Source organism: Stenotrophomonas sp. VV52, from assembly GCF_002893095.1.
Classification (GTDB): domain Bacteria; phylum Pseudomonadota; class Gammaproteobacteria; order Xanthomonadales; family Xanthomonadaceae; genus Stenotrophomonas; species Stenotrophomonas aracearum.
The window spans coordinates 115,344-172,240 of record NZ_PKQQ01000010.1 but is presented as its reverse complement, the minus strand read 5'-3'; the positions used below and the strand labels follow the sequence as shown (position 1 = coordinate 172,240).

Below are 56,897 nucleotides of genomic sequence, written 5' to 3'. Positions count from 1 at the left end.
TGGCGGCTGACCACATCAAGGCGACCTATGGAGAAGCGCTAACCACAATGCATGGTAGCCAGGTGCTGGCAGCAGCCCATGCGCATGCCCCGCACTTGGGGCTATACGGAGCCCCTTGGCAGACGTGGCTTTGCGAGAGCGCAACGACCGGCAACCTGGATGGGGTGAAGGCCTGTTTGCGCATGCAGGCCGAGCCCAATGTGCCCGACGCCAACGGCGAGACGCCGCTACACCTTGCCGCGCGCCACGGCCACCCCGACATCGTTCGTCGGTTGATTGAGGCCGGCGCGGACCCCGCGTTGGGGAACCCCCGTGGGGAGACTCCCCTGCATGTGGCGGCCCAACACAAACGCGCGCAGTGCTGCCTGGAGCTCATGGCTGCAGGCGCGGACCCTGGGCAGTTGGATCGTGAGGGGCGCAAGCCGGGCGACGCTCACCGGGAGAAGGCACGTGAGCAAGTCCACGGTCTATGACTGCTGGAGCTGGACGGTTCCGTCGAGTATTGAACCGAGCCGCGAGGTGCGTTATTGGCCCCAGGCGTTGCTCTCCGGTTCGGTCATCGCAGCCCTGACGTATCCGGCCGCGCTCTGGCTGGGTTGGAAAATCCCATCCTCACACTCGCTGATGAACTTCGGTCAGGCACTAACTGGCAGCCTGGCAGCGCTGGGCAACCTTGCCACCGGCACGATCTCATTCCGAGAGCCTGCCGCCGCGTTCTGGGAGGTGGCCAAGGAGCAGGCCACGTTTGGCACGTTGTCACGGGTCGGCGTTGCGGCGGGCTTGGCAGGGTGGGCGTCGGCATGGGTGACCCGAAGGGGGTTAATCCCTCGAGCCAACCAGTGGCACGTTTCGGGAGCTCAACTGCTTGAAGGCAAGGAAGCGGTTGCCGAAGCCCGTCGCCGTTCTCTCAGTCCAAAGGAGTCTCGCTCAGAGACGCACGCAGTCTCCATCCACCCGGAATGGATGCGATCAAAGAAGGACTGGGCCCAGCACATGTTCATTTGGGGCGGAACAGGCCAAGGCAAGTCCGTCATTCTCAAGCACATCCTCGCTCAGGTCGTCGGTAAGAACAAAAAGGCGTTCATCTACGACATCAAGGGGGATTTCACGGCCATATTCCGGCGCCCGGTGATCGTCTGCCCGTTTGATAGGCGGAGCTACGTCTGGGACGTGGGGCAAGATGTCGCAACGCAGACACAAGCCTCAGCATTTGCACAGTCGATCATCCCGCCGGAAAGCGGAGCCGGTGCGTTCTGGGCCACTGCCGCTCAGACCCTGTTAGAGGGGTGTCTCCGCGAACTGCAGGCCACCCGGCGACGGGATTGGGGCTGGGCGGACCTGGCTGCGTTGCTCGCCAGGCCGGCCAAGTCCATGTTCGAGGCCATGTCCGTTTACTTCCCTCGCGCAGCGATGTTGATCGCGTCTGAGGACTCCAACACGACCGGCAGTGTCCTCGCCTGCCTGGCCAACGGCACCGCCGTGATTGATCGCTTGGCGACTGCGTGGCCAAGGCGAGACCCGAAGCGGAGCTTCTCAATGGTGGCGTGGATCCAAGACGGATACAAAGGACGCAAACAGCTGATAGTGCAATCAGGGCCGGATCCATTGCTCGCACGCGCGTATATCAGCGCGATGGTCAACATCGCTGTTCCGGAAATCCTGGCATTGAAAGACGATGAGCGAGGTCGTCACCTGGGCTTCTACTTCGACGAACTGACCACGGCCGGAAAACTGAACATTGAACCGCTGATCGCCGTGGGCAGAAGCAAGGGCGTCTCGCTGGTCGCCTGCGTGCAGGACTTGAGTCAGATCCAAGACGTCTACGGAGACAAGGCCGCCCAAGCGTTCGAGTCGATGATCGGCACCGTGGTCTGCTGCAAGACCGCCGGGGCAACAGCGATCGAGCTGGCCGGCAAGATGGGCAAACGAACCGTGGCTTGGCGCACGCATGACAAGAACGCCACGCTCCACGAGGAGTCGAGGGCCGTAGTTTCCCCCGGCCGGCTGATCGATGATCTAGGGCCCAGGAAGGGAAAGCAATACGGCCCTGAAGGGTGGGGCATCCGGGCCATCGTCCAGACCACCGGTGACTTGCTCCTGCTGGACTGGCCTGGCGTGAGTTATCCGAAGGTTCGAGAGGGACAGAAGCGGGCGAAATGGACGAAGCAGGGCGCTCGCCCGGTGGAGCAAAAGCCCATGCCACCGAGTGACGCGCAGAGCGCCGCAGAGGTCCAGCGGGTCTTGAAGATGACCGCCGACCAGGCCGCCGCGGAGCTGCAAAAACGCGGTGCCACGCCGCCGAAGCTCCGCGCCGTTTCAGACGACGAGCTGGAAGCCATCTTCCGCAAGTAGTGGGGTTGTGGAGTCGCTGGGTTTTGGTAGATCTGAAGGGATAGCCAGGACCTGGAGAACTCATGATCAACACCACACTGCTGAAGCGAAACGCCGGGGGAACCAAGGGTGGTTCTGCGTCGATTTACTACCTCTTGGCCCAGGAAAAGCTCTCTGAAGAAGCCGAGCAGGCAAGCATGGCCGTTGGCTACTACAGCCGCTCCGCGCCGAGCAAAGAGGCGCAATCTAAGTTCTACGGCGGCTTGGCCCAGCACCTGGGTCTGGCAGGCGTCCGCGCCACGGAAGAGCTGATGATTCCGCTGACGGATGGATTTGACCCCAAGACCGGTCGAGCGCTATGCCACGGAGCCGGGGATCGCGGACAGGTCAAAGTCCGCTTTGATAAGACCGGCAAGGCCCCGTTGCGCGACAAAGACGGCAAGGTGGTCACGTATCTGGCCGGTGGGCATCGCATCGGCTTTGACCTGACAATCAGCGCACCGCTGGATATCTCCGTGGCGTTTGCACTGGCGTCCGATCCGGCAGAGCAAGAGGCCATTCATGCCGCGCACCGCAACGCGGTCCAGCGGGCGATGGAAGCCTTCGAAGCCATGTCCGAAACCCGGCGCAACAAGGCCGGGAAAGACGTCATTGGGGTGGATGGGTTGATCTGGAGCAGCCATCACCACTACGCCTCACGAGCCGACGAAGCGACCGGGGAGATGGGCCCGAACCTCCACACCCACAACCTGCTCTACAACCTTTCCTTGGGCAACGACGGCAAAGAGGCCAGCCTCTCTGCTGAAGAAATCTACCGCTACCGCAAAGCCATGGATGAGGTCTACAAGACCGAGCTCTACCAGGGCATGAAGGCGCTGGGCTATGGGGTGGACCGAATCCGTGAACTGGACGACGACGGGCAGGAAACCGGGCGCGTCTACGCGCGGATCGCGGGCCTGGACGAGGGGGTGACGGATCGCTATGGCAACCGCCGCAAGGAAATCCTCGCTTACGCGGCCAAGCACAACGTGTCTAATCAGCAGGCCACGTTGGCCACGCGCAAAGACAAGGACGAGCCGCCTTACCAGGAGCTCATCGCGCACTGGCAGGACACGCTGAAAGGCTTCGACGTATCCACGGAAAGCCTGAAGCAGGCCAAGGGCAACGCGCACGAAATGGAGCAAAAATGCCCGGCAGAACTGCTGGAGCGGCTCCATGAGACCGACGCCATCTTCTGCGACCACAACCTCTTGGAGGTCTTGGGCCAGGAATACGCCGGCAGCGTGACCGTGCCAGAGCTCTACGGCTTGGTTGAAGCGTTCAAGAAGGAGCACGGCCTGGTGCTGGTCAACCCCATGCGCCTGCACGACGACGACAAGGGCGACTCGCTGGCAAGGCGGCATACCCAGGAGCGCTACTGCGCCCCGTGGATGCTCCAGATCGAGCAGGAGGTGGTGGCCTTCGCGATTGACCGAGCCAAGGAAACCCATCACCACGTGCCCCAGGCCGACGTGGACCGGGTGGTGAAAGACTACGAGAAGGCCAAGGGCTTTCAACTCTCCCAGGAGCAGCGCCACGCGTTGGACCACATCACCCAGGGCAGCGGGGGCGTGGTCAATCTTTCTGGGCTCGCCGGAACCGGTAAAACGACGATCAGTGAGTGTTTTCGGGCAGCTTACGAAACCCAAGGATTCGAGTTGCTGGGCGTCTGCGTTTCCAACGCCGCGGCCGAGAAGCTGGAGGCGGAAAGCGGCATGTCCAGCGTGAGCATGGCGCAGATGCTCCATGACCTGGACAAAGGAAAGATGCAGTTCCGCAAGACGGACGTCATTGTGGTGGATGAGGCAGGCATGGTCGATGCGCGCAACACCCACAAGCTTTTCAGCTACGCCGCCAAGGCGGGGGCGAAGGTCATCATGCAGGGCGACGTGGAACAGCTTCAGCCCATCGGGGCGGGCTCGGGCTTTCAGCTGACCAAGCAAGCGGTCGGCGATGCCAAGCTCACCGAGATCCGACGCCAGGGCAAACAGGAAGACCGAGAAACCGCGTTGTCGTTCTACGCCACGGACGAAAGCGGTCAGATCATCGATCTGAAAAAGGCCAGCCGTTCCCGGGCCCAGACCCTCGACAAGGGCAACGAAATCAAGGCCCGGTTGCTCGACACCATCCGCGAAACGGCCACGGAGAAGGACGCCCGCGAGCGCTTGCTGCACGAATACTTCGAAGACCCAACCCCGATGCAGGAGAAGTTGGTCATCGCCCACACCCGTGCAGACGTGGCCGCGCTCAATGCGGGCATCCGGGCTGGGTTGAAAGAGCGTGGAAAGCTGGACCAGGAAGAGGTGGTGATCGAGGCCCGGGACAAGGGGCGCAAGTTCGACTTGGCCTTGTCGAAAGGCGATCAGATCGTCTTCACCGCGAAGAACAAGGACCTGGGGGTCATCAATGGCACGCAGGCCGTGGTGGAGAACATCAAGCCCTCAAGGGCGGGCGGCTACGACATCAGCGTTTCCATTCGCTCGGAGACCAAGGCCGATGGCCGGCGATTGACGTTCAACAGCTTCGAAATGAAAGCACTGACGCATTCCTATGCCGGGACGGTTCACAAGAGCCAGGGCCAAGGCAAGCGGGAGGTCTACCACCTGGCGAACCTGGGCATGCTCGACGCCCACAGCGCCCTGGTGGCCTACACCCGACTCACGAAGGGTTCCTACCGCATGTATGCGACGTCCGATGACGTGGAGCGGTTGAGCGAACGCCTGGGGCTGGAACGCCTCAAAGAGACCGTGCTCGACGCGGGACTGAAAGACGATCCGCAACGGCCGGTTGTCCAGGGCCTTGGGGCAGTTGCACGCCCCAACACTCAACGCCCAGCCGCTCAGCGAACGCGCATCCAGGGCAAGCTCGACGCACTGCTGAAGGAGCACGCGGAACGCCCAAAACCGCAGATGAGCGAGGGCGAGCGCAAGGCCCGTTGGCTGCTGGAAGTGCTGGAGCCGTTGCGGCGGGCGCGAAAGGCCTCTCCCAAGCTGCCAGCGCAGTCCCCGAAACACAGGCAGGGCTTCTCGTTGTGAGCAGCAGGCTGGGCGGCCCGCGGCTCCCGCCGGGGCCTTTGCTTTACAGGGTGGCCATGACCACGGCCTGCAGCACCATCACCGCCACGCCGAAAAGGAAGGGGTAGAGGAATAGCCATTTGAAGAACCCCCAAGCCAGGGACGACGGAGCCCCCGCCGAGCGGCGCGGAAACGCCTCGGGCCACGCATACCCTGCCGCCAAGGACTTCACGTAACCCGTGGTGCGGCGACGTGGGTCGCGGATAAGAATGCCCGGCGGCTTGCTATAGATTCGCCAGCCATGCTGAAAGGCCTTGTAGCGCCACGCGTATTCGTGAGCCTCGGCATCGGCCTGGGTGCCCGTCATGCTCGACAGCGGGACGAACGAGAATCGGCGTCCCTGCCAGCCCCCACGAGCACTGCGGTGCTGCTGCTCGCGTTGCTTTAAATCGACGGTCTGCCCCACGTAGCAGCACCCGTTGTCAAAGAACAACCCGTAGAGATGGCGTGGGCGGGGCAGGTATTTCTGATTGCGTTTCCAGTTCAAGGGTCCTCCATCGATGGGTATACCTACATACCCATAAAAGAAAGAACCGATTCGTCAAGCCATGGCACGAACAAGGGCCCCGAAGGGCCCTTGCCGAGATACGATCACCTCCTTTTCCACCACGCAATCGTTTAGCGCCCCAAGTTGATGCTCAACCCGAAGCCGGCTACCGGCTTGTTGCCAGAGCCGAAGGACAGGCCCGCCGAGACGCTGACCTTTTCAGACACCCGAGCACCCCAGCCCACGGCCATTGCAGCACTGCCCCCCGAGAACCCCACGCCCACGTTCAGGTTCACCTGTCCAACGGCCGTGCCCCCGTTCTGGGCCGCAGCGGTGGCCATCTGGCTCATCGCGCCGAGTTGGGCGCTCAAACCGTTGATCCGGCGATCCTGGTGCCGCAAACGGCGGTCGGTGTCGGTCCAGCGGTCATCCCAGACCTGCTGCATTTCATAGACCTGCCCACCGTTCACGGCGTCCGTGGAGCCCTGTTCGATGCGCCCCGGAGCCACGCTGGTCACGCGCTGATTGCCCGCGTTGACGCCCGCGGTGGTCACCGAAGGGCCGCCTTGGACGGTCACGCCCTGGGCGTTGACCGTGGTCTTGCCGACCTGGACAGAGCCTTGGTCGGACAACTGCACGTTGTCACTGACCGCCACGGTTTGGGTGCCGTCTTCGTCGGTAGTGACTACGACGTTGGCACCTGCCTTTACATCAGAGCCGCCCACACCATCCTTTCCTGCGGGGCCTTGAGGCCCCTGAGGGCCCTGCGGACCAGCGCTGCCACCCGGATTTTGCGAGAGATTGGCGATCCTGCCATCCAGGTCATACATGGCCTCAGCGACGTTGGTGTAGGTTGCGCCGCTGAGGAACTGGAAGAGGGGTTTCACGAGTTGACCGCTGACGATGTCAGCACCCGCGCCCAGCGTCCTCACGGCGGCGGCGACCTGCCTCACGTTCGCTGCATCGGTGTAGTTGCGCCCGTCGCCAACATTGGTCACACGGCGCTCGTTGTTCGTTATTCCGACGCTGAACTCGTCTGATTCGAAGCACTGGGAACCAGCGCCGAGTGCAACGCACCCGTCCGCAAAGCCACGTGCCGAGGTGCCGCCAACGACCTGGTTGTTTCCCGTGACTTCAACGCTGTTGCCCATGGTCACGTTGTTGTTGCCACTGATACTGCCACCGGTGCCCATGTGTGCGTTGTTGTCACCAATAACCTGTCCTCCCCACCCCGTGATGGCGTTTCCGCTCCCTTTCGTGGTGACCAGGATCCCCGTGAGCAGGTTCTGGTTGCCCTCGATTTCGTTGCCCGTCCCGATGGTCGCGTTTGTGGAGCCCGTCGTCGTGTTGTTCTGGCCAAGCTGGGTGTTGCTCTCACCCTCAACCGTATTGCCGCGTCCGACTTGCAGTGATCCTGAGGCAAGGCCGGGGGTGGGGGAGGATTGAGAGTTGTTGTTTCCGAAAACGATACCTGCCGTATCAATCGCATTGTTGCTGCCCATCACAGTGAAAGCCGAAAGGAGCTCTGCGGCCGAATGCGTGGTGTTGTTCGTTCCCACCAGAACACCATTCAATAAATGCTTGTTGGTGATGGACTCGTTTCCGTCACCGGCGATATAAGTATTCTGAGCCGTTTGAGCAGCCGCTGGGGTGCTGGGGATTGCAACGACAGCGAGACCGACCAGTGCCGTTAAGATGGATGCGCGAAGTGAAGACATGAAAACCCTCCCGAGTATGGATTGATACTTCATCCATAGCAGGCGATTTCATTTCCGCAAGTCGATCAGGTGATCTTTTTCAAGGTGTTAGGGAAAGTTGCAAAACAAACCCGCGCCGGGAGCGTCCAGTTCCAGGCCATCCGGTTTTCATTGCCCCAAGCCAAGCACGCCGTTTCCATTCCCGCAGGGCACCAAGCCGGCGCCAGCGCCCGGGCCAGCACTTCCGAAGAGGGCTCCCCGGTCACCGAAGGAAACGCGCCCGGTTTGCGCCCCTGGCGGTAGGCCCACTTGGCCTGGCCACACTCTTGCTTGAGCTCCACGTGGGGATAGTCTCTCGGGCTGGTCCACCGGCCGCCCCAGTTCAGCCCCACGATCTCCGCCAGCTCTCCAAAGCGTTGATAGCCGGCCATTACATGGGCATCGCCCAGGTTCCAGCTGGGCTCCCCGTTGACGAACACAGCGGCATCCAAGGCCAGCCCGAAGTTGTGGCAGCTGGAGAACGCCCCAACGCTGGTCACGCCGGACCCGGAGGCAAGCAGGGCCGCCTGTCGCTCGGGGCTTCGATACCCTTCCACGGGCCGCACATCAAACCCTTCCGCGGCCAGCTGGGCCTGGACAGCTTCCACCTTTTCCCGCAGCGCTGGGGAAACCCCTTTCCACACCCTCTCGCTTTTCGGGTGGAAGAAACGGTAAATGGCACCGTGCGGCTTTGGGGCTTGGTAAACCCGAGGCGGGGTGGGCTTGGGGTTGGGTTGAACGGTCGAACACCCGGCCAAGGCCAGGCAAGCCAGAACGGCGGCAATGGTAAAACGGGGCTGCATGCTTTCCTCCCAGAAAGATCAATGGATGCTTTCAGGAGTAGTGGATTTTCAGGAAAGCGCAAGTGAGCTAAAAAAGCCCCCGAACAACCGGGGGAGGAGGCCTGCAGCTCGGGGGCTTAATGGAACAGGGAAAAGGAGTAAGAAACCCCGTCCCGTTGCAAGCCATAGCACACGCAAAGGCGAAGTCAACTGCCGTTTTTCTTCCCTGTCTTTTTTAGGTAGTCCCGCTGGGCTTTTGCAGCCGCTGCTTTCGTGACCTCAAAAAGCTCGCCCAGGTCTTGCATATCGGGGTTGTAGTAGCGGGTCAGCATCTGGGTGGTCTTGTGCCCAGAGAGCTGCATAGCCTGGTGTATGGGCAACAAGTTGGCCAGCTCGGTGATGCGGGTGTGGCGCAGGTCGTGCAGGGTGGCGTCGGTCACCCCCGCTTGTTCGCGGGCGCGTCCCCAGGCCTGGGTGAGCGTGTCCGCTGCAATCGACGTCTTGCCCTCGTCCAAGCTGAAGACAAAACCGGAGCTGGGGCGCACGGCGGGCGGGTTCTTGGGGGAGGGCGGGATGCGATCCTTGCGCAGCTTGGCGGCGTGGAGCTCTTGGGTCAGGGTGTCCAGCACTGCGACGGCCTCGGATGTGAGGAAGATGGTCCGATGGATGGGCTTGCCGCCCTTGGGGTTCTTGGTGTCGCGGAATGTGGCCTCGGGACGCTGCTTGCTGTAGTCCAAATCCTCCCAGCGTAGATTGATGGCTTCGCTGCGGCGGGCCGCGGTCCAGCGCAGGAAGGCAATGGCAGCACGGGTGGATGGGGACATGGGGGCGAGGGCGGTCAGGATGTCCGCCCACTCCTTATCAGTGACCACCCGCTCGCGCTCGTTCCTCACCTTGGGCTTGAGCGTGGCGTGGATGGGGTTGTCCATCTTGAAGCCCCAGCGCTTGATCGCTGCCGTGAAGACGCTGGAGAGAACGGCGAGTTGGCGAGTGATGGTGGCCGGGGCGAGGTAGTAGTCATCTTCCAACGACTGGGCCATGCCGCCGTTGGCGAGGCCGAAGTCCTGGGGCGTGAGCTTGTCCACCGGCTTGCTGAAGGTGGCGGGGAAGCGCTTGGCGAGCAGGCGCAAGAGGCGCGCATCGTTGTCCCCCGACTTCTTCTTGTCATCCTTGGCTTTGAGTGAGAGCACCTCGGCGATGTAGCGCTCGATCCAGACCCCCAGGCTCTGGCTGCTCATCAGGTTGGAGGCGGGTTGCTTCTCTTCGTGGAGCGCGGCGCGCTCTGCAGAAGCGAACGCCTCGGCCTGGGCGAGGGCCTTGGCTCGGGTCGCTTCGCTGTAAGGGAAAGTGCGGTTGATGGCGTGCAGGTTGCCCGCTGCATCCTTGCGCTTGATCTTCACTTGGAACGCCGAACCGCGGTCGTAGACGCCCTTTGTGCGGGCGGTTTTTTGGGGACGGGCCATTCGTTCAGTCCTTGATTAGAAGAATGGATTTTCCCAAGGTTTTCCCTGGAGTGCAATAAGTCATTGTTTCTTAAATGACTAGGATGAGAATCGTTCGCATTCGTAATGCGTAGGTCGCAGGTTCGATTCCTGTTGCCGGCATCAGTTGCAGCAAAAAGCCCCGGCCTTGGTCGGGGCCTATTGCTTGTGCGGCGTGGCCGCCATTCGTCTCGGCTGCCGCGGGCACCGCCCTTCAAGTGCCGCGCCTGGTGCATCATGGGCCCCCGTCCAGACGTCTTCCAGGTTTCCCCCATGCGTCCCGAAGAACTCCTGCCCGACAACACGAACGAAACCGAACGCGGCGGCGTAGTGATCCGCAAAGGCACCGTGGGTGCTTTCCTCGCCTCGGCGCAGGTGTGGCGCGACCCTGCCGCCAGCGCAGATGCCAGAGCCACGGCAGAAGCGGACATGGTGTCAGTTCTGCCAGCGATGCAGGCATTTGGTCTGTTCGAGGTGTTCGAGGTGCGAGACCCGGCGCTCAAGGCGTTGGTGGCCAGGCATCTTCCGTAGCCTCAGGGCTGCTGTTTCCACCAATCTTTTCGGCCTCTGCCGGTCCGTCGCGCGCGCTCCTTTCGCTGCGCCTCCTGCTGTTCCTCAGGAGATCGGCGGTCAGGTCCGAAGCACATGTGATTGAACATGCCGGCGCGCTCTGCGCGCCCGTGAGTAGTGGCGTCGTGGTGGGTTGTCGTCATCAGCACAGGCTAATGGCGGTCGGTGTCACTGGTTGAGACGAAGCGACACCACCTCGAATAGCGCTGGTCTCCGCGATCACGGCTCGAGACCGCGTGGCCGGAGTGTTGGTTCCAGGCCGGACCGTTCCCAAGCGGTCAAAGGGTCTGTAAGGTTGGGATCTACTTCAAAGGAACTGAACCACACATGGGAAGCTTCTCAATCTGGCATTGGCTGATCGTGCTCGTCATGCTGGCGCTGCCGGTTGCAGCCGTCGTTGCAGTTGTTCTCTTCCTGAATTTCCGCCGCCGCGCAGGCAAGTGATGGAGGAGGAGGGCGTCAACTTTTGACGCGTCCACCGAACCGCCAGTTGATCGTCACCGTTCTCTGCGCCAGCCCGAACAGAAGCTGGCGCAGATAACCGCCCATTGCACCTGCCGTCAGGCCGGCCATTGCACGGCGCGCCGGATCAAGCGCTCGCTGGGAGTGGTCCGCAACCCAGGGCAGGGTGGCCAGCAGTTGGCTGCCCAGCAGCAGGGCCAAAACATCCAGCCCCACCATATCCACGAGCGCAGCCAGCGGCGCCAGCTCGGGATTGCAAGCCAGCAGCAGTACCAGAACCACGGTGGAAACCGCCAGCACCCGGCGACCGGTCGTGCTGGCGGTAATGCTGCGCAGAAAGGAGGGCAGGGGCACGGAGCTTACTCGCGTGGGGTCTGTCTCCGATCATGGGGCCGTCAGCAGCCGGGTTCAACGCCCCCCTGAGGTGGCGTCGGCGATTTTCTGCAACGCGTGGTCCAGGATAAAGGACGCCGCCTTCTGGCGCGGCTGGAACTCCTTGAAAGAGTCCAGGAAGGACTGCACCACCCCCATGCCCAGGTGATCTGCAGCATGTGGTCGATGAATCAGTCGTAGCAGGTGTTGGATGTAACGCGCGCAGCGCGACGAGGTTGCCGTCGTCGTCGAAGTGGACCAGCCCCGTCGTTACAGCGCATGCCTTCATGGGTAAGCCGGTTGATGTTGGGCATGCGGCTTTTCCGGAGGCGGCCTGAATGGGTTAACGTCTTGGCATGCCTCCGCCAGGACTCGCCATGAAGACTGCAGTTTTCAGTGCTCGCCCCTACGACCGTCATTTTCTGGAGGCCGCCAACCAGCAGGGTGGTACGGCAGATGCCTTCACGTTTGAATACTTCGATGTGGGCCTGGACCTGGCGACCGCGACGCTGGCACAGGATTGCCAGGCGGTGTGTGTATTCGTCAACGACCGCCTGGACGCGCCGGTGCTACGCGCCCTGCATGCTTTGGGCGTGCGTGCGGTACTGCTGCGCTGTGCGGGCTTCAACAACGTAGACATCGCAGCAGCTGAGCAGCTGGGCCTGTTCGTCGCGCGCGTGCCGGCGTACTCGCCTGAGGCGGTGGCGGAGCATGCACTGGCGCTGATCATGACGCTCAACCGGCATACCCATCGGGCCTACAACCGGGTGCGCGAAGGCAACTTCATGCTGGACGGGCTGCTTGGGCGCACCCTGCATGGCAGGACCGTGGGCATCGTGGGTACCGGCAAAATCGGTCTGGCCACCGCGCGCATCATGAAGGGCATGGGCTGCACTGTGCTGGGGTTTGATCCATACCGATCGCCTGCGTTTGCAGAAATTGGGGAGGCGGTGGCGCTGGACGAGCTTCTGACCCGTTCGGACATCGTGTCGCTGCATTGCCCGCTCACGCCGGACACGCATCACCTCATCAATGAGGAGTCGCTGGGGCGGATGAAGCCCGGCGCGATGTTGGTAAATACCTCGCGCGGTGGACTGGTGAATACCGATGCGGTGGTGCGCGCATTGAAGTCGCGCCACCTCGGCCACCTGGCCATTGATGTGTATGAGCAGGAAAGCGCACTGTTCTTCCAGGACCTCTCTGGGGAGATCATCGACGATGACTTGTTCCAGCGCCTGATGACGTTCCCGAACGTGCTGGTGACCGGTCACCAGGGGTTCTTCACGGTCGAGGCGCTGCAGGAGATCTGCAGCATCACCTTGGGCAATCTGTCCGACTTCGCCAACGGGGTGGAGTGCAGGAACAGAGTGGCGGCTGCTTAGGCAGCATTGAACTTCACGCTTTTAGACCGTCGATTTCCAGTTGGAACGCGTTGGATAGACGCGCTCAATTTCCACGAAGTGACCGTCTCGCGAATACAAAAGGACGAATTTGCCATCCCGGGTGGTGTAGACGTAGGAACCGGGCTCTGGCCCGCGCTCGAACGTGGCCAGCCCATCCAGCCCGTCGCCCTCGCGCTCAATGCCTTCATCGCGAGATACTGCCGCCGCCAGGATGTGCGGGTCCGTTCTGGCTATCGCCAAAAGCAGTGCCTTTTCCAACACTTGCTCGCGATCCTCCAGCGCAGTCGGCTTCCAGATTACCGTCACTCAGTCTTGTCCTTATTGCCCGCCAAGGCGGCGTCCAGCCGTGCCTGCAGGCCGGCTTTAACCTGGTCCATGTGCCGCGCAGCTTCTTCGCTCGACAGGGCCGGACGTGGATCGGCACGTGCTTCCTGGACGCCTTGGCGCAGAAATTCGGTGTATGCCGCATCTTCGCGGGCCCGCTTGAGGGCGGCGGTGCGATCGGGTCGGCGGCGGCGCTTCTCCGGATCATCCGAATAGCCACTGGCATCCACTTGGTAGTGGCTGATTCCCAGCTCGCTACGCAGCACCCGCACAGCGGCATCCAGCCCAGCGAACAGGCGCGTGACGCCAGCCTTTGTGGCCAAGGCGCGCTCGGCCGCACCAACCTTGAACATGACCGAATAGCCCCCGGGCTGGCCAACCAGAACGGTGTCACGAACACTGCCAGCGGCGGCGAGCTCACGGGCGGTGGCAAGTTGTACTGTCTGCGCCATTTTCGGCTCCCATGTAATCATTACGCAGGAATCATACATAGGTTATCCGTGAAGTGCGCATTGAGTGGACGACTTGGGTGAGGACCGCTTAGGCAGCTTTGGCCTCCCGATCTTCCACGCCGGTGTAGCGGACGACGGGCTTTTCGGGCTCGCCATTCACGAGGCCGAGGGGCTCGCCGTTCCACAGCGGTGTGATGACGATCCTGCCCTGGAAAGCTTCTATCCGCACCTGCGCGCCGACGGTGAAGCCGAAGGTCCGCATCCAAGCGCCGCTCAGGGTGATCAGGGGGAGGGGGCCGAACTTGTCGCGGCAGTGCTCGTCGATCTGCGGCATGGCGCGGATGTTGTGGGCGTAGCGGGGCCGGTAGCGGGGCAGGAGTGGCAGCGGCGGGGTGGGCGGTTCCAGGGGCGACTGGTCTGGAGCGAGGGTCATGTGTTTGCCTCCATCAAGGAAATGGCCCTCGCCGGTTAGGGCGAGGGCGTCGGGAGGTCAAAACCGCGGAATGCCAGACGGCGGGCGTATTCCCCCGTGGAGGGTCTTGTATTAGCCGCCCTCCCGACATGGGACATCCAGTATTTCGGCATTCAGAGTTTTGAGCTCCGGGGGCGACCTTGGGCGCATCCCGGAATCGAGGCAAGATGATTGTTTCTGTTGAATTTTCGATTTCGATAGGCTGTGCCTACTGATTGACGTGACTGACCCGTGCAGCGCGTGAAATGGTGCTGTGGGGTGTGATCGTGGGCACAATTGGGGGCGGCGACAGAGGCGATCGCGTGCGCGACAGTGGGGGAGGGGGATGTCGGGATGGGCGCGTGGGTGGTCTTGAGTGCGTCGGCGGTTCCAGCCGGGCAGAGCCCGGCTCTACCCGCGGGAGCGACGTGATCTCCGCCCGTGACGCAGTTGATGTCTATACATGTACACGCGACTTTGCCGAATTCGGCAACTGCGCGCGCCGTGCGACAACGTGTCGCAGCCATTTCCGGGCTCTTCCTGCGCCAGATCATTGTCAATGGACTTCTTAAATGGTGCATAACGGCATAAAATCAGGGGGCTGACATGTACGTCCTCCGTGCCGCCCCCTGGGACCGGTACACCTGCCTTTGGCTGGCGGGGCGCGCTTGAGATGGCATTCCCTACGCAATTGGATCGACCGATGATTCCGTTGAAACCCCTTGGGCGCTGGTTGCGCCCGGGCCTGCTGCTGGCGTTGTCCGTGTTCCTGACGGGCTGCAGTTCGGCCATTCTCGACCCGAAGGGCCAGATCGGCCATGACCAGAAGACGCTGCTGATCACGGCTACCGTGCTCATGCTGCTGGTGGTCGTGCCGGTCATCATCATGACCCTCACCTTCGCCTGGAAGTACCGTGCCTCGAACACCAAGGCCCGTTACGAGCCGAAGTGGTCGCATTCCACCGCCATCGAAGTGGTGGTGTGGTCGATCCCCTGCATGATCGTGCTGGTGCTGGCCGTGCTGACCTGGCGCTCCTCGCACTCGCTCGACCCGTACCGACCGCTCGAGTCGGAGACCAAGCCGGTCGTGATCGAAGCCATTTCGCTGGACTGGAAGTGGTTGTTCATCTATCCGGAAGAGAACATCGCGACGGTCAACGAGATCACCTTCCCGGTCGATACCCCGCTGAACTTCAAGATCACGTCCGATTCGGTGATGAATGCGTTCTTCATCCCGCAGCTGGGCACGATGATCTACTCGATGACCGGCATGGAGACCAAGCTCCATCTGATCGCCAACGAGATCGGTGAGTTCCCGGGCATGTCCTCGCACTACAGCGGCGCGGGCTTCAGCAAGATGCACTTCACGGCGCATTCGGTGACCAACGAGCAGTACCAGCAGTGGCTGGCCAAGGTGCGCGCCGAGTCCAGCACGCTGAACAAGGAAGCGTTCGCCGCCCTGGTGGCCGACCGCAACCACGACTGGCACCCGGTGACCTATTTCGGCAGCAGCGAAGCCGGCCTGTTCGACTGGGTCATCGCCAAGCACATGGGCAACAACCAGCACTACGGCATGAACCACACGGGCATGTCGCACGGCGCTGCGGGCGAAAGCCACGAGGGCCATGAGATGCCGGCCGGTGACCATGAAGGCCACGACGCAGCAATGGCTCCGGCCGGCGCTTCGGCGGCCGACCATGCCGAACACACTGCAGACGAGCACGCCGCCGCCGGTCACGCCGGCCACGCGGGCTCGGGAGAATAAGCATGAATCTGTTGGGTAAACTGACATTCGCTGACATCCCGCACGACCCGATCATCATGACCACGCTGGTAGGCGCGGGCATCGGTGGTCTGCTCCTGCTGGCGGTCATCACCAAGTTCAAGCTGTGGGGCTATCTCTGGAAAGAGTGGTTCACCTCGGTCGACCACAAGAAGATCGGCGTGATGTACCTCATCGTCGCCTTCGTCATGCTGCTGCGCGGCTTTGCCGACGCCATCATGATGCGTGCCCAGCAGGCCATCGCCGCCAATGGCGCCGAGGGCTTCCTGCCGCCGCACCACTACGACCAGATCTTCACCGCCCACGGCGTGATCATGATCTTCTTCGTGGCGATGCCGCTGATCACCGGCCTGATGAACGTCGTGGTGCCGCTGCAGATCGGCGCACGCGACGTGGCCTTCCCGTTCGTCAACTCGCTCAGCTTCTGGCTGTTCGTGGCGGGCGCGGGCCTGGTGATGATCTCGCTGGGTGTCGGTGAGTTCGCGCAGACCGGCTGGCTGGCCTTCCCGCCCTTGTCGGGCAAGGAGTACAGCCCAGGGGTCGGCGTCGACTACTACATCTGGGGCCTGCAGGTTGCAGGCCTGGGTACGACACTGAGCGGTATCAACTTCTTCATCACCATCCTGAAGATGCGTACCCCGGGCATGAAGCTGATGCACATGCCGGTGTTCACCTGGACCGCGCTGGTCACCAACGTGCTGATCATCGCCGCGTTCCCGGTGCTGACCGTCACCCTGGTGCTGCTGACCCTGGATCGTTACCTGGGCACGCACTTCTTCACCAATGACGGTGGCGGCAACGCCATGCTGTACATCAACCTGATCTGGATCTGGGGTCACCCGGAAGTCTATATCCTGGTGCTGCCGGCCTTCGGCGTGTTCTCGGAAGTGATCGCGACCTACTCGCGCAAGGCGCTGTTCGGTTACAAGGGCATGGTGTACGCCACCGCCTGTATCGGCGTGCTGTCCTTCATCGTGTGGCTGCACCACTTCTTCACCATGGGTTCGGGTGCCAACGTCAATGCCTTCTTCGGCATCACGACGATGATCATTTCGATCCCGACCGGTGTGAAGATCTTCAACTGGCTGTTCACCATGTTCCGCGGTCGCGTGCAGTTCACCACCCCGGTGCTGTGGACGATCGGCTTCATGGTGACCTTCACCATCGGCGGCATGACCGGCGTGATGCTGGCCATTCCGGCCATCGACTTCGTGCTGCACAACAGCCTGTTCCTGATCGCGCACTTCCATAACGTGATCATCGGCGGCGTGGTGTTCGGCATGTTCGCGGGCATCACCTACTGGTGGCCGAAGATGTTCGGCTTCCGCCTCAATGAAACCTGGGGCAAGGCTGCCTTCTGGTGCTGGTTCATCGGCTTCTATGTGGCCTTCATGCCGCTGTACGTGCTCGGCTTCATGGGCATGACCCGTCGCATGCAGAGCTACCCGAACCCGGAATACCAGCCGTTCCTGATCGTGGCTGCCTTCGGTGCCGCGATCATCGGCGCTGGCATCCTGTGCCAGATCATCCAGGTGGCCGTGTCGATCCGCGACCGCAAGAAGACCGCCGACCTGACCGGCGACCCGTGGGACGCCCGTACGCTGGAGTGGGAAACCTCTTCGCCGCCGTCGTTCTACAACTTCGGCTCGCTGCCCAAGGTCACCGAACTGGACGACTTCTGGGAGCGCAAGCAGCGTGGTGAGGCGTGGGAACGCCCGGCGAAGTACACCGACATCCACATGCCGCGCAACACCGGCACCGGTGTGGTGATCGGCGCCTTCAGCCTGGTGTTCGGCTTCGCGATGATCTGGCACATCTGGTGGCTGGCCATCGTCGGCCTGGTCGGCATGATCGGCACCTTCATCTGGCGCACCTTCGACAAGGACGTGGATTACTACGTGCCGGCTGCCGAAGTGGAGCGCATCGAAACTGAGCACCGCCGTCACCTGCAGGCGCAGGGTCTGGTGAAATCGGAGTTGCAGGCATGAGCAGCACTATCGCCAACACCGTGAACCACGGGCACGCCGCGCACGCGGCGGCCCATGGCCATGACGACCACGAACACCACGACACCGGCGAGAACACCGTCTTCGGTTTCTGGGTGTACCTGATGAGCGACTGCCTCATCTTCGCCAGCCTGTTCGCGACCTATATCGTGCTGGCCGGCGGCACCAACGGTGGCCCGGGTCCGAAGGACCTGTTCGACCTGACCTTCGTAGCGTGGGAAACCACGCTGCTGCTGGTGTCCTCGCTGACCTTCGGCCTGGGCATGATCGCGCTGCACAAGCACAAGGTCGGCCAGATGTACCTGTGGCTGGGCCTGACCTGGCTGCTGGGCTTCGGCTTCATGGTCATGGAAGTGTGGGAGTTCAACCACCTCATCCATGAGGGCTTCGGTCCGGACCACAGTGCGTTCCTGTCGGCGTTCTTCGCGCTGGTGGGCACCCACGGCCTGCACGTGAGCGCCGGCCTGCTGTGGCTGCTGATCATGTTCATCCAGATCAAGCAGAACGGCCTGACCCCGACCAACAAGACCCGCATGGCGTGCCTGAGCCTGTTCTGGCACTTCCTGGACCTGATCTGGATCGGCGTGTTCTCCGTCGTCTACCTGAAGGGAGCGCTGTAATGGCACATGACAATCACGCACACGACCACGGCCACGGCGCCGCTGGCGAGAGCCACGGCAGCGTCAAGTCGTACCTGGTCGGTTTCCTGTTGGCGGCGGTGCTCACCATCATCCCGTTCTGGGCAGTGATGAAGGGCGGCCTGCCGGTGTTCACCACCGGTGTGATCATCATCGTTGCCGCGATCCTGCAGATCTTCGTGCACCTGGTGTTCTTCCTGCACCTGAACCGCTCGTCGGAACAGCGCTGGAACGTCAGTGCGGCGGCCTTCACCGTCGTGGTGATCGGCATCATCGTCGCCGGCACGCTGTGGGTCATGCACAACATGAACGTGCACATGATGCATTGACATCTTCGGATGTCGCGCAAGCAGAAAGGCCGCCCGGAAGGGCGGCCTTTTTGTTTGGATAGTGGTTCGAACCGGCCAACGCCAACATTGGAATGGCGACCCTCGGTAGGGCCGGTTCCCAAACGGCCGCCGATAACGCATCACCGTCCGGTAACGCATGACCTGTGACGGAAACGCGCCTTCGTTTGGAGGTCATGCGTCAACGGACGTGGCACCGTTATCGGCGGTCGTTTGGGAACCGACCCTACCGAAGGGCGTATCCCAGCAACACCCCGCGTCCCCGGGCGCAGGTTCCGCCACCGCATCACGCGGCGTTGCGCAGGAACTCCTCGGCGTCTACCGGCTTGCCCAGGTGATACCCCTGCAGCAGGTCGCAGCCCAGCTCGTTGAGGTACGCGCGTTGCCCGGCGGTCTCCACGCCCTCGGCCACGATCTGCAGCTGCAGCGAGCGGCCCAGTGCGACGATCGAGGAAACGATCGCCGCATCTTCGGCGTTCTCTTCCAGCTCGCGCACGAACGCGCGGTCAATCTTCAGTTCGGTGGCCGGCATGCGCTTGAGGTAGAGCAGGCTGGAATAGCCGGTACCGAAGTCGTCGATGGAGATCTTCACCCCCATCTCGGTCAGGCCATGCAGGATCTGCAGGCTCGCTTCCACGTCCTGCATCGCCGTGGTTTCGGTCACTTCCAGGGTGAGGAAATGCGGCGCCAACGCATGCTTTTCGAGCGTGGTCTTCACCGTTTCGAGCAGATTGGTCGAGGCGAACTGCAGCGGCGAAAGGTTCACCGCCATCGACCACTCCGGATGCCCGGCGTCGTGCCACTGCCGCAGCTGCGCGCAGGCCTGGTCCAGCACCCAGTCGCCCAGCTGCAGGATCAAGCCGCTGCGCTCGGCGATGGGAATGAAGGTGTCCGGGCCCAGCAAGCCCAGACCCGGATGCTGCCAGCGCACCAAGGCTTCCGCCCCGATCACGCCGCCGCCGTCGGCACGGAACTTGGGCTGGTAGTGCAGCACCATCTCCTCGCGCTGCATCGCGCGGCGCAGCTCCTGCAGCAGCTTGAGCTGGCGGTTGGCGCTGACGTGCATGGCTTCGGTGAAGAACGTATGCCCGTTCCGGCCCGAGTCCTTGGTGTGGTACATGGCCGCGTCGGCATGCGCCATCAGCTCGCGCTCGGTGGTGGCGTCGGTTGGGTACATCGCGATGCCCAGGCTGGCGGTGACCTGCAGCTCCACGCCGTCGATCTCGAACGGCTCGCCCACCGTAGCGATGATGCGCTCGGCGATTTCGGCCGCATCTTCCGGCACGTCCAGCTGGATCACGATGACGAACTCGTCGCCGCCCAGCCGCGCGAAGGTGTCGTGGCCGCGCAGCAGCCCCTTCACCCGTTCGCTGACCTGGATCAGCAGTTTGTCGCCGGTCTGGTGGCCGTAGGCGTCGTTGACCGCCTTGAATCCGTCGAGGTCGCAGAACATCACCGCGAAGCTGAAGTTGCGGCGCTTGGCCTTCTCGATGGTCTGCTCGATCCGGTCCTGCAGCAGCATGCGGTTGGGCAGCTGGGTCAGCGGGTCGTGCAGGGCGGCCTGCATGAGCTTCTCGTTGGCCTGGGCCAGCGACTCGGCCAGCATGCCGGTGCGGGTGCGCATCTGGCGGTCGAACAGCGAGGCGATCAGCGCGATGCCCAGCGTGCCCAGGGTAGTGACGATGACCAGCACCGCCAGCCATTTGGTATCCAGGCCGTCGGCGTAGACGGCGCCGCAGATGCTGCCTTCGGGGAAGTGGGCTGCGGCCATGCCGGTGTAGTGCATGCCGACGATGGCCAATCCCATCACCAGCGAGGCCAGCCCGCGCAGCAGCATCGGGCGGCGCGTTTCGGTGCGCAGGCGGAAGGCGATCCACAGGGCCGCGCCGGCCGCAACGATGGCAATCAGGAGCGAAGCGGCGAACCACCACGGGTCATACTCGATGCCCGGTTCCATGCGCATGGCGGCCATGCCGAGGTAGTGCATGCAGGCGATTCCAAGCCCCATCAACACCGCGCCTGCTATGAGCCGTGGCCACGGCAGTGCGGCGTGCGAGACCAGCCAGAGCGCGTAGGCCGAGGCGCCGACCGACGCCGCCAGCGAGTACAGGGTAATGGCCAGGTCGTAGCCGACCGGAATGGGCAGGTGGAAGGCCAGCATGCCCACGAAGTGCATGGACCAGATGCCCAGGCCCATGGCGGCGGCCCCACCGGCCAGCCACCAGCGCGCCACGCGGCCTTCGGTGCTGGCCAGGCGGCCGGCCATGTCCAGCGCCGTGTACGAGGCGAGGATTGCAACCAGCAGCGAGAAAACGACGAGACTCTGGCTGTAGGTGCCGGTCATGGAGAAGCCTGGGGGGACATGGGGAAGGAAAGGCGCGGGCGCCCGCCACGGTATCGGCCATGGCAGCGGAAGATTGAGCGGGGGCGTTCAGCCGGCGGTTGGGCGCACGTCTCGGTTGCTGCGACGCGGCTCGGCTATCCTGCCCGACAGAGAATGAATTGGAATTGACATGGCCAAGCGGCTTACCGCCTACGTGTGCACCGAGTGCGGCGCGGAATACAGCAAGTGGCAGGGCCAGTGCACCGAGTGCGGCGCCTGGAACGTGCTGAGCGAAATCACGCTGGAAAGCGCGGCGGCTGCCAAGTCGCCAGCCGCGCGCCGCTCGGGCTGGGCCGGCAAGGTCGATGCACCGAAGATCATGGCGCTCAAGGACGTGCAGCAGACCGAACACCTGCGCGTGAGCACCGGCATCGGCGAGTTCGACCGGGTGCTCGGCGGCGGCCTGGTCGAAGGCGCGGTGGTGCTGGTTGGCGGCGACCCGGGCATCGGCAAGTCGACCCTGCTGCTGCAGGCGGTGGCGAAGATGGCGGCCGGGTTGCCGGTGCTGTACATCACCGGCGAGGAGTCGCTGTCGCAGGTGGCCGGCCGCGCAGTGCGCCTGGACCTGCCGCTGGACAACGTCCACGCGCTGGCCGAAACCCAGGTCGAGGCGATCCTGCAGCATGCGAGTGCGGCCAAGCCGAAGTTGATCGTGGCCGATTCGGTGCAGACGCTGTGGACCGAATCGCTCACTGCTGCGCCGGGCTCGGTGAGCCAGGTCCGCGAGAGTGCGGCGCGGCTGGTGCGGTTTGCCAAGGAAACCGGCACCGCCGTGTTCCTGGTTGGACACGTGACCAAGGAGGGCGGCATCGCCGGCCCGCGCGTGCTCGAGCACATGGTGGACGCGGTGCTGTACTTCGAAGGCGAGAGCGGCAGCCGCTTCCGCCTGCTGCGCGCCTTCAAGAACCGCTTCGGTGCGGTCAACGAGCTGGGCGTGTTCGCGATGGGCGAGAAGGGCCTGAAGGAAGTCTCCAACCCTTCGGCGATCTTCCTCTCCGGCGGCAGCACCCGTCAGCCGGGCAGCTGCGTGATGGTCACCCGCGAAGGCACCCGCCCGCTGCTGGTGGAGGTGCAGGCACTGGTGGACGCCTCGCCGCTGTCCAACCCGCGCCGCGTGGCGGTGGGCCTGGAACAGAACCGCTTGGCCATGCTGCTGGCGGTACTGCACCGCCACGGCGGGGTGCTGGTCGGCGACCAGGACGTGTTCGTCAACGTGGTGGGCGGCATCCGCGTGCAGGAAACCGCCGTGGACCTGCCGGTGCTGCTGGCGGTGCTGTCCTCGCTGCAGGACCGGCCGCTGGCCGAGAAGACGATTGCCTTCGGCGAAGTCGGCCTGTCCGGCGAGATCCGCCCGGTCCCCAACGGCGAAGACCGCCTGCGCGAAGCCGCCACGCATGGCTTCAAGCGCGCCATCGTGCCCAAGGCAAACGCGCCGAAGACCGGCAGCGTGAAAGGCATGGAAGTAATCGCGGTCGAGCGTCTGTCAGAGGCCATCGACGCGATCTGAATCCGTCGCCCTGCTGTGCTAGTTTTCCGCTACTGGATCCCACGAAAACGACTGCATGCAAGACGACGCCCTGGATGTGACCGGCCCCAGCGAGATCCGCCGCGCAGGGGTCGACCTCAATGGATTGATGACGGTCCTTGGCAAGCACCTGTATTCCACCCCCGTGGTGGCGTTGCGCGAACTGGTGCAGAACGCGCACGATTCGCTGCTGCGGCGGCGCCTGGAGCAGCCCGGCTGGCAGGAGGCGGGCCGGATCGAGGTGCGCGGCGACGCGGCCAACGGCATCGTGCGCATCATCGATACCGGTGCGGGCCTGACCCAGCAGGAGATCCACGATTACCTGGCTACGGTGGGCGTGGGCTATACGCGCGGCCTGCGCCAGGCGGGCGCCGACGACGAAGGGTTGATCGGCATGTTCGGGCTGGGGTTCCTTTCCGCGTTCGTACTGGCGCGTCGGGTGACCGTGCGCACCACGTCCTACCAGCAGCCCGCGCTGGGCCACTGCTATGTCTCCAGCAATGCGGAGCAGTACACGGTGTCGCCCATGCCGGCCCGCGCGGTCGGCACCGAGGTGGTGCTGGAACTGCATCCCGGCTACGCCCATCTCGCGCAGGAGTCCAGGCTGCGCGACATCCTGGCACGCTACTGCGCGTTGCTGGGCGAACCGATCCACATCGGCCAGGACCCGCGCGCGGTCAATCCCGAGCCGCCGCCCTGGCGCCCACGGGCGGGGGTCGCACTGCACCCACTGCAGGCGCAGCGCCGCGCGCTGGAGTTTGCCGCGCAGTTCGAGCGCAGTTTCGAACCCATTGCCTGCATGCCGCTGGGTGCCGGAGTTCAGAGCGACGCGGTGGGGCTGCTATGGGTACAGGATGGCGCAACCTACGGCACCAGCGACAACCGCAACCTGTCGGTTTTCGTGCGCGGGATGCTGCTGGACGACGATGCGCGCGATCTCCTGCCGCCCTGGGCCGGCTTCATCGGCGGCGTCATGGAGTCCGCCCGACTGACGCCCACCGCCAGCCGCGAAGATCTGCAGCGCGATGACATCTACCACGCGGTCCAGCACGCCTTGTCGGAAGCGCTGATCGACGGGCTGGCAGGCATCGCCATGCAGCAGCCCGAGGCCTGGCGCCGGATACTGGCGCGGCACAATGAAGCGCTGCTGGGCGCATCACTCTGCGATGAGCGCCTGTTTTCGCTGCTGCTCGAGCACGTACGCATCCCCAGCTCGCACGGCGATGTCAAGGCCGGTGAGCTGAGGTCGGGGGGCGCGGTCCACGTGATCCTGGACAGCGGCGGCGGTTTCGAGGAAATGCTGTTCCGTGCGATGGGTGTACCGGTGGCGCATGGCAACCGCTATGCGGTGGTGCCTTTCCTGCGCCGCTGGGCCCAGGCCAAGGGCGTTCGCCTGGTAGAGCTGGGCACCGAACAGGGAAACCGGGCGCTGTTCCGTACCGACACCCTGCCAGAGGTGGAGCTCGACTGGTTGCAGACGCACCTGGGCGACGGTGAGCAGCTGCTGCCCGCGCACTTCAGCCCGCTCGAGCTGCCGGTGGTGGTGGTGCCTGATCGCGATGCCGAGCTGAAGCGCCGCCTGGAAGACGACGAAAACAACAAGCGCGTCTCGACGGCCGCGGTGCGCTTGGCGCGCCAGTTCACCGCCCGGATTACCGCGCGGTCACCCACGCGCCTGTACCTCAACCTGGACAATCCGGCCGTGCGCGCGCTGCTGGCCGCAATGCGCGCCGACCACCCGCAGGCGGCTGCGGCTGCGCGCCTGCTGCGCTCGGTGAAGGTCATCCTCGGCGCGCAGGGGCGCGCGCAGGACGACGGCGTGGCCAGTGGTGATCTCAATCGAGCATTCGGCGGCATTGCCGATGCGGTGCAGCAGATGCTGCAGGCGCGCTGAAACTTACATTGCAACGATACGCAACACAGGACGGCAACGCGTGGATATCTGGAACTGGGTGGGGAAGCTTCAGGACGACCTCGACGAGGCAGGACAGGCACAGGGCGCGCAGTTGCTGACGCGCTTGACCGATGAGGTCTGCGAGCTGCGCATGGACCGCGTGGATGCGCTGCTGCCGGAAGCGCGCGCGCTCGGCAAGACGCTGGCCAATCCCTGGGTGGAGGTATTCGTGGGCCATTGGGAACTGCGCAACCGGGTAGGCAATCGCCTCGAGGGCGAGGCGGCCTTGGGCGATACCGTTGCGTTGTTCGAACGTGCCCATCGCCCCGATACCGTGGAGTGTCCCCAGTCGGTGTGTGTCACCCAGGACCTGGCCGCCTGTTACGGCAATATCGACGGACCGGGGTGGGTGTCCGAACGCATCGAGGTGTGCGACGAAACGCTGGCGCGGATCGACCCGGGCTGGGCCTGTTACCAGTGCCTGAGCTGCGAGCGGGCGGACGCGATGATGGACGACGGCAACAGCCAGGGGGCGCTGGATTACCTGGATGCCCAGGCCAGCGCAGTGCTTGCCCACGGCGGCACGGTCGACGACAGCTTTCCGGAGATGCGCGTGAAGATCCTGCTTGGAAGTGGTCGCGCCGCCGAGGCGCTGGCGTTGATCGACCAGCGCCAGGGCGAGGTGGACGCAGGCGACTACGACGAACCGGCCAACTGCAGCGTGCCACGCCGGCAGTCGCGCGCGTGGGCGCTGGCGCAGCTGGGCCGCGACGACGAAGCGTTGCAGGCGATGGTGCCTTGGGCGCAGTTGTCGCCCAACTACCGCCGCATGTGGGCGCACACGGTGGCCCTGCTGGTACGCAGGGCACCCGAGCGCAACAGCTGGGACCTGGGGCGCCGGCTCAGCCTGACCCTGGCGCACTTCGCCCAGGTCGGCGCGCACCGAATGGTGGTGGAAATCGCGGGCCTGTGCGTGGAGATGGCGCTGCAGCGTGGCGCGCCGTGGAGTGCACGACGCCATCTGGCGCTCGCCCGTGAGCACGTGACCCGGTTGCGACAGGACCGAGGTGCTGCGCAGGCGGTGGCGGCGATGGCGGCGGAGATCGACGCCGCTCCGGCTGCGGCCTCCGCGCCGGTGCCCGCCGAGCTGCTTCTGGAGTGGCTGGCAGGGCAGGACGGAAGCGGGCGTGACCCGGAACGCGAGGCGCAGTGGCTTCTGCAGGCTACGCAGGAACGGCCGGAGGATGCCGCGCTTCTGGACATGGCGGCCTCGGCACTGGCTGCCTGTGGTGCCGGGGAGCAAGCGCTCGCACTGCTATGGGCCTTTGTCGAGCGCCATCCGCACCAGGATGGCGCCCCGGCGTATTCCCTGGCGCGCATGCTGGTGGAGCGCGGCGACCAGGTCGGGCTCGACCGGCTGGTGCGGCACTACCAACGGCAGGTGCCAGCGTTCGCGCTGTGGTGTCATGCCCGGATGGCGCACAAGCTGTCTGACTGGACGGCAGTGGAGCAGGCCTGTACGGCGCTGCTTGCGCTGTCGCCCGACGCGCAGGAGGCGCGCAGCCTGCTGGCCGGGGCGCTGATGTCGATGGGCCGTTTCCAGGACGCCGCCGCCCACTATCGTCTGCTCATAGAAGCGACGGATGCGCCGCGCAGTGCGTACTGGGACCACATGACCGCCGCCAGCGCCGCCCGCGATTGGGACGCCGTACGCGCGTCGGCCGCCGCGCTTGGCATGGCACTGGAGGGCAGCGAAGGTGTGGTCGAGGAGGCCTGGGGCACCGTGATCATCCGCTCCATCGACCCGAACGATCCGATCGAATACTACGCACGCCGCACCGGCCCGGTCACGGCCCGGATCGTGGAAAACGCACCGTCCAACCGCCGCCAGCGGGTCGGCGACTGGGTCGTCTTCGACGCAGCGCTGGTCTACCCGGCGCCGGAAGATGAGGACGAACGCAGGCATTTCATGCCGACCTATCCTGAAATCCACCTGCTGGAAGAGGGCGGCTACGCAACCAGCTGGCTGGTGGACGGCGTGCATCCCGGCGAAGAGGCGTGGAACGCATTCTCCGAGGCCGTTGCGGCCCAGGGCTGGAAGCTGTGGACCCATAACCGGGACGATTACGAGGTGGTCGACACGCAGGCTGGCGACGTTGCGCTGCCGGGCGTTCTGTTCACCGTCGCCCAGCCGCGCGGGCAGCTACCGCTGGTGCTGCATCGCTTCCTGCTCGAAGCCACTGCTGGCTGGCCTCACCGCATGTGCTGGCTGCGCTTGGCGGAGTCGTGCGATCAGGACGAACAGCCACATCTGGATGTCATTGAGCGGTACGGTCTGTAGGGCCCAAAGGGCGCAACCGGCTAGCGGGAGCGCCCGAACACCAGCTCGATCGCAAACTGGCTGCCAAAAAACGCCAGCAACAGCAGCGCCATCGCCGTCAGCGTCCAATGCACGGCCTTGGCGCCGCGCCAGCCGTAACGGCGGCGGCCGATCAGCAGCACGCCGAACACGATCCACGAGAGCACGCTCAGCACGGTCTTGTGCACCAGCTTCTGCGCCAGCAGGTCGTCCACGAACAGCACCCCGGTGACCAGGGTCAGGGTCAGTAGCGCGAAGCCCGCGCCGATCACCCGGAACAGCAGCGACTCCAGGTCCGCCAGCGGCGGCAGCGCACGCAGCCAGGGCCGGAAGTCGCGACGGCGCAGGGCGCGTTCCTGCAGCCACAGCATGATCGCCAGCAGCGCGGCCACGCTCAGCGTGGCGTAGGCCAGCAGCGCCATCCAGGCGTGGGTGGCCAACTGCCAGCCCAGCGGCTTGCTCGGCGCGTGGCCATAGGCGTGGTACGCGCACAGCAGCACCGCCGCCATCGGGAACACCAGTACGCCCAGCGTCGCCATGCGCCCGCGCGCGGCCACCAGCGAGGTCAGCCAGGCCATGCCCAGCCCGACCAGCGACAGCGCCGCGAAGAAGTGCATGTCCGGCCCCCCGCTGGTGCGGATGGCCACCAGCGCGTGGTAGCTGCCGTGCAGGACCATCGCCGGGATCGCCGGCCACAGCCAGCCCGGGGAGGCGGCGGCGTCATCGCGCACCACCGCGCGCACCAGCAGGCCGGTGGCGGTCAGGTAGAGCAGGGTGGCGATGAGAACGATTGTCATCGTGCCAGTTTCTCATACAACGCGTGGCCCCGGGCCGGGCCCGGCGACCGGCTATACTGTGGGTCTCTTTGTCTTTCGTTCTGAACAGGTTGCCTCCATGTTCGAGTCCCTGACCCAGCGCCTCTCCGGCACCATCGAGCGGCTGCGTGGCCGCGGTCGCCTCACCGAGGAAAACATCCGCGAGGCCACCCGCGAGGTCCGCATCGCGCTGCTGGAAGCCGACGTCGCCCTGCCGGTCGTGCAGGCGCTGGTCGAGCGCATCAAGGTGCGCGCGGTCGGCCAGGAAGTGCTCAAGTCGCTGACCCCCGGCCAGGCGCTGATCAAGATCGTCCGCGACGAACTGACCGCGGTGATGGGCTCGTCCGCCTCGGACCTGAACCTCAACGTGCCGGCCCCGGCGATCATCCTGATGGCCGGCCTGCAGGGTGCGGGCAAGACCACCACGGTGGGCAAGCTCGCCAAGCACCTGAAGGACAAGCGCAAGAAGAAGGTGATGGTGGTGTCGGCCGACGTCTACCGTCCGGCCGCGATCGAGCAGCTCAAGACCCTGGCCGACCAGGTCGGCGTGCTGTTCTTCCCCTCCAGCGCCGACCAGAAGCCGGAAGCCATCGTGCGCGCGGCGATTGACGATGCGCGCAAGTCGTTCGTGGACGTGCTGCTGGTCGATACCGCCGGCCGCCTGGCCATCGACGACGCGATGATGGCCGAGATCAAGGCCCTGCACGCGGCGGTCAACCCGGCCGAAACCCTGTTCGTGGTCGACGCCATGACCGGCCAGGACGCGGCCAACACCGCCAAGGCCTTCGGCGAGGCGCTGCCGCTGACCGGCGTGGTGCTGACCAAGACCGACGGTGACGCCCGTGGCGGTGCCGCGCTGAGCGTGCGCTACATCACCGGCAAGCCGATCAAGTTCGTCGGCGTCAGCGAAAAGCCGGATGGCCTGGACGTGTTCCACCCGGACCGTATCGCCAGCCGCATCCTGGACATGGGCGACGTGCTGTCGCTGGTGGAGCAGGTCGAGCAGCAGGTCGACAAGGACAAGGCGCAGAAGCTCGCCGAGAAGGTCGCCAAGGGCAAGAAGTTCGACCTGAACGACATGCGCGACCAGCTCGAGCAGATGCAGAACATGGGCGGCATCGGCGGCCTGATGGACAAGCTGCCCGGCCTGGGCCAGATCCCCGAGCACCTCAAGCAGCAGGTCAGCCAGGGCAAGGAAGTGCCGCGCATGATCGCCATCATCAATTCGATGACCAAGAAGGAGCGCCGCAATCCGGGCCTGCTCAACGGCTCGCGCCGCGCCCGCATCGCACGCGGTTCCGGCCTGACCCCGGCCGACGTCAACAAGCTGATGAAGCAGTATCAGCAGATGGAAAAGATGATGAGCAAGATGGCCGGCGGCGGCATGAAGGGCATGATGCGCAGCATGAAGGGCATGAAGGGCATGATGGGCGCCATGGGCGGCCGCGGCGGTTTGCCGTTCCGGTGAACCCGCGAATCCTCGAACGCGCCGACAGTTTCTGTCGGCGTTTTTCATTGCAGGCCCCGATCCTGCTGGCCCCGATGGCGGGCGCCTGCCCGGTCCCGCTCTCGGCCACGCTGGCCAATCAGGGCAGCATGGGCGCAATGGGCGCAGTGCTGTCGCAGCCGCATGACATCGTGGCGTGGATGGACGCGTTCCGCGCCCATTCCAGCGGCCCGGCCCAGGTCAACGTGTGGATTCCCGACGACGCGCCGCTGCGCGATGCCGCTGCCGAAGCGGCCAGCCGCGCGTTTCTCGCGCAGTGGGGGCCGGAGGTGCCGGCCGAGGCGGCCGACGGCGGTCCGGCCGATTTCGATGCGCAGTTCGACGCACTGATCGCGGCGCGCCCGGCGGTGGCATCGACCATCATGGGCGTGTTCTCCGAGACCCAGGTGCAGCGCCTGAAGGACGCCGGCATTGCCTGGTTCGCCTGTGCCACCACACTGGCTGAAGCGCTGGCCGCCGAAGCGGCCGGTGCCGATGCGGTGGTCGCGCAGGGCTTCGAGGCCGGTGGTCACCGTGGCGCGTTCGACCCGGCAGCCGCCGAGCGCCAGCTTGTCGGGCTGTTCGCCCTGGTGCCGCGCCTGGCCGACCGCCTACAGGTGCCGGTGATCGCCGCCGGTGGCATTGCCGACGGGCGCGGCGTGGCGGCCGCCCTGATGCTGGGTGCCAGCGCGGTCCAGGTCGGCACCGCGTTCCTGCGCACGCCCGAATGCGCGATCGATCCCGCCTGGTCGCAGGCACTGGCAGCAGCCGAACCGGAAGACACCTGGCCGACGCGCGCCTTCAGCGGCCGACTCGGTCGTGGCCTGGCCACGGCCTATGTGCGTGCTGCGGCCGATCCCGCCGCGCCGCCACCGCGGCCTTATCCGGTGCAGCGCGGGCTGACCGCGCCGATGCGCGCGCAGGCCACTCGTGAGCACCGCATCGATGCGATGCAGGCGTGGGCGGGGCAGTCGGCCTGGATGGCGCCGGAGCGTCCTGCGGCCGACGTGCTGCAGTCACTGTGGGCCGACGCGCGCGAGCTGCTCGGATGAGCGTGTACTGCAACGGGCACCCTGCGACTGCTGCGGACCTCGCGGCTGCACTGGTCAATTACGGCCACTTCACCTCGCTGCAGGTGCGGGGGGCTGCAGTGCAGGGGTTGGACCTGCATCTGCGCAGACTGCGGCAGGGAACGGAGGAATTGTTTGGCACCGCGCTGGATGGCACCCGGGTGCAGGCGTGGATCGCGGCGGCGCTGCAGGCCGAAGGAGTGTCCGATGCGTCGGTGCGGGTCACCGTGTTCTCGCGCGCGTTCGATTTCCGCCAGCCGCTGAAGGCGGTGCCGGTGGATGTGCTGGTGTCCGTGGCGGCGCCGGCATCCATGCCGGGCACGCCGAAGCGCGTGCGCAGCGTGGTGTATCAGCGCGACCTGCCGCACCTCAAACACGTGGGCACGTTCGCGCTGTTCCAGCACCGTCGGCAGGCGATGCAGGACGGTTTCGATGACGCCTTGTTCGTGGACGCGCACGGCAGGATCAGTGAAGGCAGCACCTGGAACGTGGCCTTTGCGCGCGGCGGCGAACTGGTGTGGCCGCAGGCGCCGGCGTTGCGGGGTACGCACGAGCGGCTGCTGCAGGCGGGGTGGGGTGGGGAACCGCAGCTGGCGCCGGTAGGATTGGATCAGCTGGGTGGGTTCGACGCGGCGATAGGCCTCAACGCCACCGGCGTCTGGCCGATCGCGGGCATCGACGGGTACCGGTTTGCCGAGTCGGAGGCGCTGTCGCGGCGGGCGGCGGAAATCCTTGCCGCTGAGGCCTGGGCAGCTCTGTAGAGACACGCCATGCGTGTCCCGCGCAATCCCGAACGGAACCGGTTCCCGCGGGACACGCGCGGCGTGTCGCTACGCCGGCCATTGGCCGGTCGAGGCGGCGCCGGCAACTCCCCATTCAGGTTCGCCGCCACCGTCGGGCTTGGAATGCCCAGCCCCCGCCGCTATAATCGCCGGCTTACCGCGCCATCCTGGCGACTGGGCAATAGAGGAAATACCACCATGGTCAAGATTCGACTGACCCGCGGCGGCGCCAAGAAGCGTCCGTTCTACCACATCATCGTGACCGACTCGCGCAGCGCGCGCGACGGCCGCAACATCGAGCGCGTTGGCTACTACAACCCGGTTGCCCAGGGTGCCGAGTCCCGCATCGTGCTGGACCTGCCGAAGGTCGACGCATGGGTCGCCAACGGCGCCCAGATGACCGACAAGGTCCGCAACCTGTACAAGGAAGCGACCAAGGCCCAGGCCGTCGCGGCCTGATCCTGAAGGGCCGCGCCTGGCGCGGCCCGTCGGCATACGCAGATGAAAGATACCGAGCGCCGCATCCTGCTGGGCAGGATTGTCGGCGCTTTTGGTGTGCGAGGCGAGATAAAGCTCGAGTCCTGGACCGAGCCGCGTACCGCCATCTTCAACTATCAGCCCTGGATCCTGCGGTCACCCGCCGGCCAGGAAAGCACCCTCAAGGGCGCGCGTGGACGCCAGTCCGGCAAGCATCTTGTGGCGGTGTTTCCCGATGTCACCGACCGCGACGTGGTCGAGTCGATGTTCGGAACCGAAGTCTATGTAGCACGCAGCGCGCTGCCGCCGCCGAAGGCCGACGAGTATTACTGGGTCGACCTGGAAGGCCTGCAGGTGCGTACCGTTGAAGGCGTCGAACTGGGCCGGGTCTCGCACCTGTTCTCGACCGGCTCCAACGACGTGCTGGTGGTGCAGGGCGACCGTGAGCGGATGATTCCGTTCGTGCAGCCGGACTTCGTGGTGTCGGTGGATTTCGAGGCCAATCTGGTCGTCGTCGATTGGGACCCGGAGTTCTGATCGATGCGCATTGACGTCATCACCCTGTTCCCGGAATTCATGGCGCAGTCGGCCGCGCTGGGCGTGGTCGGCCGTGCGGCCGAGCGCGGCCTGCTCGACCTGCATGGTTGGAATCCGCGTGACTACGCCGAGGGCAACTATCGCCGGGTGGACGACCGTCCGTTCGGCGGTGGCCCGGGCATGGTGATGCTGATCGAACCGCTGCGCGCCTGCCTGGCGGCCGCCAAGGCGGCCGACCCGGCGCCGGCGCCGGTGATCTACCTCAGCCCGCAGGGCAAGCCGCTGACCCAGGCCAAGGTCCGCGAACTGGCCGCGCTGCCGCGCATGATCCTGCTGTGCGGCCGCTATGAGGGGGTGGACGAACGGTTCCTGGCAGCGGAAGTGACCGAGGAAATCTCGATCGGCGACTACGTGCTGTCCGGCGGTGAGCTGGGCGCGGCGGTGATCGTGGACGCGGTGACCCGGCTGCAGGAAGGCGCCCTGAACGACGTCGAATCGGCCGCCCAGGACAGTTTCGAAGGCCCGCAGGGGCTGCTGGACTGCCCGCACTTCAGCCAGCCGGCACACCATGAATGGGGCGATGTCCCGGACGTGCTGCGCTCCGGCAACCACGCCGCCATCGCCAACTGGCGCCGCCAGCAGTCGCTGCTGCGGACCTGGCTGCGCCGCCCGGACCTGCTGGACGAGTCCGCCCTGTCCAAGGCCGACCGCAAGCTGCTGGACCAGGCCAAGGCCGAGCACGAGTCCCCGTAGCGCGGGGCGCCCAAATACGCTAGAATCGCGGATTCCCATCAGGCCTTACCGGGCCCGATGCCGGAAACCCAACAAAAAACGTGCAGCACAGTCCGGTGACTGCATGAGCCCACGTTGTCAAAACGACACGACCACCCGAACACTATCGGTGCACCCATGAGCAAGCTGAACAAGACCATCCTCTCGGATTTCGAATCCGCCCAGATCACGCGCGAGCTGCCGAAGTTCAGCCAGGGTGACACCGTCGTCGTCAACGTGAAGGTGAAGGAAGGCAACCGCGAACGCGTCCAGGCGTACGAAGGCGTTGTCATCGGCACCAAGAACGCCGGCCTGAACTCCGCGTTCACCGTCCGCAAGATCTCGCACGGCTACGGCGTCGAGCGCGTCTTCCAGACCCACAGCGCCATCATCGACTCGGTCGAAGTGAAGCGTCGTGGTAAGGTCCGCGCCGGCAAGCTGTACTACCTGCGTGGCCTGGAAGGCAAGGCTGCCCGCATCAAGGAAGATCTGGCTGCCGCTGCGCAGGCCAAGGCCGCCCGCCTGGCTGCCAAGAACCAGTAATTCCGACCGGCACCTTCGGGTATCGCGTCAACGAAACGGCCACCGCAAGGTGGCCGTTTTTGTTTCTACCGCGGATCAGGATCCGCCACAGGCGACGGCGGCGCGGCCGGAATCTCTGCCGGCACCGCCATCTCTTCCCGGTGCGTCGGCAACATCGTCGCCTTGCGCCAGCCGCCCCAGCGGTAGTACGCCAGCGACATCAGCATCGCGCAGAACGAACTGATCGGGAAGCTCCACCACACTGCATCGGCCCCCCAGCGGTCCTGCAGCAGCTCGGCAAACGGCACGCGGATGCCCCACAACGACGCGGCCAGGATCAGCAGCGGCGGAATCACCGCGCCGGTCGATCGCACCACGCCGGAAATCACGAAGTTCACGCCGAAAAACAGGAACGACCACACTGCGATGTGGTTCAGATGGCGCGCCACGTCCAGCGCTTCGCTGCCGCTGGGCAGGAACAGGGCGAGCGTGTACCGGTCGAGCAGGATCAACGGCAGGATCAGCACGCCGGTCAGCAGGAAGTTGTACATCACCCCGCTGCGCGCAGTGCCACGCACGCGTGACCAGTTGCCCGCGCCCACGTTCTGCGCCGCCATCGACGAGCACGCCGCGCCGATCGCCATCGCCGGCATCTGCACGTAGGTCCACAGCTGCAGCGAAGCGCCATAGGCCGCGGCGGTGTCGGTCCCGTAGCTGTTGACCATGGTCATCATCATGATCATCGACAGCGAGATCAGCACCATCTGAAGGCCCATCGGCACGCCCTTGACCACCAGCGCGCGCAGGATCTCGGTATCGATCCTGAAAAGCGCCATGTCCTTGCGCCCCAGCCACAGCACGTGGCGCTTGTTGCGCATGTACCAGAGCAGGCCGACCAGCGACAGCGTCTGCGCGATCAGCGTGGCCCACGCCGCACCGGCAATGCCCAGCTGCGGGAACGGACCGATGCCGAAGATCAGCAGCGGGTTGAAGACGATGTCCAGCACCACCGACAGCAGCAGGAAGCGGAACGGCGTGCGCGAATCGCCCACGCCGCGCAGCGCCGAACTGAGGAAGGCGAACGCATACAGCGTGGGCATCGCCAGGAAGATGATGCGCAGGTAGGCCTCGGCCAGCGGCAGCGACGCCGCGGGCGTGCCCATCGCCGCCAGCAGCGGGTGCGACAGCCACCAGCCGGCGACGGCGATCACCACCGACAGGCCGATGAAGAAGGTGGCGCTGGTGCCCATCACCCGTCGGGCCTGGTCGATGTTGCGCGCCCCCATCGCCTGGCCGATCAGGATGGTGGCGGCCATGCCGATGCCGAACACCGAGCCGATCAGGAAGAACATGATGTTGTTGGCGTTGGCGGTCGCGGTCAGCGCCGCCTCGCCAAGGAAGCGGCCCACCCAGACCGCATTCACCGAGCCGTTCAATGACTGGGCGATGTTGCCGGCCAGGATCGGCAGGGCGAACAGGAACAGGTTGCGCCCGATCGGGCCGGTGGTCAGGTCAAGCGGCGCTTTGGCCATGTGCTATGGAGATCAGGTCCGGACAGCGGCACACTAGCACCAAGCCCGTCAGTGGGATATCGCCATGCATAGAAGCCCTGTAGTGCCGGCCGCCGGCCGGCTCCTCGCACAACCTGACCGATTCATGGCGGCGGCGCTGCTGCTCTTGATAGCCGCTGCACTGCCCGCATGTTCGAGTACAGACCGCATGCGCGATACCCAGGTCCGGCCTACCGACCGCCCCGAGTGCAACGTGGGCAGCCAGCGCCAGGATTTGAATGCCGGGGTGCCCACCCTGATCGGCGGTACCGGCTGCCGCACCGACCCGTCCCAACCGATGCCGCTGAACAAACGAACGGAGTAGCGATTCACCGATGACCGACGTTTTCGTGCCCGAACCGAGTGTCCGCCTGGATGTGTGGCTGTGGGCGGCGCGCTTCTTCAAGACCCGCAGCCTGGCCAAGCAGGCGGTGGAAACCGGCAAGGTCGACGTGGCGGGGCAACGCCCGAAATGCTCGCGCGCGGTGTGCGTGGGCGAGCAGCTGCAGATCAGCCGCGGCGATGAAGTGTATGAAGTGCAGGTACGCGGCCTGAGCGACCTGCGCGGCCCGGCGCCGGTGGCGCAGCAGTTGTATGCGGAAAGCGAAGCGTCGCTGGCACGCCGTGCTGAAGCCAGGGCGCAGCGTGCGGCGGCGCGGAATGGTTACCAGCCGCCGGAGCATCGCCCCGACAAGCGTGCGCGGCGGTTGATCCGTGCGCTGGGGGACCTCGACGCGTTGTAGGCATCGCGAGGGCCGGCCAACGGCCGGCGCTACCGGAGAGGCCCGCACCCTGCGGACCTCTCCTGATCCCTCACCGGTGCAGGTCGTACCGGTCCAGCTCCATCACCCGTGCCCAGGCGGCCACGAAGTCCTGCACGAACTTCTTCTCGCCGTCGGCGCTGGCGTACACCTCGGCCACCGCACGCAGCACCGAATTGGAGCCGAAGACCAGGTCCGCCCGGCTGCCGGTCCAGCGCTTCGTGCCGCTGCTGCGGGTGCTGCCGACGTATCCATCACCGCTGGCCTTCCACTCGGTACCCATGTCCAGCAGGTTGACGAAGAAGTCGTTGCTCAACGTGCCCGGGCGTTCGGTCAGCACGCCTTCGGTGCTGCCATCGACGTTCGCCCCCAGTACGCGCAGGCCACCGACCAGTGCGGTCAGCTCCGGCCCGGTCAGGGTCAGCAGTTGCGCGCGGTCGATCAGCAGTGCCTCGGCAGGCACCGCATAGCGCCCCTTGGTGTAGTTGCGGAATCCATCGGCATACGGCTCCAGCACCGCGAACGATTCCACATCGGTCTGCTCCTGGCTCGCGTCAGTGCGGCCCGGCGTGAACGGCACGTTGACCGTGTGGCCACCGGCCTTGGCCGCCTGCTCCACACCCACCGCACCGGCCAGTACGATCAGGTCGGCCAGCGACACCTGCGCGCCACCGTCGCCCTTGAAGCCGGCCTGGATCTTCTCCAGCGCGGCCAGCACCTTGGCCAGCTGCTTGGGCTGGTTCACCGCCCAGTCCTTCTGCGGGGCCAGGCGGATGCGCGCCCCGTTGGCGCCACCGCGCTTGTCCGAACCGCGGAAGGTGGATGCCGAGGCCCACGCGGTGGACACCAGTTCGGCCACGCTCAGCCCGGCGGCTGCGATCTGCTGCTTGAGCGCGGTCACATCGTTGCTGCTGATCTGCGCCTTCGGCGCGTCCGGCACCGGGTCCTGCCAGATGAAGGTTTCGGCTGGCACTTCCGGGCCGAGGTAGCGCGCACGCGGCCCCATGTCGCGGTGGGTCAGCTTGAACCACGCGCGGGCGAACGCGTCGGCGAACGCCTGCGGATTTTCCAGGAAATTGCGCGAGATTTTCTCGTAGGCCGGATCCAGGCGCAGCGACAGGTCGGTGGTGAGCATGGTCGGGCGGTGCTTCTTCGACGGATCATGCGCGTCGGGAATCACAGCCTCCGCATTCTTGGCCACCCACTGGTGCGCACCGGCCGGGCTCTTGGTCAGTTCCCATTCGTTGCCAAACAGGATCTCGAAGAAATCATGGCTCCACTGCGCCGGGGTGCGCGTCCAGGTGACCTCCAGGCCGCTGGTGATGGTGTCGCCGCCCTTTCCGCTGCGGAATTTGTTGGCCCAGCCCAGGCCCTGGTGTTCCAGGCCGGCCGCTTCCGGTTCCACGTCCACGTTGTCGGCCGGACCGGCGCCGTGGGTCTTGCCGAAACTGTGGCCGCCTGCGATCAGTGCGACGGTTTCCTCGTCGTCCATCGCCATGCGGCCGAAGGTGTCGCGGATGTCGATGGCAGCCTTGATGGGGTCGGGGTTGCCGTCCGGGCCTTCCGGGTTCACGTAGATCAGGCCCATCTGCACGGCTGCGAGCGGGTTTTCCAGCTTGCGCGAGTGGATGTCGCCGTCGGCGTCGTCATCGGAGACCAGCACGCCGTGGTCCTCGACCACGCCTTCGGAGCCATGCGCATAGCGCACGTCGCCACCGAGCCAGGTGGTCTCGCGGCCCCAGTACACGTCCTGGTCTGGTTCCCAGGTATCCGGGCGGCCGCCGGCGAAGCCCAGCGTCTTGAAGCCCATCGATTCCAGCGCGACGTTGCCGGTAAGGATCAGCAGGTCGGACCAGGAAATGGCCTGGCCGTACTTCTGCTTGATCGGCCACAGCAGGCGGCGCGCCTTGTCCAGGCTGACGTTGTCCGGCCAGCTGTTGAGCGGGGCGAAGCGCTGCTGGCCACGGCCGCCGCCGCCGCGTCCGTCACCGATGCGGTAGGTGCCAGCGCTGTGCCAGGCCATGCGCACGAACAGGCCGCCGTAATGGCCGAAGTCGGCCGGCCACCAGTCCTGCGAGTCGGTCATCAGCGCGGTCAGGTCGGCCTTGAGTGCGGCGTAGTCCAGCCCGGCGAAGGCCTTGGGGTAGTCGAAGTCCGCATCCAGCGGGTGCGAACGGGAGGAATGCTGGTTGAGCAGGTCCACGCGCAGCTGGTTGGGCCACCAGTCGCGGTTGGTGGTGGCGTCGCCGACGAGGGCGTGGTTGAACGGGCACTTCGCTTCGCTTTTCATGGGTGGTTGTACCTGTGGACTGGCGAATGTGGGAGGGGCCCCGCGGTGCATGCAAGGGCAGCCCATCTACCCTATGCAAGGCGTTGCTATCGGTAAATTTGATTGAAACTAAGGAATCGATAGTCGTGATCTATCAAAAGGGCGCCGGCCAAGGGAACCGGCGACCGGGTCAGCGCTTGAAGAGCATGCCCACTACGTCGCTCGCGCCAAATTTGCCATCGCCATCCTGGTCGAAGGCGTTGAGCAGCCCGCCGATGCCGCCACTGGCGGAAGCAGGCGTTTCGGCACCCAGGGCCTGGCTGAGTTCACCGGCATTGCCCTGCTGGGCGAAGCGCTGGGCCAGGAACGACATCACAATGGGTGCCAGCACGGCCAGCAGTTGGGTGGACCGTCCGCTGTCCAGGCCGGTCTTCTGGCCGAGCAGCTGGGCCGCCTGGGAGGTCTGCCCGCCGAACATGTGACCCAGGATGCCGGCCCCGTTGGTGGCGCCGCTACCGCCGCCGCCGAGCACGGCGCCGAGGATGCCGCCAATGTCCAGGCCGCCTGCGCCACCGCCGCCGCCGAGATGGTCCTTCTGCAGGGCGTTGAGCAGGGACTGGGCGCCCTGTGGCTGGCTGGCATTGGTACCAAGTGCACCCAACAGCAGTGGAACGGCTGCACTGATGGCCGAAGAGGCCTGCTGCGGTTCCAGGCCCAACTGCTGGGAAACCTGCTGCAGGCCTTGGCCTTGCTGCAATTGCGAGAAAAGAGCTTGAGTTAGCGAATTCGCATTCACGACCGACTCCTTTGCCCCGGGATGGGACGGCCGGAGCATAACGCCGCCTGCACGAAGGGCATGCGAAGGCTTCACGTCGGGGGTGGGCATCGCCTTGGTAGCGCCGGCCGTTGGCCGGCCCACGCAGGGTCGGATCCGGCCGAAGCGGCCCGACCTCCGGCTAAACCAGTGCCTTCAACCGGTACAACGCCTCCAAAGCCTGCTTCGGGGTCAGCTCGTCCGGGTCGATCGCCGCCAACGCCTCCTGCGCCTTGCTGGACGGGGCGGTGAACAGCCCGAACTGCTGCGGCGCATCCAGCGCCTGCGGTGTCACGCTGGCGGTCACGGTCTCGCCGCCACGCTGCTCCAGCTCGGCCAGCCGGCGCCGGGCCTGGGCCACGGTGGCCCGGGGCAGGCCGGCCAGGGCGGCCACCTGCAGGCCGAAGCTGCGGTTGGCCGGGCCGTCCTTCACCGCGTGCATGAACACCAGCGCCTCGCCGTGCTCGACCGCGTCCAGGTGAACGTTGGCGATGCCGCTGGTGCCGCCCTGGTGCTGCTCGTCGGCGAGCGCGGTCAGCTCGAAGTAGTGGGTCGCGAACAGCGTGTAGCAGCCGTTCTCGAAGGCCAGGTGGCGGGCCACCGCGTCGGCCAGGGCCAGGCCGTCGTAGGTCGAGGTGCCACGGCCGATCTCGTCCATCAGCACCAGCGACTGCGCGGTGGCGTGGTGCAGGATGTAGCTGGTCTCGCTCATTTCGACCATGAAGGTCGACTGCCCGCGCGCCAGGTCGTCGCCGGCGCCGATGCGGGTGAGGATGCGGTCGATCGGGCCGATCACCGCGCGGCTGGCGGGCACGAAGCTGCCGATATGGGCCAGCAGCACGATCAGCGCGTTCTGGCGCATGTAGGTGGACTTACCGCCCATGTTCGGGCCGGTGATCACCAGCATGCGGCGGTCCGGGTGCAGGTCCAGGTCGTTGGGCTCGAACGGCTGCTCACGCACCGCTTCCACCACCGGGTGGCGGCCGCGCTCGATGCGCAGGCACGGCGCGCTGTCCAGCTCGGGGCGGGCCCAGTCCAGCGCCTGCGCGCGTTCGGCGAAACCGGCCAGCACGTCCAGTTCGCTTAGCGCCGCCGCGCACTGCTTCAGCGGTTCCAGCTCGCTGCCGAGCGTGTCCAGCAATTGTTCGTACAGCAGCTTCTCGCGTGACAGCGAACGCTCGCGCGCTGAAAGCACCTTGTCTTCGAAGGACTTCAGCTCTTCGGTGATGTAGCGCTCGGCATTGGTCAGCGTCTGGCGGCGGGTGTAATGCACCGGCGCCTTGTCGCTCTGGCCCTTGCTGATTTCAATGTAGTAACCGTGCACGCGGTTGTAGCCGACCTTCAGCGTGGCGATGCCGCTGCTGGCGCGCTCGCGCTGTTCCAGGTCGACCAGGAACTGGTCGGCGTGGGTCGAGAGCCGGCGCAGTTCGTCCAGCTCCGCGTCGTAGCCTTCGGCAATCACGCCGCCGTCGCTGAGTTTCATCGGCGGGGTAGGGGCGATGGCCGAGGCGAGCAGGTGCGCGCATGCGTCATGCGAACCCAGCGACTCGCGCAGCGCCACCAGGCGCGGCGAATCCAGCGGCGCCAGCACCGCACGCACCTCCGGCAGCAGCCCGAGCCCGTCGCGCAGCGTGGAGAAATCGCGTGGACGCGCCGAGCGCAGCGCCACGCGGGTCAGGATGCGTTCCAGGTCGCCGAGCGCACGGAAGGCATCGCGCACATCGCCGTCGGCACCGCGGTCGATCAAGGTCGCCACCGCATCGTGGCGCTGTTGCAGCACTTCGCGCACGCGCAGTGGCCGGTGCAGCCAGCGTCGCAGCAGGCGCCCGCCCATCGGCGTCACCGTGGTGTCGAGCACGCCGAGCAGGGTGTTGCGGGTGTCGCCGTCAACGCGCGTATCCAGTTCCAGATGGCGGCGCGTGGCCGCGTTCATCGCGATGGCTTCGCTGGCCGACTCGGTGGCGATGGCGGTCAGGTGCGGCAGCCGCTGCTTCTGGGTTTCTTCCACGTAACCCAGCAGCGCGCCGGCGGCAGCGGTGGCGCGCGGCTTGTCGTCGATGCCGAAGCCGGTGAGGTCGTGCAGCTTGAAGAAGGCCAGCAGCTGGCGGCGGCCGCTGTCGGCGTCGAACAGCCACGGCGCCCGACGGCGGATGCCGCTGCGCTGCTTCAGGAAGTCCGGCCAGTTCTCTTCGTCCGGCACCAGCAGCTCGGCCGGTTCCAGCCGGGCCAGCTCGGCCTCCAGCGCGTCTTCGGAATCGACCTCGTTGACCAGGAAGCGACCGCCGGCCAGGTCGGCCCAGGCCAGACCATAGCCATTCTTGCCACGCGACAGTGCCATCAGAAGCGTGTCGCGTCGCTCGTCCAGCAGCGCCTCATCGGTGACGGTGCCGGGGGTGACGATGCGCACCACCTTGCGCTCGACCAGCCCCTTGGCCAGCGCCGGGTCCCCGATCTGCTCGCAGATCGCCACCGACTCGCCCAGCGCCACCAGTCGCGCCAGGTAACCCTCATAGGCATGTACCGGCACGCCGGCCATCGGAATGGGCGCGCCGCCGGAGCTGCCGCGCTGGGTCAGGGTGATATCCAGCAGCCGCGCCGCCTTGCGCGCGTCGTCGTAGAACAGCTCGTAGAAGTCGCCCATCCGGAAGAACAGCAGCAGGTCCGGGTAATCGGACTTGGCGGCAAAGAACTGCTTCATCAGCGGGGTGTGTTCGGCGGGCTTCTGGGTCACGCGGGGTCCATCGGAGCAGGCGGGTCCCCCTATTGTAGAGCCACGCCCTGCGTGGCTGGGCCCTGCGCTGATCCACTTGGTGCCACGTCCTGCGCTTTCATGGGAAGCAAAAAAAACCCGGGCCCGTCACTCACGTAAAGCGTGTGAGGAGGGGAGCTGATCCGGGTGTGTGGATCCATTGTATTCCCGGGTCAGCCAGTCAACACCTTGATGCGGGGATGGGCCGCAAGGATGTCCATGACAATCTGGTAGAAAGTGAGCCTTTTTCCAGCGTCCAGCGCCTGCAACTGGCCCGCGATGTGCGGTCGGTTGAACCTGTCGTTTCCATCCAGCTTAGCCTGCAGCCAGGCACGGGTAGTCTCCACACCGAGCGCTCTGCGGCTATGTTCGATGTCCTTCCAGATCAACGTCGCGCCTGCGTGTCCGGCCGACACCCCGTAACCGCCGTAAAGCATGTCATCCAGCGCATCCAGGCTATGCCCGAGCTGCCAGTCCTCGTCGGCCATGAAGACGCGGTTGATCTCCGCGTAGAAGCTGGGGATGTCGTGCACGGCGCCGCCCTCGAAAACCAGCACCAGGGGATCCGGGTTCGTCATTCCGTCCTGTCCGTCGGGATGGGGTGTCACACATGTATATGGGAATCGCCAACGGTTATTTAACTGCGGCGTTGCGGCGTGAAAGAGTGGGCTTCTGTTCACGATCCGCCTCGGAGGCCGTTCGCCCATGTCCATCGCCCGCTCCCTGTCGCCGCTCAAGGTTATCGGTGCCACCGCACTGTCTGCAATGCTGCTGTTGGCTGCCCCGCAGGTCGTTTCCGCTGAAGAGGCGGCCTCGCCGCTGCGTGCCTACCTGGCCGCCAAGCACGACGCCATCCAGGCACAGTCGGCCAAACCGGCTACGCCCACCGCCATCCACGCGAAGGTCACCGCCGAAAGCCGCTCGGGCGTGCGCCGCCTGCGCATAGGTCAGACCGGGGAATTCCAGTACATCAGCGACAGCGGCCGCGACTACGCCGGCTACAACCTCGGCGCCGGCTCCTGGGACTCGCTGGTGGGCACGCTGGCCAGTGCCGTGGCCGACGAATACATCGTGCAGGCGGCTGCGCAGGGCGTGCCGCTGGATGCGCTGGACGTGGTGTTTACCAGCATTCCCGAGCGCAAGAGCGAGAACCTGGACTACCCGAACAACCTTTCCTACGTGGCCTACATCGACTCACCGGCCACCGATGCGCAGCTGCAGGCACTCAAGCGCGCCGTGCATGAGAAGTCCTCGGCCATCGACCTGGTGACCCGGCCGCAGCAGGTCAGCCATGCCGAGGTGGAATACATCCACAGTCCAGCGTCGCGCGATTCGAAGCTTCCGCCAGGTCTGCGCGACTTCATCACCGAAGAAAAGCGTCCGGCGGTGCTGGCAAGGCAGGTCAAGCCGGCCGCCGGGAAGGCCAAGCCGGCTGGCACGGAGCCGCTGGTCGCACGCGCCCACGTCGAGCCCCACACCGGCCTGCGCCGCACATTCCTGGGCAAGGACGGGTACCACCAGCAGCTGCACGACAGCGCGCCCGAACTGCTGGGCTATGCGCTCGCCCCGACCGTCGAGGAACACCTGCTTGGCGTGACCGGTACCTGCCTGACCCACATCTTCGAGGTGCAGGCCGCCTCGCGGAACGTGCTGCTGGATTCGCTTGAACTCACCGTGGACGGCCAGGTGAGCCCGCGCTTCGGCAGCAACGTCACCTCGCCGGCCCGCTTCAGCGATATCCGCTACAAGGTGCGCATTGAATCGCCGGCGTCGGAGCAGGAGATCGACGCGCTGCGCCAGTCGGTCGAAGCCACCTGCCCGCTGTACAACCTGGTCAAGGACGAACAGAAGCTGGAAGGCAGCATCGTGCGAGGCGCGTATGCAGAAGCCGCGCGCTGAGAGTGCATTCGGCCGCCGCGCCGCGCGCGGCCTGCCGTGGCGACGCAGCCACCTGGCGCTGGCGCTGTGCACGCTGCTGGCGCCGGTGGGCGAGGCTGCCGAGCCTGCCGAGGAAAGCACTGCGTCCGCCTCGCAGACCCAGGGCTCCAACGCCCGGTTGCTGGACAAGGTCTCGGTGCTCGGTTCGCAGATCGCCGGGGGCGGCGCGCAGGCGGCGCTGCCGGTGGTTGCGGTGGACCGTGAGCAGATCGACGCCACGGCGGCGACCAACGGCAACGAGCTGTTCCGCAGCCTGCCGCAGTTCGGCGATGTGGCCATCACCGAGAAAGGCACCACCAATGCAGGCCGCAACTCCAACGTTGCGCGCGGCGATGTCGGCTCGGTGAACCTGCGCAACCTGGGCTCCAAGTACACGCTGCTGCTGGTCAACGGCCGCCGTACCGTGCAGCACCCGATCAGCAACAGCGGCGACGACACCACCTACAACGCCAATGCCATTCCGGTGTTCGGCCTGGAACGGGTCAACCTGCTGCTGGATGGCGCGTCGTCCATCTACGGCTCCGACGCCATCGCAGGCGTTGTCGACCTGGTGATGCCGAGCAACCTGGCCGATGGCGGTGGGATCAAACTGAACTACGGCAAGGTGAGCGACGGCCACCGCGAAGACGTGTCGCTGGAAGGATACTTCGGCAGCGACTTTGCCGGAGGGCGCGGCAACCTGTCGCTGCTGTACGGCTTCTCGAAGCGCACCGCACAGCTGAACTCCGATGCGTGGTTCACCGCCACCGATGGCCGCCGTCCGCTCGGCGACGGCACCAGCGTGCCGGACCCGAACGGCACCACCGGCTTCAGCACGCGAACCCCCTGGGGCCACTTCGAGACCTACACCGGTGGGCGCCGTACCGGCAGCTGGTACGTCAATCCGACCACGGGTGCCTTGACCAGTGGTTCGGTGCCGACGCGCTACCACTACGATTCGGCGGCCGAGCCAGGCATCACCTCGTCGCCGGCAATCCGCAAGGGCAACGTGTTTGCCAGCGGCCGCTACGACCTGACCGACAACCTGCAGCTGTTCGGCGAACTGGCCTATTACCGTGCCAGTTCCGAGTCCTGGGTGAGCAGCGAGTCCGGCTTCGGCGGTGATGGCTTCCTGCTGCACATCCGCCCGGACGCGTACTGGGTGCCGCAGTCGCTGCGCGGTGCGGACGCGATCCGGCTGCTCAACTATCAGTTCGCAGACTCCGGCATTCGAAAGGTCAAGGTGGACAACGACCAGTCGCGGTTCCTGCTGGGCGTGCGCGGCTGGACCGAAGGTGGCTGGAACTGGGAAAGCGCGCTGCTGTACTCGCGGGCGCGCAGCACCGACACCCAGCAGGGCGGGCTGACCGATGCTTTCATCGAAGCGGTGAACCGCACCGATGCCAGCGCCTACAACCCCTTCAGCGGCGGCGACCCGGCCAGCATCCGCGTCGGTGACGCCACGCCCTACGACACCTCGTCGTTCATCGGCGAGGCCACCCGCGAAGGAACGGCGGAACTGGCGCTGTGGGACTTCAAGATCAACCGTTCCGACCTGTTGAGCTGGTACGCGGGTGACATTGGCATGGCGGCGGGCGTTGAGTACCGTTATGAGAGCCGCACCGACGACCGCGATGACAACATCGACGGCAGCAACCCCTACACGGACTGGTACACCGGCACCATCGCGCGCAGCAATTTCTTCACCCATAGCCCGCGACCGGATGTCCACGGCAGCCGCAACGTCAAGTCGGCGCTGATCGAATTCGCGGTGCCGCTGGTCTCGCCGGCGCAGAACGTGCCGTTCGTGCAGTCGCTGGACCTGCAGTTGGCCGGACGGTGGGAGGACTACAGTGATGCGGGGCAGGTCGCGAAACCGAAACTGGCGGCGGCCTGGAAAGTGAACGACAGCGTGCTGCTGCGTGGCTCGGTAAGTGGTGGCTTCCGCGCACCCGGACTGGAACTGGTCAACTCACCGCCGACCTACGGGTTCGGTTTCAACAACGATGCCATCCGCTGCCACGCGCTGATCGCCAAGGGCGCGCAGCCCGACTACAGCGCCTGCTTGAATGCCTTCAGCAGCGGCTCGGTGGTGAAGCCGTCGGTAAGCGCGGTGACCTCCTACGGTGAGGATGTCAAACCGGAAACAACGAAGCAGTCGTCGTGGGGCGCAGTGTTCGAGCCGCGGTTCCTGCCGGAACGCTTCGGCACGATCAGCCTGAGCGTGGATGCGTGGCGGGTAAAGGTCGAGAATCCGATCAGCACGCTGGGGGATGAATTGCTCTACGACGCGTACCTGCGCGTGGTGGAGGGCAGCAGCAACCCGAACGTGGTGCGCGCTGCGGTGACCGCCGAGGACATTGCGCAGTTCGAAGGTTCGGGTCTGGCGCCGGCCGGCGTGGTGACGCATGTCTACAACCGCTATCAGAACCGCAATCCGCTGACCGCGTCGGGCGTGGACTACAACTTCAACTGGCGCCTGACCGGGACCGCGTGGGGCAACTTCGCGTTTCTGGTCAGTGCCAGCCAGCTGAGGGAATACACCCAGCAGAAGCCCGCCGAGGTGCAGCTGGTGGCGGCCGCCATCGCCAGCGGGCAGCTGAACATCATCGCGCCGGACCTGGGCGCGGCCAACGAAGTCGGCATCAATGGCGCCAAGCCCGAATGGCGAGCCAGCGCCACCCTGATCTGGAACCTGCAGGACTGGACGGTGCGCCTCCGCGACGACTACATCGACAGCGTGACCGCCGGTGCCTACGCCGACCGCACGCCGTTCGTGGTGGGCTCCACCCAGCGCTGGACGCTGTCGGTGAAGAAGGAGTTCACCCAGGGCGCGCTCGCTGGCGCTGCGGTGGAGGTGGGCGCAAGAAACCTGTTCGACAAGGAACCGCCGCTCAATGCCTCCGGCAATTACCTGAGCGCGCTGCACGAAACCTACGGGCGTTACCTCTACGCCGGCATTTCCAAAAACTGGTGAACGACATGAAGACACGCGCACGTGCCTGTTTGTTTGTAACGAGCCTGTTCGTAACGGCCTGCAGCCAGCAGGACAGGGTGGCAGTCGCCACGCCCGCCGTTGCGCCGGTGGCCGATGCGTTCCAACGCGAGCACGCCGCGTGGGTCCGCGAGCGTGCCGCCGACCTGGGCAAGCCCGACGGCTGGATCAGCCTGATCGGACTGCACTGGATCGAGCCCGGGACGCACAGCGTGGGCGGCGGCGAGGAGAACGCCATCCACCTGGCGATCGCGCCGGATCGGCTGGGCCAGGTGGAGCAGCGCGCCGACGGCCTGTACTTCCAACCCACCGAGGGCGTACCGATCACCGCCGACGGCACGCCGCTGCGCGGCGAGCTGAAGTTGACGCCGGAAGGCGCGGGCGGAGGGACCAAGCTGGAGTACGACGGCGGCAAGGGCCAGATCACCGCGATCAAGCGTGGCCAGCGGCTGGCGCTGCGGGTGCGCCATGCGGACGCGCCGGCACGCTTGGCCTTCCATGGCCTGGACTTCTTCCCGGCCGACCCGGACTGGCGGGTGCAGGCGCACTTCGTGCCGCACCCGGCCGGCAGGACGCTGCCCATCGCGAGCGTGATCGGCACGGTGACCGACACGCCCAATCCGGGCTATGTGACCTTCGAGAAGGAGGGGCGCGAGTGGCGGTTGGAAGCGCTGGGGGATCCGGAAAAGGGGTTGAACCTGATGTTCCAGGACCAGACCACCGGCAAACTGAGTTACGGGGTAGGGCGCTACCTGCACACCGATCCGGTCGCGGCGGACGGCACGGTTGTCGTGGACTTCAATCGCGCCTACAACCCGCCCTGCGCGTACACCGATTACGCGACCTGCCCGCTGCCGCCGCCGGAAAACCGCCTCGCCTGGCAGGACGGCAACGGTCAGCGCGAACGGCTGGCGGTGCTTGCCGGGGAGAAGAAGTACGCGTTGGCAAAGCACTGAGCTGCACGCTGCATGCCAGGTTCGCGCCCCCGGCTGCCGCCTGAACGGGGCGAACCACCTTGACGCGGTATCGACGGGTTTTCACGGTGGATTGTCAGCCGCGCGCCGACACTGGCGCTACGTGATGAGACGAGGGAGACAACCATGAATCTTTCAACCCGGAACATGCTGTGTGCAGCCGCCCTGATGGCCTCGGTATTCAGCGCCAGCGCCCAGACCTACGGGCCGAAGGACGAAGGGCGCCGCTTCAATGACGGCACCAAGGTGGTCTGCAAGAACGTCGAGGTACAGCGCAACAGCAAGGATCCGAACCGCATTGCCGGCACCGCTACCGGTGCGGTGGTCGGTGGCCTGCTCGGCAATCAGGTCGGCGGCGGCAGCGGCAAGAAGATCGCCACCGTGGCCGGCGCGGTTGCCGGTGGCGCAGCCGGTCGCCAGATCCAGGGCAACTCGCAGAGCAGGAACGGCGACCGCGTAGTTGAGCGCCAGTGCTACCGCCGCTGATTCAGGCGTCGGTACAACCAGGCAAATGAAAAGGGCTGGCCTCGTGCCAGCCCTTCTCTTTATCGAGTCGGTGGGAATCCTGCAATCGTGCGCGCGCCAGTAATGATCATGCGCAGCATCTGCGCGGTCTGTTCGATCATTTCCGGGTCGCGCTCGGGAGGCTGGTCCAGCGCGGTTCCGCCCATGGCGAACACAAGGCGGGTGATCGCCTTGGCCACCAGGTGCGGCTCATGCAGCCGCGCGCCGTTGTCGGCATGCGCCAGCCGGATCAGGTCCACGCACAGCTCTTCTTCGAAGTAGTTCAGTTCGCGCTCCACCGCCTGCTTGAACGCGTCCGAGCCGGCGCTGCCTTCGCGCAGCAGCACGTGCAGCAGGCGGTCGTCGGCGCGCAGCTGCTCGAAGAAGGTTTCCACCGAAAGGCGGATCACGCTGCGGTCGGACGACGCCGCGCGCTGCCGCGACTCACCGATGATGGTGCGCAGCGAACGGCCGGCCAGGTCGATCAGCGCCACGGTCAGCTCGTCCATGTCGCGGAACTGGCGGTAGAACGAGTTCGGCGCGATCCCCGCTTCGCGGGCCACTTCGCGCAGGCTCAGGGTCGAGACGCTGCGGTGCGGGCCGATCAGCGCCAACGCGGCGGCCAGCAGGTCCTCGCGGGAAATCGAGGCTTTGCGGGCCGGCAGGGCGTCGTCGTGGACGGTCAGGTGCGAATCGGGCGGGGTCATCCAGGGGCCAGACGGTCAAGTCCCTGAATCATAGCCGGTCCGGACAATATACAAGTGTATACACAGCTGTATGCTCGCCCGTATAGTGGGCCCCATGAGCGCTCTCCCTCGTCCTGCCGCCCGCCGTTCGTCCCTCTTACCCCGTCACTGGGTGTCTGAAGAGCTGTTCGACTTCTGGGCCGGTCGCGTGAATCCCCTCTGGACCCAGCGCCGTGCGCGGGCCCGGCTGGTGGCCCGCGATGTGGCCAGCGCCGACGCGGTCACTCTGGTGCTGCGCCCGAACCGGCATTTCCGCGGCGTGGCGCCGGGCCAGCACATCACCCTGGGCGTGGAGGTGGACGGCCGCCGGCTGAGCCGCAGCTACAGCCCCACCGTGCTGGACGACGGCAGCTTGGCGATCACGGTCAAGGCCGTGGCCGGCGGCAAGGTCAGCCAGCATCTGGCGCAGCACGCACAGGTGGGCGAGGTGTTCGAACTGGGCGAGGCGTTCGGCGAGATGACCCTGCCTGCAACCCCTTCCGCACGCCTGCTGTTGCTGGCTGCCGGCAGCGGCATCACCCCCATGCGTGCGCTGCTGCGCCAGCTGGACGTGGCCGGCATGCCGGTACAGGCCGATCTGGTGTACTGGGCACAGCAGCGCGAAGCCCTGTGCTTTGCCGAGGAGCTCGCCGCCATCGCCGCGCGCCACCCCGGCTTCCACGTGCATCTGGCGCTGACCCGCGACCCCGCAGTGCCTGCCGCGCGGGTGGGTGACTACGACTTCAGCACGTTTGGCGATCTGTCCAACGCGCATGTGATGGCCTGTGGCCCAGGTGGGTTCATTGACGCCGCGCATGCCCGCCTGCACGGCCAGGTGGCCACGCTGCAGTCCGAAGCTTTCACCCCGCCGGTGCTGCCGGATGTGGAAACCGGCACGGTGCAGGTGGAGCTGCGCCGCAGCGGCCGCACCCTGGAACTGCCGCGTGGCACCTCGCTGCTGCAGGCGCTGGAAGCCGAAGGGCTGCGCCCGGCCAGTGGCTGCCGCATGGGCATCTGCAATACCTGCGTGTGCGGCAAGGCCAGTGGCGTGACCCGCCACACCCTGACCGGCGAGTACGCGGCCGAACCGGCCACGCAAGTGAAGCTGTGCGTGAACAGCGCCAGCACCGACCTGATCCTGGAGCTCTGAGCATGCCTGCCGTGCAGAACCGCGTGTTGTCCGCCGCCGAACTCGATGCATTCGGCTCTGAACTCGACGCCTTGCGCGCGCGCCACCTGGAAACGCTGGGTGCCGCCGACGCGCGCTACATTCGCCGCGTGGTGGCCGGCGTGCGCTGGACCGGCGTGGCCGGCCGTGCGCTGCTGTTCCTGGGTGCGTTCGTGCACAGCGTGCTGATTCCCGCGTGGATCGCCGGCGTGGTGCTGTTGGCGCTGTCCAAGATCCTGGAAAACATGGAGCTGGCGCACAACGTCATCCATGGCCAGTACGACTGGATGGGCGACCCGCAGCTGCAGGGCAGCACCTACGAATGGGACATCGTCGGCACCGCCGACAACTGGCGCAAGACCCACAACTTCCGCCACCACACCTACACCAACGTGCGCGGGCTCGACGACGATATCGGCTACGGCCTGCTGCGGATCTTCCCCGAGCAGCGCTGGCGCCCGTTCTACCTGGCCCAGCCGGTGGTGGCGGTGGTGTTCGCGCTGCTGTTCGAATGGGGTATCGCCATACAGGATCTGCGCCTGGGTCGTTGGTTCGCCGGCAAGATCACCTTCCGCCAGCTGCTGGCGCAGGCGCGTCCGGTGGGCCGCAAGATGGGCACGCAGATGTTCAAGGACTACCTGCTGTTCCCGGCGCTGGCCGGCCCGTTCTTCCTGCCGGTGCTGCTGGGCAACGTGGTGGCCAACCTGATCCGCAACGTGTGGACCTACGTAGTGATCTTCTGCGGGCACTTCACCGCCGACGCGGAAACCTTCCCGAAGGAATGCGTGCGCGACGAACGCCGTGGCCACTGGTACCTGCGCCAGCTGCGCGGTTCCTCGAACATCGCCGGCGGCAAGGTGATGAACCTGATGACCGGCAACCTGAGCCACCAGATCGAGCATCACTTCTTCCCGGACGTGCCGGCCAACCGCTATGCGGCAATCGCCGTTGAAGTGCGCGAGATCTGCACGCGCTACGGCCAGCACTACAACACCGGGTCGCTGCCGAAGCAGTTCGGCCAGGTGGTCTGGCGCATCCTGCGCCACGCGTTCCCGAGCCGCCCGGCGCGGGTGCGTCCGCTGGTGGCGGCGGAGCAGGGGGCGTAACGCCCCCGCTTCAGTCGCTTTCGCCCATCCGGCCTTCGGCCAGCGGCACCCGCGAGCCGTCCAGCAGGCCGCGCGTCACCTTGCCGTCTTCAATGAACAGCAGCTCGCCGTTCTCGCCCTTCTTGATGCTGCTGTCGATGGCGATGATGCGCCCGTCGTGGAAGCTGCTGACGTGCGGCATCGAGGTGTGGCCGACCACGATGCGCTTGAGTTCCAGCTGCTTGAGCAGCGCATCGACCTGGGCAGTGTCCATGCGGCCGTCGAAGTAGCCGCGGTACCAGATCGGGCTGGTCTTGCCGTCGAACAGGCGGGCGGTATCCGGTGCGGCTTTCACCTGATCCTTGGGCAGGCCGACCGAGGCCTGGTACAGCGTGTTGGTGGCCTCCAGGTTGCGCACCAGGTCCAGGTTCTCCGGCGCGATGCCGCCGTGCAGGAACAGGGTGTCGCCGATCTGCAGCAGCACCGGGCGGGTGCGCAGCCACTGGCCGATCACCGAGTCGGCGCCGTACAGGGCCGGGTAGCTGCGGCCCAGCAGCTGTGCGCTCTTGAGGTACTTCGGGTTGACGTAGCGGAGGTCGTCGTAGACCACCATGGTTTCGTGGTTGCCCAGCACGAAGTGCACCGCGCCGCCGGCGGCCGTGGCCTGCTGCTGCAGGCTGTACAGCAGCCAGAACGCTTCGGTCACCTGCGGGCCACGGTCGAACACGTCGCCGGCCACGACCAGGGTGGCATTGCCCAGCGACCAGCGGTCGTCGTTGTCGATCACATGGTGGGCGCGCAGCAGCTTCACCAGCAGGCCGTACTGGCCGTGGATGTCCGACAGCGCGACGATGCGCGGCGTGGCGGGGTAGCGGGCGCTCGTTGCCTGCTTCGGCCCTGACACGGTCAGCGGATGCGGATACCCGCATTCGGGCAGCACCACGGTGCTGTCGCCGCGCGCCGGCAGGTCGCGCTGGACCACGTGGTCATTGCAGACCCACTGCGCCTGGTGGCCTTTGGCGGTGGTGAACACATACGGGCCGTCGGCGTCCACGTGCTCCGCGGGGGCGGCAACCTCGCGGGCGGTGCCCAGCAGCGGCATCAGGAGCAGGCCGGCCAGCAGCAGGCTGGCGGTGGTGGAACAGGAACGGTGCGGCATCGGGGGCTTTCCAGCAGGGCGGGCGGCCATCTGCCGCCTGCCCGATGCTACCCGCCGGCGGAGCCGGCGGGTATGCCCCATTGGTCAGCCTGCCTTGCGCGATGCGGTCGGTCAGAAGTTCGCGCGCAGGTTGAACAGCACCCGGCGCGGCTCGCCCCAGTAGCCGGAATTGAAGAAGCCGACGTTGCGGTAGTAGACCTTGTCGAACACGTTGGTCACCGTGACGCCGACGCTCACGTTGTCGTTGATCCGGTAACGCCCCATCAGGTCGAACAGCATGTAACCCCCCTGGGTCATCTTGCCGGTCGCCGTGATCGGTGCACCGGTGGCGGTGTAGCGGCCGGTGGGGATCGGCTGCAGCTGGTAAATCTCGCTCTGCACGGTGAACCCGCCGCCCACCATCCAGCGGCCATGGCGCCAGGTGGTGTTGAAGCGGGCCAGGTGCATCGGACTGGTGCTGGCGAAACGGCTGCCGTCCGGGTTGGTGCTGTAGGCGTAGGTGTAGCCGCCGGTCACGCTCCAGTTGTCGGTGATCGAGCCGGACAGTTCGAACTCGGCGCCGTTGGTTTCGATGCCCTTGCTGGCGATGTACGGCACGCTGCCGTCGGGCAGGATGACGTCCGCACCGGCCGGGTCGCGCGTGGCCACGTTGTCCTGCTTCATATGGAAGCCGTTGAGTGAGCCGTACAGCCGGCCACCGAAGAACTCGCCCTTGAAGCCGTATTCGTAGTTGTCGCCGGTGACCGGGTCCAGCAGCTGGTTGTTGATGTCGCGCAGCGCGGTGGCCTGGAACACGTCCGAGTAGCTGGCAAACGCGGAGATGTTGGCGTTGATGTCGTAGATCGCGCCCAGGTACGGCGTGGGCTCGTGCGCGGTGGTGCGTGCGCTGCGGCCGGTGAAGTTGCCGTTGACGTCGAAGTTGTCGGTGGTGGTTTTGTAGTCGGAGTAACGCGCGCCGGCGATCACCTTCAGGTCGTCCATCGGGTTCAGGCGAACGGCGGCGTAATAGCCGGTCTCGGTGGTGTTGACCGTGCTCGACGGGATGCCGTAGTTGACTGTGGTCGGTTTGCCGATGTTGCCGTCCCAGCTGAAGATGCTGGGGAAGGCGGCCACGTTGTACGGGCGCGCGGTGATGCTGGCGCGGATCGTGTCCAGGTCGCGGTCGTAGTGGTTGATGCCGGCCACCAGCTCATGCGAACGGCCGAACAGCTGGAACGGGCCGGAGGCATACAGGTCGAACGCGTCCTCGCGGGTTTCCGACACCGAGTAGGTGTCGGCAATGCGCAGCCCCAACCCGGTGACCGGGTCGGCCCAGTTGCCGGTGTTGGAGCCCGCCAGCAGCAGGCTGTCGGTGTCGGTGTTGCGGCGGTTGTAGGCCAGGCGACCGCTCCAGCCCGCGCCGAACTGCTGCTCCAGGGTGAGGAAGTAATTGGTGCTTTCGCGGTTCCACGCGTTCCAGCGCGCCGCTGCGCTGTACGAACGCGGCATCTTCGCCGTGCTGCCGTCGCGGAAGTACAGCGGCGACGCGCTCCACGCACCGCCGTCGGATTCGGTTTCCAGGTGGTCGATACCGGCGCGCAGGCGGGTGCTGTCGGTCAGGTCGGCTTCAACCACGCCATACAAGCTGGGCGAGGTGTCGTGCTGGAAGCGCACCCAGCTTTCCTTGTCGGTGTAGGCGCCGACGAAGCGGCCGCGCACGCGCCCGCCGGAGGTCAACGGGCCGGACACGTCCACTTCGGCGCGCCGGTAGTCCCAGGAGCCGGCGCTGAGGCTGGTGCTGGCCTGGAAGGTGTCGGTGGGGCGCTTGCGCACCATGTTGACCGTGGCCGACGGGTTGCCCGAGCCGGTGACCAGGCCGCTGGCGCCGCGCACGATCTCGATGCGTTCGTAGATGGAGGTGTCGCTGAGGATCGAGTTGCCGCCGGCGCCGGTGGTGTAGTTGGTCGGCACGCCGTCGAACATGAAGTTGTTGATCGCAAAGCCGCGCGCGGTGAACAGGGTGCGGTTGCTGTCGTAGGACTGCACGGTCACGCCGGGGGTCTGGTGCAGCACCTCGGCAATGGTGATGAGGTTGAAGTCTTCGATGCGCTGGCGGGTGAACACGGTCAGCGACTGCGGGGTTTCGCGCAGGGTCAGCGGCAGCTTGGTCGCGGTGTTGGTGCCATACACCTGGTAGCCCTCGGTGCGCTGGGTCACCATCACCTTGTCCAGCTCGGTGGTACGCGGGCTATCGCCCTCCGGCGTGGCAGGGGCCTGCGCGAATGCCTGCGGTGAGACAGCGGCGGCCAGCGCCAGGCACAGCGCAAGCGTGTTCCGGCGCGGAGCGCCAGCGGTGGGGGAACGGGACATGGGGACCTCGGTGGGAGCGGATATCAGGGTTTGGAAGGGGCGCGTGGCGTGGGTCGCGCCTTGGGCGCGGTCCGGTAGCTGAGCCAGAGCAGGGGCAGGGCGGCGCCGACCGCGAAAATGCCGCAGCCGGCAATCACGCCATAGGCCACGCCCCAACCGACGATGCAGCAGGCGACAGCGGCCAGCAGCGCGGCCCAGCCGCCCAGGCGGAACAACCGGCGGAGCCGCGCGACGGGCAGGGCGCCGAACACATCGCGATGATGGCGGTCCATCGCCAGCGACAGGCAGGCGAAACCCACCAGTGCCAGCAGCAGGGCGAGCACGGTCATGCGCTGGGCTCCGCTGCCACGGCCGTAGTCGCGCGCGGAACGCGCACGCGGCGCTGCGCCGGAACGTGGCGATGCACGCGGCGCGCGGTCCAGAGCAGGCCCGCGCCGATCAGCAGCAGGCCCACGTCGAGCCCACCCTTGGCCAGATCCCCTGCGGCGAATGCGCCGAACAGCCCGCCGTGCCAGGCCACCATGTTGAACGCCGGCAACAGCAGGGCCAGTACACCGGCGGCGGCCAGCTGTTCGACCCAGGCGCGGCGCGGCTGGCGCAGCGTGGCGTGTACCAGACACAGTGCCCAGGCGGCGAAGAACACGCTGATTTCAGTTTTGGAGCGCTGCTCGAGCGCTGCCGGCAGCAACCGGTTGCCCCACAGGAACGCCAGCATCGCCACCGGCAGGCCGGCTACGAACGCGATGTTCGTGCGTTCGACGAAGCGGAACGCGCGCGGCGGCCGGGTCGGGTCGGGCAGCTGCTCGCGGCGCTTCACCGTCCACAGCACCAGCCCGCTGGCCACCATCAAGGTGCCGGCCACGCCAGAGAGGAAGAACAGCCAGCGCATCGCCGTGGGCGCAAAGCGTCCGGCATGCAGTCCGATCATGCCGTCGCGGGTGTACACCGTGGCCGAGCGCTGCGGTGCTTCGTCCATCAGCATGCCTTGGGCATCGAAGCGCAGCGGTTCGCCGCTGTCGGCGATGCGGTCGCCGCTGTCGCGGCGCAGGGTGATGCGCATGGCGGCATCGCCGGGCTGCTCGACCACCACCGAAGCGGCATGGCCGTCGCCCCATTGGCGCGCGGCGACCGGAAGCAGGCCCGCCAATGCCGGCGGCGTCACCGTTACACCACTGGGTTCGACCTTCGCATCGCGTGGGAACAACTCTGCGAAAAACGCGTCGCGCCCGCCGAAGTTGGCGTCCACGGCCCAGGGCATGTACACCGTCATCAGGGTGATCAGGCCGGTGTAGGTGATCATCAGGTGGAACGGCAGCGACAGCACCGCCAACGCGTTGTGCCCGTCCAGCCAGCTGCGCTGGCCCTTGCCGCGGCGCAGGGTGAAGAAGTCGGCGAAGATCTTCTTGTGCGTGATCACGCCGCTGACGATGGCCACCAGCATGAACATGGTGCAGAAGCACACGAACCAGCGCGCCCAGATCACCGGCACGTAATGCAGGTCGAAATGCAGCCGGTAGAAGAAGTCGCCACCGCGGGTCTCGCGCGCCTGCACCGGCTGGCCGCTGGCGTCGAGCGTGGCCTGCCACGGATTGGGCTGGCCGCGCTTCGGCTCCGGCGCGTCCTTGGGTTGCCAGCGCACGCTGGTGGCATTGCTGCGGCTGCCAGGCAGTTCGATCTGCCAGCGGCTCGCGTCCGGTGCGGTGCGCGCCAGGAGCGCCTGGGCCTGGTCGAGGGCGACCTCGGCGCTGGCCGGCAGGGTCAGTTCCGGCTGCATCCAGCGGGTCAGTTCCACCCGCCAATAGCTGGCGGTGCCGGCGATGAAGATCAGGTACAGCACCCAGCCCACGACCAGCCCGGACCAGGTATGCAGCACCGCCTGCGACTGCCGGAACCCCTGGCTCATGCCGCGCGCCCGGCCAGCAGCAGCGACAGCCCGCCGCCCAGTGCGGCCACCACGGCCAGCCCCACGGCAGCGCGCACGCTGCTGCGCGCGGCGTAAGCCCAGATCGCGGCCAGCGTGTAGATCACGAACGAGGCCATGGTCGCGGCCAGCGCGGTGTCCGCCAGGCTGCCGGGCAGCAGCCGGGCCAGTGCCGAGGCCCAGGTCGCGGCGACCGCGTAGCCGCCGAGCAGGGCCAGCAGTCCGCGCGCCCAGAGCACGCCATTGCCACCGCCCTTGCGGGTGGCGCTGCGACGGGGAGGAGAAGCGGCGGGCGCGGTGTGCGGCGGGGCAGGCGGCAGCGGGAGGGACATCGCGGGAATCGGCAGGACGACAGGTAATTGAGAATCAATATTATTTGACCGGGGCGGCCCTGTCGAATCACCCGATGGAGGGATGTGGGCGGCAAGCCCTTGTGCTGCGGGGGTTCCGGGCGCGCATCGGGGGGCCGGCTGCAATGTTATAAACAGCGTAATAGTCTCCTTCGCGCCGCCGGCAGTAGGCTCTTGCCATTGCACAGGAGCTGTTCCGATGGGCCACGACCACGATCACCTGCCAAGCGAGATCCGCCACGAGAAAC

Annotated in this window: 49 protein-coding genes (2 of these 49 cut by a window edge); 28 read left to right on the top strand and 21 right to left on the bottom strand. The window is 65.9% G+C overall.

All coding sequences use genetic code 11. The annotated features are described in order from the left end of the window. From C2U58_RS16085 to mobF, 3 genes are all read left to right on the top strand, one after another. Window positions 1-473: the 3' end of an ankyrin repeat domain-containing protein gene (locus C2U58_RS16085; protein ID WP_146033484.1), read on the top strand. 547 nt of this gene lie to the left of the window's left edge; only the last 473 of its 1,020 coding nucleotides appear in the window; the start codon falls outside the window, past its left edge; it ends in the stop codon at window positions 471-473. Next, window positions 451-2,352: a type IV secretion system DNA-binding domain-containing protein gene (locus C2U58_RS16080; RefSeq protein ID WP_102946792.1), complete on the top strand. Its 1,902-nt coding sequence runs from the start codon at window positions 451-453 to the stop codon at window positions 2,350-2,352. Before C2U58_RS16085 ends, C2U58_RS16080 begins: the two co-directional genes overlap by 23 nt. A gap of 62 nt (window positions 2,353-2,414) precedes the next feature. Then, on the top strand, window positions 2,415-5,405 hold the full coding sequence (gene mobF / locus C2U58_RS16075; RefSeq protein ID WP_102946774.1) for a MobF family relaxase: 2,991 nt from the start codon (window positions 2,415-2,417) through the stop codon (window positions 5,403-5,405). A gap of 43 nt (window positions 5,406-5,448) precedes the next feature. On the opposite strand, the gene C2U58_RS16070 is transcribed toward mobF, so the two are convergent. The 4 genes from C2U58_RS16070 to C2U58_RS16055 all read right to left on the bottom strand — a co-directional run bounded on the left by C2U58_RS16070 (window position 5,449) and on the right by C2U58_RS16055 (window position 9,912). Beyond that, window positions 5,449-5,931 (bottom strand): GIY-YIG nuclease family protein, encoded by a 483-nt coding sequence (locus C2U58_RS16070; RefSeq protein WP_053091854.1) that lies wholly within the window; start codon window positions 5,929-5,931, stop codon window positions 5,449-5,451. Between the two features lie 131 nt (window positions 5,932-6,062). After that, the gene (locus C2U58_RS16065) at window positions 6,063-7,649 is read right to left on the bottom strand and encodes a YadA-like family protein (protein WP_172448165.1); all 1,587 of its coding nucleotides are present in this window, start codon (window positions 7,647-7,649) and stop codon (window positions 6,063-6,065) included. A 65-nt stretch (window positions 7,650-7,714) separates the two neighbouring features. Then, entirely contained in the window at window positions 7,715-8,470 is a 756-nt protein-coding gene (locus C2U58_RS16060; protein ID WP_102946772.1) for a M15 family metallopeptidase, read from the bottom strand. Window positions 8,471-8,655: 185 nt separating this feature from the next. Then, window positions 8,656-9,912: a site-specific integrase gene (locus tag C2U58_RS16055; protein ID WP_102946771.1), complete on the bottom strand. Its 1,257-nt coding sequence runs from the start codon at window positions 9,910-9,912 to the stop codon at window positions 8,656-8,658. Window positions 9,913-10,203: 291 nt separating this feature from the next. On the opposite strand from C2U58_RS16055, the gene C2U58_RS16050 reads away from it, so the two are divergent. Next, complete coding sequence (locus tag C2U58_RS16050; RefSeq protein WP_102946770.1) at window positions 10,204-10,461, top strand: hypothetical protein; 258 nt, start codon at window positions 10,204-10,206, stop codon at window positions 10,459-10,461. A 498-nt stretch (window positions 10,462-10,959) separates the two neighbouring features. On the opposite strand, the gene C2U58_RS16045 is transcribed toward C2U58_RS16050, so the two are convergent. Next, window positions 10,960-11,316 carry a hypothetical protein gene (locus C2U58_RS16045; protein WP_102946769.1) on the bottom strand — a complete coding sequence of 119 codons (357 nt, stop codon included), beginning with the start codon at window positions 11,314-11,316 and terminating at the stop codon, window positions 10,960-10,962. A gap of 395 nt (window positions 11,317-11,711) precedes the next feature. On the opposite strand from C2U58_RS16045, the gene C2U58_RS16040 reads away from it, so the two are divergent. Then, window positions 11,712-12,716 (top strand): 2-hydroxyacid dehydrogenase, encoded by a 1,005-nt coding sequence (locus C2U58_RS16040; RefSeq protein WP_102946768.1) that lies wholly within the window; start codon window positions 11,712-11,714, stop codon window positions 12,714-12,716. Window positions 12,717-12,737: 21 nt separating this feature from the next. On the opposite strand, the gene C2U58_RS16035 is transcribed toward C2U58_RS16040, so the two are convergent. The 3 genes from C2U58_RS16035 to C2U58_RS16025 form a co-directional block, all read right to left on the bottom strand. Beyond that, window positions 12,738-13,043, bottom strand: a complete 306-nt coding sequence (locus tag C2U58_RS16035; protein WP_102946767.1) for a plasmid stabilization protein — start codon at window positions 13,041-13,043, stop codon at window positions 12,738-12,740. Next, complete coding sequence (locus C2U58_RS16030) at window positions 13,040-13,513, bottom strand: hypothetical protein (RefSeq protein ID WP_216362409.1); 474 nt, start codon at window positions 13,511-13,513, stop codon at window positions 13,040-13,042. Before C2U58_RS16030 ends, C2U58_RS16035 begins: the two co-directional genes overlap by 4 nt. An 88-nt stretch (window positions 13,514-13,601) precedes the next feature. Next, entirely contained in the window at window positions 13,602-13,946 is a 345-nt protein-coding gene (locus C2U58_RS16025) for a SymE family type I addiction module toxin (protein ID WP_102946766.1), read from the bottom strand. Window positions 13,947-14,667: 721 nt separating this feature from the next. On the opposite strand from C2U58_RS16025, the gene cyoA reads away from it, so the two are divergent. The 4 genes from cyoA to cyoD are packed head-to-tail and all read left to right on the top strand — an operon-like array spanning window position 14,668 to window position 18,720. Then, window positions 14,668-15,729: a ubiquinol oxidase subunit II gene (gene cyoA, locus C2U58_RS16020; protein WP_102946765.1), complete on the top strand. Its 1,062-nt coding sequence runs from the start codon at window positions 14,668-14,670 to the stop codon at window positions 15,727-15,729. Window positions 15,730-15,737: 8 nt separating this feature from the next. Continuing rightward, window positions 15,738-17,735: a cytochrome o ubiquinol oxidase subunit I gene (cyoB, locus tag C2U58_RS16015; RefSeq protein ID WP_102946791.1), complete on the top strand. Its 1,998-nt coding sequence runs from the start codon at window positions 15,738-15,740 to the stop codon at window positions 17,733-17,735. Continuing rightward, a complete protein-coding gene (cyoC, locus tag C2U58_RS16010) occupies window positions 17,732-18,373 on the top strand; it encodes a cytochrome o ubiquinol oxidase subunit III (protein WP_070208362.1) in 642 nt (213 codons plus the stop codon). Before cyoB ends, cyoC begins: the two co-directional genes overlap by 4 nt. Beyond that, window positions 18,373-18,720, top strand: coding sequence for a cytochrome o ubiquinol oxidase subunit IV (gene cyoD / locus C2U58_RS16005; RefSeq protein WP_102946764.1), 348 nt, complete (start codon window positions 18,373-18,375; stop codon window positions 18,718-18,720). Before cyoC ends, cyoD begins: the two co-directional genes overlap by 1 nt. A gap of 304 nt (window positions 18,721-19,024) precedes the next feature. Here the strand turns inward: cyoD and C2U58_RS16000 are convergent, their stop codons facing one another. After that, window positions 19,025-21,082, bottom strand: coding sequence for a bifunctional diguanylate cyclase/phosphodiesterase (locus C2U58_RS16000; RefSeq protein WP_102946763.1), 2,058 nt, complete (start codon window positions 21,080-21,082; stop codon window positions 19,025-19,027). A 169-nt stretch (window positions 21,083-21,251) separates the two neighbouring features. Here C2U58_RS16000 and radA point away from each other — a divergent pair, with 169 nt between their 5' ends. Genes radA through C2U58_RS15985 form a run of 3 tightly spaced genes read left to right on the top strand, consistent with a single transcriptional unit; the run spans window position 21,252 to window position 26,881 of the window. Continuing rightward, window positions 21,252-22,628, top strand: coding sequence for a DNA repair protein RadA (gene radA, locus C2U58_RS15995; protein ID WP_102946762.1), 1,377 nt, complete (start codon window positions 21,252-21,254; stop codon window positions 22,626-22,628). A 55-nt stretch (window positions 22,629-22,683) separates the two neighbouring features. Continuing rightward, entirely contained in the window at window positions 22,684-24,540 is a 1,857-nt protein-coding gene (locus C2U58_RS15990) for an ATP-binding protein (RefSeq protein WP_102946761.1), read from the top strand. Between the two features lie 40 nt (window positions 24,541-24,580). After that, window positions 24,581-26,881: a hypothetical protein gene (locus C2U58_RS15985; protein WP_102946760.1), complete on the top strand. Its 2,301-nt coding sequence runs from the start codon at window positions 24,581-24,583 to the stop codon at window positions 26,879-26,881. A gap of 20 nt (window positions 26,882-26,901) precedes the next feature. On the opposite strand, the gene ccsA is transcribed toward C2U58_RS15985, so the two are convergent. Then, entirely contained in the window at window positions 26,902-27,696 is a 795-nt protein-coding gene (gene ccsA / locus C2U58_RS15980; RefSeq protein ID WP_102946759.1) for a cytochrome c biogenesis protein CcsA, read from the bottom strand. A gap of 97 nt (window positions 27,697-27,793) precedes the next feature. Here ccsA and ffh point away from each other — a divergent pair, with 97 nt between their 5' ends. The 7 genes from ffh to rplS all read left to right on the top strand — a co-directional run bounded on the left by ffh (window position 27,794) and on the right by rplS (window position 33,380). Continuing rightward, a complete protein-coding gene (gene ffh, locus C2U58_RS15975; protein WP_102946758.1) occupies window positions 27,794-29,182 on the top strand; it encodes a signal recognition particle protein in 1,389 nt (462 codons plus the stop codon). A 74-nt stretch (window positions 29,183-29,256) separates the two neighbouring features. After that, window positions 29,257-30,252 carry a nitronate monooxygenase gene (locus tag C2U58_RS15970; RefSeq protein WP_253256768.1) on the top strand — a complete coding sequence of 332 codons (996 nt, stop codon included), beginning with the start codon at window positions 29,257-29,259 and terminating at the stop codon, window positions 30,250-30,252. After that, a complete protein-coding gene (locus C2U58_RS15965; RefSeq protein WP_102946756.1) occupies window positions 30,249-31,031 on the top strand; it encodes an aminotransferase class IV family protein in 783 nt (260 codons plus the stop codon). Before C2U58_RS15970 ends, C2U58_RS15965 begins: the two co-directional genes overlap by 4 nt. 219 nt (window positions 31,032-31,250) lie before the next feature. After that, entirely contained in the window at window positions 31,251-31,511 is a 261-nt protein-coding gene (gene rpsP / locus C2U58_RS15960) for a 30S ribosomal protein S16 (protein WP_070208354.1), read from the top strand. A 42-nt stretch (window positions 31,512-31,553) separates the two neighbouring features. After that, window positions 31,554-32,066: a ribosome maturation factor RimM gene (gene rimM / locus C2U58_RS15955; protein ID WP_102946755.1), complete on the top strand. Its 513-nt coding sequence runs from the start codon at window positions 31,554-31,556 to the stop codon at window positions 32,064-32,066. 3 nt (window positions 32,067-32,069) lie between these two features. Continuing rightward, window positions 32,070-32,819: a tRNA (guanosine(37)-N1)-methyltransferase TrmD gene (trmD, locus tag C2U58_RS15950; RefSeq protein WP_102946754.1), complete on the top strand. Its 750-nt coding sequence runs from the start codon at window positions 32,070-32,072 to the stop codon at window positions 32,817-32,819. 156 nt (window positions 32,820-32,975) lie between these two features. Next, entirely contained in the window at window positions 32,976-33,380 is a 405-nt protein-coding gene (rplS, locus tag C2U58_RS15945; protein WP_070209559.1) for a 50S ribosomal protein L19, read from the top strand. Between the two features lie 65 nt (window positions 33,381-33,445). Here rplS and C2U58_RS15940 read toward each other — a convergent pair whose 3' ends face one another. Continuing rightward, window positions 33,446-34,891 (bottom strand): MATE family efflux transporter, encoded by a 1,446-nt coding sequence (locus C2U58_RS15940; protein ID WP_102946753.1) that lies wholly within the window; start codon window positions 34,889-34,891, stop codon window positions 33,446-33,448. A 124-nt stretch (window positions 34,892-35,015) separates the two neighbouring features. On the opposite strand from C2U58_RS15940, the gene C2U58_RS15935 reads away from it, so the two are divergent. Both C2U58_RS15935 and C2U58_RS15930 read left to right on the top strand, forming a co-directional pair. Then, window positions 35,016-35,234, top strand: a complete 219-nt coding sequence (locus C2U58_RS15935) for a hypothetical protein (protein WP_102946752.1) — start codon at window positions 35,016-35,018, stop codon at window positions 35,232-35,234. Between the two features lie 10 nt (window positions 35,235-35,244). After that, on the top strand, window positions 35,245-35,652 hold the full coding sequence (locus C2U58_RS15930; RefSeq protein ID WP_102946751.1) for a S4 domain-containing protein: 408 nt from the start codon (window positions 35,245-35,247) through the stop codon (window positions 35,650-35,652). 70 nt (window positions 35,653-35,722) lie between these two features. On the opposite strand, the gene katG is transcribed toward C2U58_RS15930, so the two are convergent. The 4 genes from katG to C2U58_RS15910 all read right to left on the bottom strand — a co-directional run bounded on the left by katG (window position 35,723) and on the right by C2U58_RS15910 (window position 42,080). Further along, entirely contained in the window at window positions 35,723-37,960 is a 2,238-nt protein-coding gene (gene katG, locus C2U58_RS15925; protein ID WP_102946750.1) for a catalase/peroxidase HPI, read from the bottom strand. 169 nt (window positions 37,961-38,129) lie between these two features. Further along, entirely contained in the window at window positions 38,130-38,774 is a 645-nt protein-coding gene (locus C2U58_RS15920; RefSeq protein WP_102946749.1) for a DUF937 domain-containing protein, read from the bottom strand. Window positions 38,775-38,895: 121 nt separating this feature from the next. Next, window positions 38,896-41,451 carry a DNA mismatch repair protein MutS gene (gene mutS / locus C2U58_RS15915; protein ID WP_102946790.1) on the bottom strand — a complete coding sequence of 852 codons (2,556 nt, stop codon included), beginning with the start codon at window positions 41,449-41,451 and terminating at the stop codon, window positions 38,896-38,898. A gap of 224 nt (window positions 41,452-41,675) precedes the next feature. Beyond that, a complete protein-coding gene (locus tag C2U58_RS15910) occupies window positions 41,676-42,080 on the bottom strand; it encodes a barstar family protein (RefSeq protein ID WP_102946748.1) in 405 nt (134 codons plus the stop codon). Between the two features lie 127 nt (window positions 42,081-42,207). Between C2U58_RS15910 and C2U58_RS15905 the strand changes: the two genes are divergently transcribed. The 4 genes from C2U58_RS15905 (at window position 42,208) to C2U58_RS15890 (ending at window position 47,874) form a co-directional block, all read left to right on the top strand. Continuing rightward, complete coding sequence (locus tag C2U58_RS15905; RefSeq protein WP_102946747.1) at window positions 42,208-43,401, top strand: OsmC family protein; 1,194 nt, start codon at window positions 42,208-42,210, stop codon at window positions 43,399-43,401. Further along, window positions 43,382-46,396 carry a TonB-dependent receptor gene (locus C2U58_RS15900; protein WP_102946746.1) on the top strand — a complete coding sequence of 1,005 codons (3,015 nt, stop codon included), beginning with the start codon at window positions 43,382-43,384 and terminating at the stop codon, window positions 46,394-46,396. Before C2U58_RS15905 ends, C2U58_RS15900 begins: the two co-directional genes overlap by 20 nt. A gap of 5 nt (window positions 46,397-46,401) precedes the next feature. After that, window positions 46,402-47,370, top strand: a complete 969-nt coding sequence (locus C2U58_RS15895; protein ID WP_102946789.1) for a DUF1684 domain-containing protein — start codon at window positions 46,402-46,404, stop codon at window positions 47,368-47,370. 186 nt (window positions 47,371-47,556) lie between these two features. Beyond that, on the top strand, window positions 47,557-47,874 hold the full coding sequence (locus tag C2U58_RS15890; RefSeq protein WP_253256767.1) for a glycine zipper 2TM domain-containing protein: 318 nt from the start codon (window positions 47,557-47,559) through the stop codon (window positions 47,872-47,874). Window positions 47,875-47,933: 59 nt separating this feature from the next. Here C2U58_RS15890 and fabR read toward each other — a convergent pair whose 3' ends face one another. Then, entirely contained in the window at window positions 47,934-48,599 is a 666-nt protein-coding gene (gene fabR, locus C2U58_RS15885) for an HTH-type transcriptional repressor FabR (RefSeq protein WP_102946744.1), read from the bottom strand. A gap of 94 nt (window positions 48,600-48,693) precedes the next feature. Here fabR and C2U58_RS15880 point away from each other — a divergent pair, with 94 nt between their 5' ends. Together C2U58_RS15880 and C2U58_RS15875 are read left to right on the top strand one after the other, a co-directional pair. Then, window positions 48,694-49,767, top strand: a complete 1,074-nt coding sequence (locus C2U58_RS15880) for a ferredoxin reductase (protein ID WP_102946743.1) — start codon at window positions 48,694-48,696, stop codon at window positions 49,765-49,767. A gap of 2 nt (window positions 49,768-49,769) precedes the next feature. Continuing rightward, complete coding sequence (locus C2U58_RS15875; RefSeq protein ID WP_102946742.1) at window positions 49,770-50,891, top strand: acyl-CoA desaturase; 1,122 nt, start codon at window positions 49,770-49,772, stop codon at window positions 50,889-50,891. Between the two features lie 10 nt (window positions 50,892-50,901). Here C2U58_RS15875 and C2U58_RS15870 read toward each other — a convergent pair whose 3' ends face one another. From C2U58_RS15870 to C2U58_RS19895, 5 genes are all read right to left on the bottom strand, one after another. Further along, window positions 50,902-51,972 carry a metallophosphoesterase gene (locus C2U58_RS15870; RefSeq protein ID WP_253256766.1) on the bottom strand — a complete coding sequence of 357 codons (1,071 nt, stop codon included), beginning with the start codon at window positions 51,970-51,972 and terminating at the stop codon, window positions 50,902-50,904. A 168-nt stretch (window positions 51,973-52,140) separates the two neighbouring features. Beyond that, window positions 52,141-54,378 (bottom strand): TonB-dependent siderophore receptor, encoded by a 2,238-nt coding sequence (locus C2U58_RS15865; RefSeq protein ID WP_102946740.1) that lies wholly within the window; start codon window positions 54,376-54,378, stop codon window positions 52,141-52,143. Between the two features lie 23 nt (window positions 54,379-54,401). Further along, on the bottom strand, window positions 54,402-54,707 hold the full coding sequence (locus C2U58_RS15860; protein ID WP_102946739.1) for a DUF3325 domain-containing protein: 306 nt from the start codon (window positions 54,705-54,707) through the stop codon (window positions 54,402-54,404). Then, a complete protein-coding gene (locus C2U58_RS15855) occupies window positions 54,704-56,281 on the bottom strand; it encodes a PepSY-associated TM helix domain-containing protein (protein ID WP_102946738.1) in 1,578 nt (525 codons plus the stop codon). Before C2U58_RS15855 ends, C2U58_RS15860 begins: the two co-directional genes overlap by 4 nt. Continuing rightward, the gene (locus C2U58_RS19895; RefSeq protein ID WP_146033483.1) at window positions 56,278-56,631 is read right to left on the bottom strand and encodes an iron transporter; all 354 of its coding nucleotides are present in this window, start codon (window positions 56,629-56,631) and stop codon (window positions 56,278-56,280) included. Before C2U58_RS19895 ends, C2U58_RS15855 begins: the two co-directional genes overlap by 4 nt. Before the next feature lie 217 nt (window positions 56,632-56,848). Here C2U58_RS19895 and C2U58_RS15845 point away from each other — a divergent pair, with 217 nt between their 5' ends. Next, window positions 56,849-56,897 carry the 5' end (the start) of a cation diffusion facilitator family transporter gene (locus tag C2U58_RS15845; protein ID WP_102946736.1) on the top strand. The gene runs 947 nt beyond the window's last position, so the window shows 49 of its 996 coding nt (coding positions 1-49); its start codon is at window positions 56,849-56,851; its stop codon lies off the right edge, out of view.

Bases quoted from the DNA above. Each gene is read 5' to 3' on its own strand.
- C2U58_RS15860 (WP_102946739.1), bottom strand. From the start codon at position 54,707: ATGACCGTGCTCGCCCTGCTGCTGGCACTGGTGGGTTTCGCCTGCCTG.
- C2U58_RS15920 (WP_102946749.1), bottom strand. From the start codon at position 38,774: ATGCTCCGGCCGTCCCATCCCGGGGCAAAGGAGTCGGTCGTGAATGCG.
- C2U58_RS16065 (WP_172448165.1), bottom strand. From the start codon at position 7,649: ATGTCTTCACTTCGCGCATCCATCTTAACGGCACTGGTCGGTCTCGCT.
- C2U58_RS15900 (WP_102946746.1), top strand. From the start codon at position 43,382: ATGCAGAAGCCGCGCGCTGAGAGTGCATTCGGCCGCCGCGCCGCGCGC.
- C2U58_RS15905 (WP_102946747.1), top strand. From the start codon at position 42,208: ATGTCCATCGCCCGCTCCCTGTCGCCGCTCAAGGTTATCGGTGCCACC.
- ffh (WP_102946758.1), top strand. From the start codon at position 27,794: ATGTTCGAGTCCCTGACCCAGCGCCTCTCCGGCACCATCGAGCGGCTG.
- C2U58_RS15910 (WP_102946748.1), bottom strand. From the start codon at position 42,080: ATGACGAACCCGGATCCCCTGGTGCTGGTTTTCGAGGGCGGCGCCGTG.
- C2U58_RS15935 (WP_102946752.1), top strand. From the start codon at position 35,016: ATGGCGGCGGCGCTGCTGCTCTTGATAGCCGCTGCACTGCCCGCATGT.
- C2U58_RS16050 (WP_102946770.1), top strand. From the start codon at position 10,204: ATGCGTCCCGAAGAACTCCTGCCCGACAACACGAACGAAACCGAACGC.
- C2U58_RS15870 (WP_253256766.1), bottom strand. From the start codon at position 51,972: ATGCCGCTGCTGGGCACCGCCCGCGAGGTTGCCGCCCCCGCGGAGCAC.
- C2U58_RS16040 (WP_102946768.1), top strand. From the start codon at position 11,712: ATGAAGACTGCAGTTTTCAGTGCTCGCCCCTACGACCGTCATTTTCTG.
- C2U58_RS15880 (WP_102946743.1), top strand. From the start codon at position 48,694: ATGAGCGCTCTCCCTCGTCCTGCCGCCCGCCGTTCGTCCCTCTTACCC.
- C2U58_RS15875 (WP_102946742.1), top strand. From the start codon at position 49,770: ATGCCTGCCGTGCAGAACCGCGTGTTGTCCGCCGCCGAACTCGATGCA.
- mutS (WP_102946790.1), bottom strand. From the start codon at position 41,451: ATGAAGCAGTTCTTTGCCGCCAAGTCCGATTACCCGGACCTGCTGCTG.
- C2U58_RS15930 (WP_102946751.1), top strand. From the start codon at position 35,245: ATGACCGACGTTTTCGTGCCCGAACCGAGTGTCCGCCTGGATGTGTGG.
- radA (WP_102946762.1), top strand. From the start codon at position 21,252: ATGGCCAAGCGGCTTACCGCCTACGTGTGCACCGAGTGCGGCGCGGAA.
- C2U58_RS16025 (WP_102946766.1), bottom strand. From the start codon at position 13,946: ATGACCCTCGCTCCAGACCAGTCGCCCCTGGAACCGCCCACCCCGCCG.
- C2U58_RS15895 (WP_102946789.1), top strand. From the start codon at position 46,402: ATGAAGACACGCGCACGTGCCTGTTTGTTTGTAACGAGCCTGTTCGTA.
- C2U58_RS19895 (WP_146033483.1), bottom strand. From the start codon at position 56,631: ATGTCCCTCCCGCTGCCGCCTGCCCCGCCGCACACCGCGCCCGCCGCT.
- cyoA (WP_102946765.1), top strand. From the start codon at position 14,668: ATGATTCCGTTGAAACCCCTTGGGCGCTGGTTGCGCCCGGGCCTGCTG.
- C2U58_RS16060 (WP_102946772.1), bottom strand. From the start codon at position 8,470: ATGCAGCCCCGTTTTACCATTGCCGCCGTTCTGGCTTGCCTGGCCTTG.
- C2U58_RS15855 (WP_102946738.1), bottom strand. From the start codon at position 56,281: ATGAGCCAGGGGTTCCGGCAGTCGCAGGCGGTGCTGCATACCTGGTCC.
- cyoC (WP_070208362.1), top strand. From the start codon at position 17,732: ATGAGCAGCACTATCGCCAACACCGTGAACCACGGGCACGCCGCGCAC.
- trmD (WP_102946754.1), top strand. From the start codon at position 32,070: ATGCGCATTGACGTCATCACCCTGTTCCCGGAATTCATGGCGCAGTCG.
- C2U58_RS16030 (WP_216362409.1), bottom strand. From the start codon at position 13,513: ATGGCGCAGACAGTACAACTTGCCACCGCCCGTGAGCTCGCCGCCGCT.
- rimM (WP_102946755.1), top strand. From the start codon at position 31,554: ATGAAAGATACCGAGCGCCGCATCCTGCTGGGCAGGATTGTCGGCGCT.
- rpsP (WP_070208354.1), top strand. From the start codon at position 31,251: ATGGTCAAGATTCGACTGACCCGCGGCGGCGCCAAGAAGCGTCCGTTC.
- katG (WP_102946750.1), bottom strand. From the start codon at position 37,960: ATGAAAAGCGAAGCGAAGTGCCCGTTCAACCACGCCCTCGTCGGCGAC.
- cyoD (WP_102946764.1), top strand. From the start codon at position 18,373: ATGGCACATGACAATCACGCACACGACCACGGCCACGGCGCCGCTGGC.
- mobF (WP_102946774.1), top strand. From the start codon at position 2,415: ATGATCAACACCACACTGCTGAAGCGAAACGCCGGGGGAACCAAGGGT.
- C2U58_RS15970 (WP_253256768.1), top strand. From the start codon at position 29,257: ATGGCGGGCGCCTGCCCGGTCCCGCTCTCGGCCACGCTGGCCAATCAG.
- fabR (WP_102946744.1), bottom strand. From the start codon at position 48,599: ATGACCCCGCCCGATTCGCACCTGACCGTCCACGACGACGCCCTGCCG.
- C2U58_RS15990 (WP_102946761.1), top strand. From the start codon at position 22,684: ATGCAAGACGACGCCCTGGATGTGACCGGCCCCAGCGAGATCCGCCGC.
- ccsA (WP_102946759.1), bottom strand. From the start codon at position 27,696: ATGACAATCGTTCTCATCGCCACCCTGCTCTACCTGACCGCCACCGGC.
- C2U58_RS16055 (WP_102946771.1), bottom strand. From the start codon at position 9,912: ATGGCCCGTCCCCAAAAAACCGCCCGCACAAAGGGCGTCTACGACCGC.
- C2U58_RS15965 (WP_102946756.1), top strand. From the start codon at position 30,249: ATGAGCGTGTACTGCAACGGGCACCCTGCGACTGCTGCGGACCTCGCG.
- C2U58_RS16000 (WP_102946763.1), bottom strand. From the start codon at position 21,082: ATGACCGGCACCTACAGCCAGAGTCTCGTCGTTTTCTCGCTGCTGGTT.
- rplS (WP_070209559.1), top strand. From the start codon at position 32,976: ATGAGCAAGCTGAACAAGACCATCCTCTCGGATTTCGAATCCGCCCAG.
- C2U58_RS15890 (WP_253256767.1), top strand. From the start codon at position 47,557: ATGGCCTCGGTATTCAGCGCCAGCGCCCAGACCTACGGGCCGAAGGAC.
- C2U58_RS15940 (WP_102946753.1), bottom strand. From the start codon at position 34,891: ATGGCCAAAGCGCCGCTTGACCTGACCACCGGCCCGATCGGGCGCAAC.
- C2U58_RS15865 (WP_102946740.1), bottom strand. From the start codon at position 54,378: ATGTCCCGTTCCCCCACCGCTGGCGCTCCGCGCCGGAACACGCTTGCG.